The sequence below is a fragment of the Salmonella sp. 32100201201700099SM genome (assembly GCF_017572645.1).
GTDB classification, from domain to species: domain Bacteria; phylum Pseudomonadota; class Gammaproteobacteria; order Enterobacterales; family Enterobacteriaceae; genus Salmonella; species Salmonella enterica.
Genome location: NZ_JAGERQ010000005.1, coordinates 230,031 through 287,701, shown reverse-complemented (window position 1 = coordinate 287,701; position 57,671 = coordinate 230,031). Strand labels below are relative to the sequence as shown.

Here is a 57,671-nt window from a genome sequence, read left to right as displayed (position 1 = left end):
GGGCTCAATAGGGATGGCGATGCGCGCCAAAACGCCTATCTTTGACAACGAAGGCAACGTGATCGGCGTTGTTTCAATTGGCTATCTGGTCAGTAAAATCGACTCCTGGCGGCTGGACTTCTTATTACCGATGGCGGGGGTTTTTGTCCTGTTGCTGGTGGTATTAATGCTGCTTTCCTGGTTTTTCGCCGCGCATATCCGCCGACAAATGCTGGGCATGGAGCCGAAACAGATTGCGCGCGTGGTACGCCAGCAGGAGGCGTTGTTTAGCTCGGTTTATAAAGGGCTGATCGCCGTTGATCCGGAGGGACATATCACCGCGATTAACCGCAGTGCGAGAAAAATGTTGGGGCTGCCGTCGCCGGGGCGTCAGTGGCTGGGCAAGCTGATAGCGGAAGTCGTCAATCCGGCAGACTTTTTTACCTGCCAGATCGCGGAAAGACGCCAGGACGTGATGGCCAACTTCAATGGCCTGAGCGTCATCGCCAATCGTGAGGCTATCCGTTCCGGCGAGGAGCTGCTGGGCGCTATTATTAGTTTTCGCAGCAAGGATGAAATCGCGACGTTGAACGCGCAGCTAACCCAGATTAAACAGTATGTTGAGAGCCTGCGCACGCTACGCCATGAGCACCTGAACTGGATGTCGACTCTGAACGGCCTGCTGCAAATGAAAGAGTATGATCGGGTCAGAGAGATGGTGCAGGGTGAGTCGCAGGCGCAGCAGCAACTTATTGATAGTTTACGCGGCGCCTTCGCCGATCGTCAGGTGGCCGGTTTGCTGTTTGGCAAAGTTCAGCGCGCGCGTGAACTGGGGCTCAAGATGGTGATTGTTCCCGGCAGCCAGCTACATCAACTGCCGGAGGGGCTGGATAGCACGGAGTTCGCCGCCATCGTCGGGAATCTGCTGGATAACGCGTTTGAGGCGAGTTTGCGTACACAGGAAGGCGACAATACCATCGAACTTTTCCTGAGCGACGAGGGCGACGAGGTGGTAATAGAGGTCGCCGACTAGGGCTGCGGCGTTCCTGAAGCGCTGCGGGAAAAAATTTTTGAACAGGGCGTAAGTACCCGCACTGACGAACCCGGTGAGCATGGTATCGGGTTATATCTGATTGCAAGTTATGTAGGGCGCTGTGGCGGGGTCATTACGCTGGAAGACAATGATCCTTGTGGCACCTTATTTTCTTTATTCCTTCCGAAAGTGAAAAAAAACGATGACAGAACCATTAACCCTATTGATCGTTGAGGATGAAACGCTGCTGGCGGAGATGCACGCAGAATATATCCGCCATATTCCTGGCTTTAAGCAGATATGGCTGGCGGGCAATCTGGCGCAGGCGAGAATGATGATTGACCGGTTCAAACCTGGATTAATTCTGTTGGATAATTATCTGCCGGATGGGAAGGGGATTACGCTGCTGCATGAATTAATGCAGTCGCGCTATCCCGGCGGCGTAGTGTTTACGACCGCCGCCAGTGACATGGAGACGGTAGCGGAAGCGGTACGTAGCGGCGCGTTTGATTATCTGGTCAAACCTATTGCTTATGAGCGTTTGGGGCAGACGCTGACCCGTTATCAACAGCGCAGGCGTATGCTGGCGAGCGCGGATAGCGCAAGCCAGAAGCAGATAGATGAAATGTTCAACGCCTATGCGCGCGGTGAACCAAAAGGGGATTTGCCGACAGGTATTGATGCCTTAACCCTTAATGCGGTGATGAAGCTGTTTGCCGATCCAACCGTACGCCATACGGCTGAAACGGTCGCGCAGGCCTTAACGATAAGCCGCACCACATCCCGACGCTACCTGGAATATTGCGCGAGTCGGCACCTGATTGTCGCAGAGATTATTCATGGCAAAGTGGGCAGGCCGCAGCGTATTTATCACGGCGGCTAAGCCCGCTTTAAGATGCCGGAGCGATGTTTTCCCTCGCCCCGGCTTACCGGCTATCAGCCGCCAGTAACGGCGGAAGAGGCGCCTGGCACCATAATTTCCGTGGCGATAATGACGATCAACAGACCGACGATGACCGGAACGGACGTGCGCTTCACCACTTCAAACGGTGATATTTTAGCCATCCCGGCGACAGCGACCACGACGCCGGAGACCGGCGAAATCGTGCGTCCCAGGTTTGAGGCTTGCAGCATTGGGATGGATAAATAGGCTGGGTTGATACCGGAGGAGTGCGCCAGTTTAGGGATCATCTCAACAAAGGCGTAAAAAGGCGCATTGCCTGAACCGGTGGTCATCGCGGCCAGCATGGTTAAAATCACTAAGACCAGCATCAGAATAATGCTGGCGGAGCCAAAAGAAGTGGCAATCGAGATCAGACTTTGGATAAAGCCAATGGTGCTCAGCCCCTGGGCGAAAACGCCCGCCGCGACCAGCAGCATCACGACACCGGCAAACGCATCCGCCATGCCGCGATAAGCCACTTCCAGGCCGGAAAACACATTTTGCGTGTTGAAACCGCGCACGAATTCCAGCACGGCGGCCAGCAGCATACAGATCACCAGAATGGTAATAATGTGCAACTGCGGCCCCCATTTACCGTCAAAAATCAGTACGCCGATAATGGGCGTGAACGGCAAAATGGCATAAAACGCCGGGGCCGTGGTGGTAATCTCCGCCACGTCCAGCATCTCATGTGAAATGTTCTCTTTTTTATCCAGATAGCGTTGCCAGAAAAAGTGCGCAATCGCCATACCGATAATGGCGGCGATGGAAATTGGCAGCGTGGTTTTGAACGCGAAATCGATTAACGGCATCTCCGCCGCTTTTGCGGCTAAAACCACATCGCCAGACGTTGGCGAGAGGATGATGGCGGCCGGAGAGGCGCAAATAGCCGCCGCCGCGCCGCGGCTAATGCCGACGTTGACCATCACCGGGAAGAGAGTAGCCATGAGCAGTACGCCAAGCCCCGTCGCGGAAGAGACGGCCAGCGACATCAGGCAGGCGACAAAATAGGCGGCAATCATCAACAGGTAGGGCGAGTTTATATACTGTAAAGGTTTCGACGCCAGCTTCACGACCATATCATTTGCGCCGATATGCGTCATATAGGCGGCAAAGCCGCACAGCATCATGATCATCATGCCAAGATCGCCGCCGCGACTCATAAGCAAAATTTTGATGTATTCAACAATATCTGTTGCGGTATAGCCGGTACTGGTTTCGCTGGCAGGTAATACCTTATGCCCCATCAGCGCGCTGATAATAAGCAGAACCAGACCGCCGACAAATAAAACGCCAGTGGCGGAATATCCCTTAATGATGTAGCGTGCTACACCCACAATAACGACGACTCCGATAAGGAGCTCTATAACTGTTAGCATTGTTTCCCCTGTCTTATCGACACCCAGAGTAAAAATAAGAACCACAAAAGTGGTATAAAAATGTACCGAATAAAGGATGGCGCCTTACTGATTAAAATCACGGCGCGGTTATTTTTTCATGTCATCACTAAAGATGAAATATGTTTATACGAATTTTCTGTAGTGCTATAAGTATTAATTTATTGTTATTTTATTGTTTTATTTGTTGTGCTTTGTTTTGTGTTTTTTGTGAAAGCTTATTAAGGAGCGCGTGACGGTTCTGAGTGCTAAATCAAACGCCGTTAACCCGATACTCTCTCAGATTATTCTCTGTTTATAGTTTGTTAAGATTTTATTCAGGTTAATGTTGTTATTATCACAGTCGAATTTTTGAACGGTATGTATGTTGCGATGATCATCAGAAAGTATTTTCTTATTATTGCTCTCCTTGTTATGCCATGGCTGGCTATTCCTTCAGTCTCTGCGGCGGATAAAGGGTGGTTTAACACGTTTACCGATAACGTCGCAGAAACGTGGCGACAGCCTGAGCATTATGATTTGTATGTCCCCGCCATTACCTGGCATGCGCGCTTTGCCTACGATAAAGAGAAAACGGATCGCTATAACGAACGGCCGTGGGGCGTTGGTTTTGGTCAGTCGCGCTGGGACGATAAAGGCAACTGGCATGGCCTCTATATGATGGCCTTTAAAGATTCATTTAACAAATGGGAACCCATAGGCGGTTATGGCTGGGAAAAAACCTGGCGACCGCTGGAAGACGATAATTTTCGTCTGGGACTGGGCTTTACCGCAGGCGTTACCGCGCGCGACAACTGGAATTATATTCCCATCCCTGTGCTGTTGCCTTTAGCGTCGATAGGCTATGGTCCCGCTACCTTTCAGATGACCTACATTCCGGGTTCGTATAACAACGGAAACGTCTATTTTGCCTGGATGCGTTTCCAGTTTTGACGGAGAAGGGCATTGTTCTGTTGTGAATTAAAAAGCCTTAAAAAACAATAAGTAGATAGGGTTAGCTAAAAATTAACGCGATATTTATCACTTTTTCGCAAAGTTCGACTGGACAAAATGCATCACAATTGTTGTACTGGTATCCGACACAGCATTTGTGTCTATTTTTCATGTAAAGGTAATTTTGATGTCTAAGATTAAAGGTAACGTTAAGTGGTTTAATGAATCCAAAGGATTCGGTTTCATTACTCCGGAAGATGGCAGCAAAGACGTGTTTGTACACTTCTCTGCAATCCAGACCAATGGTTTTAAAACTCTGGCTGAAGGTCAGCGCGTAGAGTTCGAAATCACTAACGGTGCCAAAGGCCCTTCCGCTGCAAACGTAACTGCTCTGTAAGCATACGTCCGACAGCAAGATTTCAAAACCCGTCCTTTCGGCGGGTTTTTTTTGCGCTTAACGCGCTGCGGCGGCGGAAAATAGCCAGAATGCCAGCGCCGTCATGGCAAACGAACCCAACAGGTTAATCAGCACATTCAGCAGCGCCCAGCCAAAGCGCCCCTCTTGCAGCAAGAATACCACTTCGGCAGAAAAAGTAGAAAAGGTCGTCAGGCCGCCGCAAAAGCCGGTCGTAATGAGCACTTTCCACATCGGATCGATATGTGTCATGCGGTTAAACCAGGCGAACCCCATGCCGATAATAAACGCGCCAAGTAAATTTGCTGTTAGCGTACCGATGGGAATCGCCTGATGAAGCGGATTAAAACGCATACTGAGCATCCACCGGGCTACGCTCCCCGTTCCACCGCCAATAAAAACTGCTAAAAGAAGCTGTAACACTGCCGAATCCTTTATTTAATTGCTATACAAGAGGAGTGTAACGCCGAACACGCATAATTGGCGAGTCCTGACAGAGGTGTGGGAGGGGATATGTTCGTTGCAGCCGGGCAGTTTGTGGTGAGTTCTGTATGGGAAGAGAATGCGCAAGTTTGCGTTTCGTTAATGGCGCAGGCGGCGGACCGCGGCGTATCGCTTCTGGTGCTGCCTGAGGGGATATTAGCGCGAGATGACATCGGCCTTGACCTGCCGATTCGCGCCGCGCAGCCGCTGGATGGCGCGTTTATGACGCGGCTTCAGGAAGAAAGCGCTCATAATAATATGACGACGATATTCACTATCCTTGTCCCGTCAACGCCTGGACGGGCGGTTAATATGCTGGTGGCGCTACGGGCAGGTCACATTGTCGCGCGTTACGCGAAGCTGCATCTCTATGATGCGTTTTCGATGCAAGAATCCCAAAGTATTGATGCCGGAACCGTTATCGCGCCTGTGCTGGACGTGGAGGGGGTTAAGGTGGGGCTTATGACCTGTTATGACCTGCGCTTTCCGGACATGGCGCTAGTGCTGGTTTTACAGGGGGCTGACGTATTGGCGCTGCCGACGGGCTGGGTTCGCGGCCCGTTGAAAGAGCAGCAGTGGTCGACGCTGCTGGCGGCGAGAGCGCTGGATACCACCTGCTATATGATTGCGGCCGGGGAGTGTGGTAATCGTAATATTGGTCAAAGTCGTATTATCGATCCGTTGGGGGTAACGATAGCCGCGGCAGCCGATCGTCCGGCGCTGATCGTCGCGGAAATATTCAGAGAACGAATAGACCAGGTGCGGGAGCAACTTCCTCTTTTGCAGCAACGACGATTTGCGCCACCGCAATTATTATGATGTTTTTTTACGCAAAGCTTGATTCACCTTGTTACAGATTGCTATTGTGTGCGCGCGTCGAAAGACCGTTAATATTCTCAGGTTAATCCGGCGCGTTACGCAGCCTGTTTTTAGTGAAGAAGGTATCTATGGGTGAGATTAGTATTACCAAACTGCTGGTGGTTGCCGCACTGGTTGTTCTGCTGTTTGGTACCAAGAAGTTACGTACGCTGGGCGGAGACCTGGGCACGGCGATTAAAGGATTCAAGAAAGCAATGAACGATGAAGACGCGGGCGTTAAGAAAGACGTCGACGGTAGCGTTCAGGCTGAAAAACTCTCGCATAAAGAGTAATAGCGCAATGCGCTTGCTCCGCAGAGTAAAAAAACCGGCGAGTTGCCGGTTTTTTTTGCCTGAAATGTAAGCGTCTATTACACGATCATTTCACTTCCATGCCTTTGGCCTGGAGATCAGCATGGTACGAAGAACGTACAAAGGGGCCACAGGCGGCATGGGTAAAGCCCATCGCCAGGGCTTCCGCTTTCATCTCGTCAAACTCTTCCGGGCTGACATAACGCTGTACCGGCAGGTGATGGCGGCTTGGCTGTAGATACTGACCAAGCGTCAGCATGGTAACGCCGTGACGGCGTAAATCGCGCATAACCTCAATGATTTCCGCATTGGTTTCGCCTAAGCCCACCATCAGACCCGATTTTGTCGGAATTTCCGGGTGCGCTTCTTTGAAGCGTTCCAGTAATTTCAGCGACCAGTTGTAATCGGCGCCCGGACGAACCTGGCGGTAGATACGCGGCACGTTTTCCAGGTTGTGGTTAAACACATCCGGCGGCGTCGCGTTAAGGATATCCAGCGCGCGATCCATACGTCCACGGAAGTCTGGCACCAGGGTCTCTATTTTTATCTCCGGGCTTTTGGCACGGATGGCGGTGATGCAGTCAGCAAAATGCTGGGCGCCGCCGTCACGCAGATCGTCACGGTCGACAGAGGTGATGACCACATAGCGTAGCGCCATGTCGGCGATCGTTTGCGCCAGTTTCTGCGGCTCTTCCGCATCCGGCGCAACGGGGCGGCCATGGGCGACATCACAGAACGGACAGCGGCGAGTGCAAATGGCGCCAAGGATCATAAACGTAGCGGTACCGTGGTTGAAACATTCAGCCAGGTTTGGGCAAGACGCTTCCTCGCAGACAGAATGCAGGCCATTTTTGCGCATTGCGGCTTTGATGCCCTGGATACGGGTAGAATCCGCCGGAAGTTTTATTTTCATCCATTCCGGTTTACGTAGTAGAGCGTCGCGCTCTGTGACCACATTTTTAACCGGGATAAGAGCCATCTTATCGGCATCGCGGTATTTTACACCGCGTTCCATCACAATGGGTTTACTCATAGCGTGCGTGTTCCAGTTGCGAATAACGAAGGAAAGCGTTTCAATTCAAGGGAAAGTTGTATTTATCAACTATTTTTGAATTTGTGACACGCAGTATATCATTGATAAGGGCCATAAAGCAGCCTGACAGCCCGGCAAAATGTAAAATAGTTGTTGTTTTGTGCTGTTTGCCCATATCTTCCGTGACCTGAATGCAACATTTTTGTCAGAACGCCTCACGAATGATATCAATGACGTTCTCCAGCACCGGATCGCGCAGACTCAGTTTATTGTAATGCAGCGAGAACTCGACCTGTTCACTATTCACCGGCGCGTAGGGAAGGCGCTCAAGCGGCCAGCAGCGGCTAAATAAGTCGTAGAAGCGGGTGGGCATCAGCCCCAGCAGATCGCTGCTGGCGATCAGCGAGGCAATGGTAAAAATATTGTAGCTGCTAAAACTGATTTGCTGATCGGGAAATGTCTCCTGCAGTCGCTGGCGCAGCAGGGAAAGATGTTGTCCCTCCAGCATCAGAAAGGTGTGATCCGCGCTGTTCAGTCTCTCTTCAGTAATGGCGTTCGCCAGACACGGGTGATGCTGGCGGCAGACAATCTCAAGCGTATCGCTAAACAGGACGTGATACTGGATGCTCCGGTTGTTATAGCTATGGGTATTGATAATGAGATCGGTCTGAAACTGACTAAGCTGGCTTTCGGCATCGTCTACCGGAATGTTGCGCAGCAAAAGCTGAGGATAACGCGGCCTGATGGCCTGGTAAATAATCGGCATCACTAGCGCGCCGACCGAAGGCGTCGTGCCAATTGTAATGGTACGTTGCTTATCATAGCTGCCCGTAAGATCCAGGGCGCCAAGAATAGATTCCAGCCCCTGGCTGATGTATTCGTGCAGATGCGTAGCATACGTCGTGGGCGTTACGCCCTGGCCTTTGCGAATAAACAGCGGATCGGGAAATATAGTCCGTAATTTTTGAATGGACTGGCTGATGGCTGACGGCGTCAGGTTAAGAATTTTCGCTGCATTGACGATCCCTTTATGGACATATACGGCCTCGAAAATCGTCAACAGATTGAGGTCAATATTTCTCAGTGTTCTGAAAATTTGCGGTTTGTCTTGTAGATGTTGATCGGCCGGTTGTCTTTCTGCCTGATTATTATCACTCACGCTCTGGCTCCGAATTCATTCGTATTATGAATAATAGATGAAATAGTATATTTTGCATTTATGAGTTGGTTTTAAAATTACTCTTATGAATGTATTTTTAGTCATTTCAATAAGATAAGTAACAGCAAGGCCGGGATTTTGTTCACGGAAAATTCCTCATCATGAGGACTGAAGAGGCCATGCCGCCTGGCGGCTACAGCAGGGATATAACGAAAATATAGAAAGCGGGGGGAGAAGTAAAGCATTCAAATCATATATGATTAATGACCCATAAATTTCTTGGGCCATTATATTTTACGCATTAAGCAGCAATATATTCATACGGTGGATTATTTAGCAGAGCTAAAATATTCGCCAGCAAGCGGGGCGCAATATTATCCGTGGTAGCGTCTTCCTTCCACTGCGTTATTTTGGCCATTTCCATGCCGGCATAACCACACGGGTTGATGCGTAGGAAAGGAGAAAGATCCATGTTAACGTTTAGCGCTAAACCGTGGAATGAGCAGCCGCGACGGATACGTAAACCGAGCGAGCAGATTTTCTTTTCACCCACGTAGACGCCCGGCGCATCGGCGCGCGGATGCGCCTCAATACCAATTTCAGCCAGCGTATTCACCACGGTCTGTTCAAGTAGGGTGACTAAATCACGCACGCCCAGTTTACGTCGTTTCAGGTTAAGTAAAACGTACATTACCTGTTGGCCTGGACCATGATAGGTCACCTGTCCTCCACGATCGCTCTGCACAACGGGAATGTCGCCAGGCATCAATATATGTTCCGCTTTACCGGCCTGGCCCTGGGTAAACACCGGGTAATGCTCAACCAACCAGATTTCATCATGGCTGTTTTCATCGCGCATATCGGTAAAGTTATGCATGGCCTGAGAGATAGCTTCATAGGGCTGAAGGCCGAGCTGGCGGACAAGGATTTTATCCTGATACAAAACGGCATCTCCGTAGAGAATGAAAAAAGAGAGGAAAGTATATCACAGCGGGGGAGGCGGGGAGTTACCCGGATAAGACCGGGTAACCGTCTGGATGTATTACAATACCATTCGCACGATATCAATATTGCCCAGTTCTTCGTACAGCGTTTCAACCTGTTCAATATGGGTGGCATTAATGGTGATAGAGACCGAGTGGTAGTTGCCTTTGCTGCTCGGTTTTACCGTCGGAGAGTAATCACCAGGCGCATGGCGCTGTACCACTTCAACCACCTGATCAACCAGCTCAGGTAACGCCTGCCCCATTACTTTGTAAGTAAATGGCGTAGGGAATTCAAGCAGTTCGTTAAGTTTGGTTTTCATGTCAGCTCCGGCATTACGTAAAAAAATAACAACTCCCGCCACAGGGCGGGAGTTTTACTGATGCATAGTATATGGGGACGAAAATCACACTTTCAAGCGTGCAATTTTTATCCAAACCAGTGATGGAACATTAATTTAATGTAATCAATGATTTTACCGAAGAAGTTCCCTTCCGGGATCTCTTGCAGTACGACCAGCGGACGCTGCTCGATGGTTTTACCGTCCAGCTGGAAGTTGATGGTGCCGACCACCTGGTTTTTCTGCAGCGGCGCGTGCAGTTCTGCGGTATTCAGTACATAGCTCGCTTTCAAATCTTTCATGCGGCCGCGAGGGATCGTCAGGTAAACGTCTTTATCAACGCCCAGCGAGGCGCGATCGGTATTACCAAACCAGGCGGGTTCAGAAGCGAACTCTTTACCAGCCTTCAGCGGATTAACGGTTTCAAAGAAACGGAAGCCCCACGTCAGCAGTTTTTTGCTTTCTGTTTCACGGCCTTTATAGGTCCGTCCGCCCATCACGGCGGAAATCAATCGCATCTGACCTTCGGTTGCGGAAGCGACCAGATTATAGCCCGCTTTGCTGGTATGGCCGGTTTTGATGCCGTCCACATTCAGGCTGTTATCCCACAGCAGACCGTTACGGTTTAACTGGCGAATGCCGTTAAAGGTGAACTCTTTTTCTTTATAAACGGCATATTCGTTCGGCACATCTCGAATTAACGCCTGGCCAATCAGCGCCATATCGCGAGCTGAACTGTATTGTCCGTCGGCGTCCAGGCCGTGTACGGTCTGGAAGTGGGTATTTTTCAGCCCCAACGCGTTCACATAGCTGTTCATCAGCCCGACGAAAGCATCCTGGCTACCGGCGGCGAAATCAGCCATCGCCACACAGGCGTCATTGCCGGATTGCAGATTGATGCCGCGTATCAACTGAGAGACCGGTACCTGCATTCCCGGTTTGAGGAACATCAGCGAAGAGCCTTTAAATACCGGATTGCCGGTGGCCCAGGCGTCATTACCGACGGTAACCAGGTCGGTTTCTTTAAATTTACCCGCTTTCATTGCCTGTCCGATGACGTAACTGGTCATCATCTTCGTCAGACTAGCCGGGTCGCGACGTTCGTCGGCGTTTTGTTCCGCCAGAACTTTGCCGGAGTTGTAGTCGATCAGGATGTAGGATTCCGCATCGATCTGCGGAACACCCGGGATCATAGTTTTGATATTCAGGTCATCGGCATGTGCGGTTGAGATAAACGTGGCACAAAGCGCCGTGGTGAGCGCCATGCGCTGCATAAAACGAGCGGAAAAAGTGGTCTTCATGGTCTGAACTACGACGTCCGTGATGAAATTAAAAAAAGAGCCCTACTATAGCAAAAGCATAACTGGCAGGCATCTGACTTTCCGCGTGACTTTGTTAATGTCATTTACAGAAATTGACAGTACAGATACCTGCAATCGGTTACTGCGCGCTGGCGATAAAGGACTGTAATTGTGCTTCTGTTTGCAAACGTTGCTGTAACGCGCTGGCTTCGGCTTTACTGGCAAAAGGCCCCAGTTGAATACGCCAGACCGCGCCGTTTTGTATTACGCGTCCTGGTACGCTGAACTGCTGGCTTAAACGCTGTTGGTACTGCTGCGCACGCGTTTGATCGCTGACGGCGCCGACCTGGACGACGAAACGACCGCTCGCCGCGGCGGCAGGCGCGCTCACCGGGGCAGATACCGGGGCTGCGGCGGCAGGCGCGCTCACCGGCGTCGCAGTCGCTGGAGCCGTCACCGGCGCGGAAACCGGCGCTGTCTGTGGTGCCGGCGTCGGTTCATTACCCTCCAGCACGCCAGGCGCCAGCGTGGTCGGCGCGCCGAGGAAGCCGCTGCTGCTCACCGGCGCACCGGTGGTATCGTCACTTTTCAACGTGGAATTACTGACCGGAAGAACGTCGCCTTGCGGTTGCGCAGGCGCTGAAGAGGCGCTTCCCATGCCGCCGCTTAAATCAGGGCGCGGGGGCAGAGCGTAGGTCTGTTTCGCCACCGTCGTACAGGCCATCCCCGGGCCGGAGAGCGAACCATCCGGCGCCACGATAATGGGGTCAATCCGTACTTTAGTATTATTCGAGGTATTCAGACGATCCGCCGCTGCGCGGGACAGGGAGATGACCCGATCGGTGCCATAGGGGCCGCGATCGTTAATACGCACGACGATCATGCGACCGTTGGCCAGGTTGGTGATTCGCGCATAGCTGGGGATAGGCAGTGTCGGATGGGCGGCGGTAAGCTGCATCGGATCGAACATCTCCCCGGAGGCGGTTAAATTACTGCCGGGTTCCGCATCATAAATAGCGGCCAGGCCAGCCTGGCTAAAGCGGGACGGGTCCTGAACGATTTTATAACTTTTACCGTCACGCTGATAATCCTGGTTTGCGGTCGGATTCAGAGGTTCATAACGCGGTTCCGCTCCGCTGATTTCCACAGTCGGACCATTACATACCGCAGGTTGCGGCGCGACGGTGGTTTGCTGCTGACCGCCGTCATTAGTACATGCCGCGAGTAGTACTATCCCTGCCGCGACGCAGATTACAGGCAACTGCTTACGCATTGCGCACCCCTTATACGCTTTTCGACAACATTTTTCTGTGGGTGTGGATCGACATCACAATCCCGAACCCGGCCATCAGCACAATCAGTGCGGAGCCCCCGTAGCTGACCAAGGGTAAAGGTACTCCAACCACAGGCAGAATACCGCTCACCATACCAATATTTACGAAGACATAAACGAATAATATTAACATTAATCCGCCAGCCATCACGCGACCAAATGTAGTTTGCGCTCTGGCGGCAATCCACAGACCGCGCATTATTAGCAAAATATAGAGCGCGAGCAGAATCAGGATGCCCACCAGACCGAGCTCTTCCGCCAGTACCGCGAAAATAAAGTCGGTATGGCGTTCGGGTAAAAACTCCAGCTGCGACTGGGTGCCGTGGAGCCAGCCTTTACCGCGCAGGCCGCCTGAGCCAATGGCGATTTTAGACTGAATAATATGATAGCCCGCGCCCAGCGGATCGGTCTCCGGATCAAGGAGCATCATGACGCGCTGGCGTTGGTAATCGTGCATCAGGAAAAACCACAAAATAGGAATAAATGCAGCGATCAATACAATGGCGACCCCAATTAAGCGCCAGCTCAGGCCAGACAAAAATAGGACAAAGAGACCGGAAAGGGCGACCAGAATAGACGTCCCCAGGTCCGGCTGGGCGGCGACCAGCAGGGTAGGCATAAAGATTAATACCAGGGCGATGGCGGTATTTTTCAGCGAGGGCGGGCAGACGTCACGGTTAATAAAGCGGGCGACCATCAGCGGCACGGCGATTTTGGCTATTTCCGAAGGCTGAAAGCGAACGATTCCCAGATCGAGCCAGCGCTGCGCGCCTTTGGATATTGCGCCGAAGGCATCAACGGCGACCAGCAGAATGATACAAATGATATAGAGATAGGGCGCCCAGCCTTCATACACGCGCGGCGGGATCTGCGCCATCACCACCATGACCACCAGCCCCATCGCAATCTGACCGATTTTACGCTCCATCATGCCGATGTCCTGGCCGCTGGCGCTCCAGATGACCAATGCGCTGTAAACCAGTAACGCCAGCAGAATAAGTAGCATCGTGGGATCGATATGAATTTTATCCCAGAAGGTTTTTTTGTTCGGATTATCCGTCATGATTATTGGTCCTCCGCCGCTGCAACCACCGGGTTTTCCGCAGGCAAATGGGTGTTGTTGTCGCCCAGCATGATGTGATCAAGGATTTGGCGCATGATCGTGCCTACTGCCGGGCCTGCGCCGCCGTTTTCAAGGATGATCGCGACGGCGACCTGGGGATTGTTATACGGCGCAAAGGCGGTCATTAATTTATGGTCGCGCAGGCGCTCGGCGATTTTATGCGCATTGTACGTTTCGTTGGCCTTCAGGCCAAAGACCTGCGCGGTGCCCGATTTCGCCGCGATTTTATAGGGCGCGCTGGCAAAATATTTATGCGCCGTGCCGTTAGGGCGGTTGGCGACGCCATACATGCCATCTTTCGCTATTTCCCAGTAGCCGGAGTGAATATCGCCCACCGGCGGCTCATGCGGCTGTACCCACGGCACCTGTTTACCGTTTTCCGCGGTGCTCATTAACAGGTGCGGGACTTTAACTACACCGTCGTTAATAAGGATCATCAGCGCCTTACTCATCTGAATCGGCGTTGCCGTCCAGTAGCCCTGGCCGATGCCCACCGGAATCGTATCGCCCTGATACCACGGTTTTTTAAAGCGTTTCTGTTTCCACTCGCGGGTCGGCATATTACCAGATCGCTCTTCTGCGAGATCAATTCCGGTATAGTGACCATAGCCGAACTTACCCATCCATTCTGACAGGCGATCGATCCCCATGTCATAGGCCACCTGATAGAAGAAGGTATCCGCCGACTCTTCAAGGGATTTGGTGATATTCAGATGCCCGTGGCCCCATTTTTTCCAGTCGCGGTAGCGTTTCTCAGACCCCGGCAACTGCCACCAGCCAGGGTCGAAAAGACTGGTGTTACGGGTGATGACGCCAGCGCTTAACGCCGATACGGCGACGTAAGGCTTAACGGTAGAAGCGGGTGGGTAGACACCCTGAGTCGCGCGGTTCACTAATGGCGTGTTCGGGTCGTTAAGCAGCCCGGAGTAATCTTTGCTGGAGATGCCGTCCACGAAAAGGTTAGGGTCGTAACTTGGCATGGAGACCAGCGATAGCACGCCGCCGGTACGCGGATCGGTGACAATCACCGCCGCGCGACTGCCTGCCAGCAGCGTTTCAATATACTGCTGGAGCTTGAGATCCAGCGTCAGGTAGATATCGTGTCCGGCCTGCGGCGGCACCTCTTTGAGCTGGCGAATAACGCGACCGCGGTTGTTGACTTCAACCTCTTCATAACCGGTTTGCCCATGCAGAATATCTTCATAGTAGCGCTCAATGCCCAGCTTGCCGATGTCATGGGTGGCGGCGTAGTTCGCCAGTTTGTTTTCTCTGTCGAGACGCTCGACGTCTTTATCATTGATTTTCGATACGTAGCCGATAACGTGGGTCAGCGCCGATCCGTATGGATAATAGCGGCGTTTATAGCCTTTGACTTCGACGCCCGGAAAACGGTACTGGTTGACAGCAAAGCGCGCGACCTGAACTTCCGTCAGGTTTGTTTTCACCGGAATAGAAGTAAAGCGATGGGATCGGGCGCGCTCTTTTTTAAAGGCGGCGATATCGTCGTCGTTTAAATCGACCACACTGCGTAGCGCATCCAGCGTTTGCTGAACGTTATCCACCTTTTCCGGCATCATTTCAATCTGATAGATAGTGCGGTTCAGCGCAAGGGGAATGCCGTTACGGTCGTAGATTATCCCGCGGCTTGGCGCAATTGGCACCAGCTTGATACGGTTTTCGTTCGAGCGGGTCTGGTAATCGGTAAAACGGAGAATTTGCAGATTATACAAATTGGCGATCAGTACGCCGGTCAGCAGCAAAATACCCAAAAAGGCGACCAGCGCCCGACGCACAAACAGTGCGGACTCAGCCGTATAGTCACGAAAAGAATTTTGTCGTTTCATCCGCTGCTTAATCTTCTCAAGACTTCACGATCACTCACGGTGATAAGGGTGGTTGGTTGTGATGCTCCACGCCCGGTACAAACTCTCCGCGACCAGAACCCGAACCAGCGGGTGAGGGAGCGTTAACGCCGAGAGCGACCAGCTCTGTTCTGCTGCCGCTTTGCAGGCGGGAGATAATCCTTCCGGGCCGCCAATCAGCAAACTGACGTCGCGCCCGTCCTGTTTCCAGCGCTCCAGCTCATTGGCTAACTGCGGCGTATCCCACGGCTTGCCTGGAATATCCAGGGTAACAATGCGATTCTTACCGGCGGCGGCCAGCATCTGCTCGCCCTCTTTGTCGAGAATGCGTTTGATATCCGCGTTCTTGCCGCGTTTGCCCGCAGGGATTTCGATCAGCTCAAAGGGCATATCTTTCGGAAAACGACGCAGATATTCCGTAAATCCCGTTTGAACCCAGTCGGGCATCTTCGTGCCGACAGCGACAAGTTGCAGCTTCACGCATTAACTCCAGAGTTTTTCCAGTTCATACAGGCGGCGACTTTCTTCCTGCATGACATGCACAATCACATCGCCCAGATCGACGACAATCCAGTCAGCCGCATTCTCGCCTTCGACGCCCAACGGCAGCATACCGGCCGCGCGCGACGACTGCACCACGTGGTCGGCAATAGACATAACGTGACGGCTGGAGGTGCCGGTACAAATAATCATACAGTCGGTGATACTGGATTTACCCTGAACATCTAAGGCGATGATGTCCTGACCTTTCAGGTCATCAATTTTGTCGATAACAAAATCCTGGAGTGCTTTACCCTGCAAGTTTTCCCCCTGGGTGAATAATTGCGTTATAACGATAGAAAAAGGCCAACAGGCTGGACCGGTAAGGCGTTGCGAGTTAACGCTAACCTTCCGGCGGGACGCCGTGTAGTATACCTGAATCAGCGGCGATACCGGGACTTATGTCGCCGGATCGGCGTTTAAAATCAGATTATCATCCCATCCCACGTCACAGAAAGCATCGCCATTTTTGTAAAACAATTTCTGCAAAGCTCTGCAAGGTGAAAAAAGCCTGGCTGCGGAGAATAACAGCCTGTCGGGGGCTGTCAATGGGCGAAACCGCTGCGGCGAGAAAAAACGGAAAATTCATCACTCAGGCTGCCAGACGGCACGACTATTTAATACTTTCAGGGTGGCGAACCCTTCGCATATGTCGATTGCGCTCCAGCATCCCTGTTCTACCCGGAAATGCCATAGCGAGGCGGCGGGCATTGCGAGCAGACGGGCAATCAACAGGCTGAGTACGCCCTGATGGCTGACGATCAGCAGGTTCTGGCAATCGCTAAACGCGTCGAGTCGCGAGATAAAGCACTCTACGCGCCGGGTAAAAGCCTGAAAACCCTCGCCATTGGTCGGAACCGCATTCTGCCAGTCCGTACACCAGGCGGCATAGCTTTCGGCATCTTCGTGGGTGAGGTCGCGGTGATGGCGCATTTCCCAGTCGCCGAAGTACATCTCATTAAGCTCAGGTAAGATGTGTTGCGGCGTATCCCGGCCCTCCAGTACGAGTCGGGCGGTATGGCGCGCGCGCTCCAGCTCGCTGCATAACACCAGGTCAAATGGCGCGTGGCGCAATAAAGTATGTAGCGTTTTCGCCTGGCCAATCCCTTTCTCCGTTAACGGCGTGGGAGCATGTCCGCTGTATAACCCGGCGACATTGGCCTCGGTTTCGCCATGACGCACCAGCCACAATCGCATGGTATTCCTCATGAGGTTAAATGCGCAAAACATGATAATGCCCCTGATTGCGCAACGTTTTTTTCACTAAAATAGCGTTTTTTGGCCGGAGGCATAATGGCGTTATTCAACAGCGCGCATGGCGGTAATATTCGGGAAGCCGCGACGGTGTTGGGCATCTCGCCTGACCAGTTACTGGATTTTAGCGCAAACATTAATCCGCTGGGTATGCCTGTCAGCGTGAAACGCGCGCTTATCGACAATCTGGACTGCATTGAGCGCTACCCGGACGCCGATTATTTTCATTTGCACCAGGCGCTGGCGCGTCATCACCAGGTGCCGGCATCGTGGATACTGGCGGGAAATGGCGAGACGGAGTCAATCTTTACCGTGGCGAGCGGTCTTAAACCGCGTCGTGCAATGATTGTCACGCCAGGTTTCGCGGAGTATGGCCGGGCGCTGGCGCAAATTGGCTGTGAAATTCGTCGCTGGTCTCTACGCGAAGCGGATGGCTGGCAGCTTACCGATGCCATTCTTGAGGCGTTGACGCCCGATCTGGACTGCCTGTTTCTGTGTACGCCCAATAATCCTACCGGTCTGCTGCCGGAGCGGCAGTTATTACAGGCCATTGCCGATCGCTGTAAATCGCTGAACATTAACCTTATCCTGGATGAAGCGTTTATCGATTTTATTCCGCATGAGACGGGCTTTATTCCTGCTCTTAAAGATAATCCGCATATCTGGGTGCTGCGTTCGCTGACCAAATTTTATGCCATTCCCGGCCTGCGGTTGGAATATCTCGTCAACAGCAATGACGCGGCGGTGGCGCGGATGCGTCGCCAACAAATGCCGTGGTCGGTTAACGCGCTGGCGGCGCTGGCCGGTGAGGTAGCGTTACAGGATAGCGCCTGGCAACAGGCGACCTGGCATTGGTTACGGGAGGAGGGCGCCCGGTTTTATCAGGCGCTTTGTCAGCTCCCCCTGCTGACGGTCTATCCCGGGCGGGCAAACTATCTGTTGTTACGCTGTGAGCGAGAGGATATTGACCTGCAGCGACGGTTGCTGACGCAGCGGATTTTAATCCGTAGCTGCGCTAACTACCCGGGGCTGGACAGCCGCTATTATCGTGTGGCGATACGCAGCGCTGCGCAAAACGAGCGTCTGCTGTCGGCGCTGCGCAATGTGCTCACCGGTATAACCCCTGCTGATTGATGTAGTTCAGCACGTTTTCCGGCAACAGATCGTCGCAGGACTCGCCTTTTTCCAGCCGTTCGCGGATGAGGGTTGCGGAGATATTAAGCCAGGGCGTTTCCGCCAGGTAAATTTTACCGGCTGGCAACTGGTGCAGATCGTCTGGCGTATGGGTCAGATGCTGTTCCAGCCACTGCTGGTGTTGCGCCTGCGTCATTTCAAGGGGGTAGCCCGGACGACGACAAACGATCAGGTGAGTGTTATCAAGGATGGTGTCGTAATCATGCCAGGTGGGGAAGTTGAGCAGCGAGTCCTGGCCGATAATAAACGCCAGCGGCGCTTCGGGACCCTGTTCTTCGCGCCATGCTTTCAGCGTTTGCGCAGTGTAAGAGGGCGCGTTTCGCTGTAGCTCGCGTTCATCCAGCGTAAAAAGCGGCTTATCGGCGATAGCCAGCTCCAGCATATATTTACGCTGCGCGCTGGAAGCTTCCGGCTGGGGGCGATGCGGCGGCACATTGTTAGGCATAATAATCACCCGCGATAAGCCGATCAGATTCGCCAGCGTTTCAACAGGTTTAAGATGTCCATAATGCACCGGATCAAAGGTGCCGCCGAATAAAGCCTGTAACGATTTCATATCACCCATCAATAAATACGTCTGCCAGCGCCTTATGGCAGAGCAGGAGCGACAGCCCTTCAAGATCTGCCCATACCGACTGACCATAATCCTGTTTGAGCGTAATTTCTGTACGCGTCAGTAACTGCACGGCCTGGCGAAGCTGCGCAGGATGGAGACGCTGCAACGCGTCGCCGATCATGGGGCGACGGTTTTGCCAGACCCGGTGTTTATCAAACAGCGCGCGTAACGGCGTATGCGCGGACTGACGTTTGAGATTTACCAGTAGCAGCAGCTCTCGCTGGAGGGTCCGCAGCAGAATAACCGGTTCGCTGCCTTCAAGGCGTAGCTGTTGCAGAATATGCAGCGCGCGTTTGCTTTTCCCCATCAGTAACGCATCCACCCAGTGGAAAGGGGTAAAGTGGGCGGCGTCATTGACGGCCTGCTCCACGCGAGGAAGCGTTAACTTACCGTCAGGCCAAAGCAGCGACAGTCGTTCCAGCGCCTGCGCCAGCGCCAACAGATTGCCCTCATAGCAATAGCACAGCAGTTGGTTCGCGGCGTCATCCAGTTGCAAATTCTGTGCTTTCGCTCTGGTGGCCACCCAGCGGGGAAGCTGCGCCTGCTCCGGCGTCTGACAACTGACCTGAACGCTACGGTCTGCCAGCGCGGTATACCAGGCGGCGTTTTCCTGCGCTTTGGTGAGCTTGTTTCCACGTACTATTAATAACAGGTCGTCATGCAGCAGCTCGCTCAGCGTGGCGAGTTGCTCATTCATTGCCGCGTTAGGCCCGTTTTCCGGCAGTTGCAGCACCAGCGTTTGACGACTGGCGAACAGACTCATCGCCTGGCAGAGTGAGAAAAGCGATCCCCAGTCGGTACTGGGATCGAGAGTAAAAGCGTGGTGCTCTTCGAAGCCTTGCGACGCAGCCGCCAGACGAATAGCGTCCTGACTTTCCTGCAGCAGCAGCGGATCGTTGCCCAATAGCAGATATGCCGCACGCAGCCCTTCGTTGAGCTGCGCGCGGAGTTGTTCAGGATACAACCTGATCATTAGTTACTCAGCGTAGTGGAGACGCGTGCTGGCGTAGAGGCGGGCGCCGCCGTCTCATTGTCGGCGGTAGCCTCCTCTTTCGTCGCCTGAATATCCGCCGCGCGGACGCTGGTCAGCTTACGAATCAGCTGTTCAGCGGCTTTGTCGTACATCTCCTGAACGATCATGGCCTGCTCGTTATCCTTCGCCAACGCCATCTGCGGGTTATCGAAGAACGAACGGTACACTTTCGTGCTGATAGGATAGATGTCATGGCCCGGAATCAATACCGAGGCATTGACGGTCATTACCATCTGATATTCCGCCGTCTGGCCATCCTGGAACACTGACGCCGTATCCTGCGAAATAGTCACCGTTCCAAGCCGCAGAGACGGAACGTCTTTGCGCGTTGTGTCTTTATCAAGCAGGTTTACGTTATTCAGCCGTAACTGATTACGTACCGCACGACTTAGCGGACCGTTCGGATCGCCGGAATCGAGGATCATCGTTTTCATTGAAGCCGGAACCTGCGTAGTGCTACGCAGATGCCAGCCGCATCCGGCGGTGACCAGCACCGCCAGAGATAACAACAGTGTTACCAGATATCGCACGCTTCCTCCCGCGCTTAGCCAACAACCAGATTGAGGAGTTTACCCGGAACGTAAATCACTTTACGCACGGTAACGCCATCAAGATATTTTGCCACCAGATGTTCCTGGCCTGCACGTTCACGCACCTGTTCTTCGGTGGCATCCACCGCAACGGTGATCTTACCGCGAACTTTACCGTTAACCTGCACGACAACCAGCGTGGTGTTTTCCACCATTGCCTGCTCGTCGGCAACCGGCCACGGCGCGTTGTCGATATCGCCTTCGCCGCCCAGTTCCTGCCACAAGGTAAAGCAGACGTGCGGGGTGAACGGGTTAAGCATACGCACGACGGCCTGCAGCGCTTCCTGAAGCAGTGCGCGGTCTTGTTCGCCTTCCTGCGGGGCTTTCGCCAGTTTGTTCATCAACTCCATGATCGCCGCAATGGCGGTGTTGAACGTCTGACGGCGGCCGATATCATCGGTCACTTTGGCAATGGTTTTATGCACATCGCGACGCAGCGCTTTTTGATCTTCGCTCAGCGCATCGACGTTCAGCGCCGCGACAGGACCTTTAGCGGTGTGTTCGTAAACCAGCTTCCAGACGCGTTTAATAAAGCGGTTTGCGCCTTCTACGCCGGACTCCTGCCATTCCAGAGTCATATCCGCCGGAGAAGCGAACATCATAAACAGGCGTACCGTATCCGCGCCATAACGTTCAACCATTACCTGCGGGTCGATACCGTTATTTTTCGACTTGGACATTTTACTCATGCCAGTGTAGACCAGCTCATGACCCGCTGCGTCTTTTGCTTTGACGATGCGGCCTTTTTCATCGCGCTCGACGATAGCGTCAACTGGCGAAACCCAGTTACGCTCGCCGTTCTCGCCGACATAATAGAACGCATCCGCCAGTACCATGCCCTGGCACAGCAACTGTTTAGCCGGCTCGTCAGAGGTGACCATGCCCGCATCGCGCATCAGCTTATGGAAGAAGCGGAAGTAGAGCAGGTGCATGATGGCATGTTCAATACCGCCGATGTAGATGTCGACTGGCAGCCAGTAGTTTGCCGCTTTCGAATCCAGCATTCCTTCCTGATACTGCGGGCAGGTGTAACGCGCGTAGTACCATGACGATTCCATAAAGGTGTCGAAGGTGTCGGTTTCACGCAGCGCCGGCATACCGTTAACGGTGGTTTTCGCCCACTCAGGATCGGCCTTGATCGGGCTGGTGATGCCGTCCATGACGACGTCTTCCGGCAAAATAACCGGCAGTTGATCTTCCGGCGTCGGCAGCACGGTGCCGTCTTCCTGGGTGATCATCGGGATCGGCGCGCCCCAGTAACGCTGACGGGAAACGCCCCAGTCACGCAGACGATAGTTCACTTTACGTTCGCCGACGCCTTTTTCCGCCAGTTTATCGGCAATGGCGTTAAACGCCGCTTCAAAGGCCAGACCGTCGAACTCGCCGGAGTTAAACAGCACGCCTTTTTCGGTCAGCGCCTGTTCGGAAAGATCCGGCTCGGAACCGTCAGCGGCCAGAATTACCGGCTTGATGGTCAAACCATATTTGGAGGCAAATTCGTAGTCGCGCTGATCGTGACCCGGAACGGCCATCACCGCGCCAGTGCCGTACTCCATCAGGACAAAGTTTGCCGCCCAGACCGGGATCTCTTCGCCAGTTAACGGATGAATCGCTTTATAGCCGGTGTCGACGCCTTTTTTCTCCATGGTCGCCATTTCGGCTTCGGCCACTTTGGTGTTACGGCATTCGTCGACGAACGCCGCCAGCTCGGCGTTATTCGCCGCCGCTTTTTGCGCCAGCGGATGACCGGCGGCCACCGCCAGGTAAGTGGCTCCCATAAAGGTATCCGGACGGGTGGTATAGACGATCAGGGTGTTATCGTAACCCTTCACATCGAAGGTGATTTCCACGCCTTCAGAGCGGCCAATCCAGTTGCGCTGCATCGTTTTTACGGTATCAGGCCAGTGGTCCAGCTTATCCAGATCGCGCAACAGCTCGTCTGCGTAAGCGGTGATTTTGATAAACCACTGTGGGATCTCTTTACGCTCAACTTTGGTGTCGCAGCGCCAGCAGCAGCCGTCGATCACCTGTTCGTTGGCAAGAACGGTCTGATCGTTCGGGCACCAGTTAACGGCAGAAGTCTTCTTGTACACCAGGCCTTTTTTATACAGCTCGGTGAAGAATTTCTGTTCCCAACGGTAGTATTCCGGGGTGCAGGTCGCGATTTCACGGCTCCAGTCATAGCCAAAACCCAGCGTTTTGAGCTGGTTTTTCATGTACGCGATGTTGTCGTACGTCCACGGCGCCGGCGCGGTGTTGTTCTTCACCGCCGCGCCTTCCGCCGGCAGGCCGAAGGCGTCCCAGCCGATTGGCTGCAGCACGTTTTTGCCCAGCATACGCTGGTAGCGGGCAACCACGTCGCCGATGGTGTAGTTACGTACGTGGCCCATGTGTAGTCGGCCAGAAGGATAGGGAAGCATCGACAGGCAGTAATACTTCTCTTTGCTCTCGTCTTCGGTCACTTCAAATGTGCGCTTCTCATCCCAGTGAAGCTGTACTTTGGATTCTATCTCTTCCGGGCGGTATTGCTCTTGCATGGCAGCCAGTAGTCCTGTTTTCGATACAGCTACAAATGTAGCTTTAGAGGTGGTGTTTAGATCCGCATAGCATAGCCCAAACACGCACGTCAAAACAGGGGGTAGAACATTTGTCGCGCCAGGTGTTCATGAGGAGGTGACGCAAAATGCGACACGACTGAGGCAAATTACCGCAGTTCCTGTCACCGCCAGATTGGCCTGTAAAAATAAAGTCATATAAACCATGTAGTTAAAAAATGGCACGCCTTTTGATTAGGGAAGACAGGACTAAAGCAAAGGAGTTAATCGTGAAAAAAAATGCAGTGGTGATTCACCCTCAGGATTGCGTCGCGACGGCTATTACGGCGCTCAAGGCCGGCGAAACCGCCACAATGTTCATTGGCGAACGCGAGATAAGCGTTGTGTTACATCAGGATGTGCCATTTGGCCACAAATTCGCCATCTGCGATGTGCCTTTTCATGGCGAAGTTTATAAATATGGCGAATCCATTGGCCGCGCCACTCAGGAAATAAAAAGTGGCGACTATGTGCACGTCCACAATGTGGAAAGCGAACGCGGACGTGGTGACTGGAAATAATATAAAACAAGGGAAAATGATTATGAGCAATGAGACTTTTTTGGGTTTCCGCCGCCCTGACGGCCGTTTTGGCATCCGTAATTATGTACTGATTTTACCTACCAGCGTTTGTGCGAATAAAGTTGCCCAGGATATTGCCCGGCAGGTAAAAGGCGCGACATGGGTGAATAACGATTTTGGCTGCTGCCAGGTGGCAGGCGATGCGCGTCTGACGGAAAAGACATTGATTAATGTGGCGAATAATCCCAACGTCGGCGCTATTGTGGTTGTGGGCTTAGGCTGTGAAGGCTCGGAGCCGCTGCGCATCGCAGAAGAGATTACCGCATTTGGCAAACCGACTTCCTGCATTACCATTCAGGAAGAGGGCGGCACGCTTAAATGTCAGGCCAGGGGGATTTCGCTGGCCCGCGACTATGCGCAACAACTCTCCATGCAAAAACCGCAGCAAGCACCGGTTAGCGAGCTGCTGCTGGCGATGGAGTGCGGCGGGTCAGATACGACATCGGGGCTGGCGTCTAACCCTTCCTGCGGGGTCGCCTCGGATAAGCTGATACGCTGCGGCGGAAACTCAATTCTTTCTGAAACGACGGAATTTATTGGCGCCGAGCATGTGATGGCGAAACGCGCGGTGACGCCGGAGGTTGGTCAACAGCTCATTGATTTAGTGGTCGGCTGCGAGGCGCGAGCAAAAGCGCTGGGCGAGGATATTCGCGGGGGACAGCCGACGCCGGGCAATATTAAAGGCGGGCTGACTACCATTGAAGAAAAATCGTTAGGCTGTATGCATAAAGCAGGTCATGCGCCGCTACAGGGCGTACTGGAATATGCCGATAGCCCAACGCATCCTGGCCTGTGGATTATGGATACCCCGGGGCAGGATATTGAATCTATTTCCGGCATGGTGGCGGGTGGAGCGCAGATCGTTATTTTTACTACCGGTCGCGGAACGCCTGCCGGTAACCCAATAGCGCCGGTAATAAAAATTACGGGTAATAAAGCAACGTGGGAAATGATGCAGGACAATATTGATATTGATGTGTCCGCCATTATGTCTGGCGAGGCTTCTATTACGCAAATGGGCGAGGAAATTTATCAGGAAATTTTACGCGTCGCGAATGGGAAAACGACTAAATCAGAAGATTTAGGTCATAACGAATTCTCTATTTATAAGATCGCGCCGACGTTCTGATACCAAATCGGGCAGCACAAGCTGTCCGGTTATCTCCTGGGAATAAGCTATGAAAATTAAAAAAACACTGGAACGTTTTCCTGGTGGTATGATGGTTGTACCGCTGATCATCGGCGCATTGTTTAAAACCTTTGCGCCGGAGGCGCTGGAAATAGGCGGTTTTGTCACCTCTATTTCGCATGGCGCAATGGCGATTTTAGGCATGTTTTTAGTCTGTATGGGCGCGGATATCCAGTTTAAAGCCGCGCCGAAAGCGCTGAAAAAAGGCGCTGCTATCACCTTTGCGAAATTTGCCAGCGGCGTGATTATTGGCATTCTGGTCGGAAAATTTTGCGGCCCGGATGGGTTATTAGGTCTGTCGGCTTTAGCGATTATTTCGGCGATGACCAACTCAAACAGTGGGTTATATGCCGCGTTGGTGGGGGAGTACGGCGATGAAACCGACGGCGGCGCGATTGCGGTAATATCGTTGAACGATGGTCCCTTTTTCACCATGCTGGCGTTAGGGTCGGCAGGCATGGTGTCGATACCCTTTATGAATCTGGTGGCGGTTATTATTCCCATTATCATTGGCATGATTTTGGGTAATCTGGATGAGGACATGCGCAAGTTTCTTAAACAGGGCAGCGTGGTAACGATTCCTTTTTTTGCCTTTGGGTTAGGATACGGTATTGATTTCGCACGACTTATCACGGCAGGCTCTTCAGGCATTTTACTGGGACTCATGACGGTGGCGATTGGCGGATTTTTTAATATTTTCGCCGATCGTCTGACGGGTGGCAGCGGCGTGGCAGGCGCGGCGGTATCCACCACCTCTGGCAACGCCGTCGCGACGCCAGCGGCAATCGCGCTGCTCGATCCGCATTTTACCGACCTGGCGTCGACGGCGGCGGCGCAGGTGGCGGCCTCGACGATTATTACCGCTCTGTGCGCCCCCTTCCTGACCGTATGGATAAAAAAACGCTACGATCGTAAACTGAACTCAGCCGCCGCAGGCGGTTAGCGTTTCGGCGGAAAATAAATCACGACGGGCGGTTTCGCCCGTTCATAAACCAACAGGATGGTGAGTGATGAATAAGACGAAAGATATAGCCGCATCTCCTCTCTGTTTTGTCTCTCCTTATCCGCAACTGGCAAAGGCTGCCGAGGCGCTGGTCGCGCAGTTGGATTACGCCGTCACTATTCATCAAACGACGCTTAATCGTATCCTGGATGAGCTACCTTTATTAGAGTCCCGTGGGCACCAGGTACTGATTAGTCGTGGCGGCTGTGCGGAAATATTAAAAAAGCACAGTAAATTACCGGTAGTCGAAATTAAAATGTCCGGCTACGACATTCTTGATGCGCTTATCCCTTTTAAAGGACAAAAAGGCACTGTCGGTATTGTCGGCTTTTCCAGTGTGATCAAAGGATGCGCGCGCGTAGCGGAACAGTTAAATATTAACTATAAAATTTTTACCTTACAGGGAAATGATAAAGAAACGATTTCTTGCCTGAAGCGGCAATTAGCGTCCACGCCATTAGATTGCATTGTTGGCGATACCGTTTGTCAGGATTATTTTTCACCGCTGGGCTCGCAATTCCGTTTACTTGATTCCAGCCCAGCCTCAATAACCGAAGCTCTGGAAGAAGCCAGCTCATTATATCTGGCTTTTCGCAGCCAATTACTCGAGCGTCATCATCTGCAGCTGATTCTCGATCAGTTTGATAAAGCTGTTATCACGCTTGATGATACCGGCGCGTTACTGCATTATAATAAATATGCGAGCCAACTTTTTAAAATTAACGCCTCCGGTGAAATTTATGACGCATCTTTCCTGAAACAGGTATTGCACCAGGAGCGGCATACATTACGCGAGGGAAAAACTGTCAGCGCGAAAGTCGTCGATACGCCGCAAGGCGCGATGGTGGTTAATCTGTATCCGGTATTTGCGGCCAGACAGTTAAGCCGGGTAGTGTTGACGATGCAAACCGTCTCCAGTTTACAGGGGGTGGAACATCATGTTCGCCGCCAGGAACTGTCTCGCCGTGGCTTGAGCGCCCGCTATCATTTCGACGATCTGCTTACCGAAAACCCGGAAATGCTGCGTCGTCTGGCGATCATTAAAAATTATGCCGGTACGGACGCGACTATCTTAATTAATGGCGAAAGCGGGACGGGAAAAGAGGTGCTGGCGCAAAGTATTCATAATGCCAGCCAACGCGTCAACGGCCCGTTTGTCGCCATTAACTGCGGCGCGATGGCCCCTCAGATTCTGGAGAGCGAACTCTTTGGCTATGTCGCTGGCGCATTTACCGGCGCGTCGCCGAAAGGCAAAATAGGCCTGTTTGAATTAGCGCACCACGGTACCATTTTTCTGGATGAGATTAGCGAACTGGATAAACCGCTACAGACGCGCTTATTACGGGTATTGCAGGAGCGGCAGATTATGCGGCTGGGCTCGGACCAGATGATACCTGTTGATATTCGCGTGATTGCGGCGACCAATCAGACGTTAACGAAGCTCATTGCGGACGGGACATTTCGCGAAGATCTTTACTATCGGCTTAACGTATTAAAAGTGACCACCATCCCGCTACGCAAACGTCCGGAGGATATCAAAGCCATCGGCCTGTCGCTGCTTACTAGTTTCAGCCAGCATTATAAACGCCCGGCACTAACGTTAACCCCGGCGCTGTGGCAAGAGCTTCAGCGCTTCGCCTGGCCCGGAAACGTCAGGCAGTTAAGCAATATTATCGAACGGCTGGTGCTCTCTATTGATCACTCCCCGGCAACGCTGGATGAGGGTCGCCTCTTGCTGGACGATCTGGAAGAGGGGAGCCGACGCGAGCCAACTACCTGCCACGACTGCCAGATGCTGGCTGGCGATTATAAAACGATTCGCCTGCGTATTTTGAGAAAATTATTAGAGGCGGAAAGGGATAATAAATCGTTAGTGGCGAAACGATTAAATGTCGATCGTACCTCGCTGACGCGCTGGATACGTGAGTCGGCCTGACAAGAATTTACAGACTCTGTGGGCAGCCTTGCAAAGCGTAACGCAAATAACGTCTATTATTATAGACAGTTAACGATCCAAGAGGTGAAGTGATGAACAAGGTTGCTCAATATTACCGTGAACTGGTGGCCTCATTAAGCGAGCGTTTACGCAATGGCGAGCGCGACATTGATGCGCTGGTGGAGCAGGCGCGCCAGCGCGTGATGCAAACAGGGGAGTTAACGCGAACCGAGGTGGACGAACTGACGCGCGCTGTCAGACGCGATCTGGAAGAGTTCGCCATGAGCTACGAAGAGAGCCAGGAAGATAGCGTCTTCTTGCGGGTGATTAAAGAGAGTCTCTGGCAGGAACTGGCGGATATTACCGACAAAACCCAGTTGGAATGGCGTGAAGTCTTCCAGGATTTGAATCACCACGGCGTGTATCACAGTGGCGAAGTGGTGGGGTTGGGGTATCTGGTGTGCGAGAAATGCCACTATCATCTGGCGGTTTACACGCCGGATGTGCTGCCGCTCTGCCCGAAGTGTGGGCACGATCAGTTCCAGCGCAGGCCGTTTGAGCCGTAAGGTTCATTATCGTGAGCGGACGGTTGCCGTCCGCCATGTTAAGCGTGCAGTTGGGCTTCCAGTTTGCGGATCTCTTCGTCGACGTTCCATTTGCCCGTGGGCTGTGCTTTTGGGAACCAGTTGACGCGAGTATAACTTCTGTCATGGCGAGTAAAGTAATCCTCCCAAAGGGATGGCGGTAGTTTTTCGTACTGTATTTTCAGGGGGATGCGGCGCTGAAACTGGGCTTCCTCCAGGCGCTCGCCGTCATAAAATTGCAGGCATTGCTGTCGCGTCTCGCCGCATAACTACTCGGCGCGTTGTGGGTTAAATCGCGATGGGGGCTGGCCTGGCAGTAAAAAACAGGGTTCGCCGGACTGGTAGTGATAGTCCACGTCAGCAATCCACTGCCCTGTGGTCGCGGGATTCGGTTGTTTTTCGTTACTCACCGCCCAGAAAAAATGTCCATTGCCATCTGTGGGATAAAGTTCGCGTTCTTCCAGCCGGTAATAACCATCGGCAAAGAGTGAAAACAGCGGCGTCAGGGCGGTAAATGCTTCGTTCAACCCGACTCCTGTCTGATTCCACTCGGCAAGTGAGGATAAAAACTGCGTGGCGCCTTCATCATCATTGCTAAAACCAGCATAAACAAATTCTGCGCAGGTTGGGCACCAGGCTTCAGTGTAAAAACGAATCAGCGGCGAGCCATGCCAGGAAAGCGTATGAATACCGGCGTCAGAGTCGGGATCGTGGATAACGCAGGGACGAAGCAATGCTTTTCCGTTACGTACTGAAAACGTTATATGGGCTACATCGTGCTGTAGCAGGCTGATTTCAGGTCTATTGTTACGCCAAAACATCGCTGTTCATCCCTGGATTCTACTTTGCGCTTTATGCGTAGTATTGCAGCCGTTCCGCCAGCAAATCGACAAATCCCTGGCGGTCTACATCGACCATCACCGTCGCATTCGGCTTATTCCCCGTCAGGAAATAATAATCCACCACCGTCATCCCCTGGGTGTATTTCCCCTGGGTTTCCACGCCAACCCAACGCTCAACGGTGGTGAAAATCTCGGGTTTCAGCAGCCAGGCGATGGTGCACGGGTCGTGCAGCGGCGCGCCGACAAATCCCCATTTTTCGTCTTTGTGGTACTCCATAAAGAAGTCCAGCAGTTCGGCGACGATGGTGGAAATCGGGTTGCCAATGGCGCGAAAGCGTTCGATATCGGCGGCGTGAATCTGCGCCTTATGGGTGACGTTCAGCCCGGCCATCACCACCGGAATACCTGACTGGAAGACAATTTCTGCCGCTTCCGGGTCGACGTAAATATTAAATTCCGCAGCGGGCGTCCAGTTCCCCAATCCCATTGCGCCGCCCATGATCACAATACGCGCAATTTTCGCGTGCAGTTCCGGATGGCTATTCAGCAGCAGCGCCACGTTGGTCTGTGGGCCAGTGGAGACGATGGTGACTGGCTGTGAGCTCTCACGCAGTGTTTTTGCCATCAGCTCAACGGCAGTGCCGCTTTGCGGGGCGAATGACGGTTCGGGCAGCGCCGGGCCGTCGAGGCCGCTTTCGCCGTGAACGTTATCGGCGATAATCAGTTCGCGCATGAGAGGTTTCACCGCGCCGCCCGCCACCGGAATATCCGGGCGTTTGAGCAGTGTCAGCATCCGCAGCACGTTGCGCAGGGTCTTCTCCGGCGTCTGGTTGCCGGCGGAAGAGGTGATCGCTTTCACTTCCAGTTCAGGGGAGGCGAGGGCGAGAACGAGGGCGATCGCGTCATCATGACCCGGATCGCAATCAATAATAATGGGCAGTGCCATTGTGGCTCCTTGTAAGCGGTACTTTGTGACAAGGTTAACGCCCGGCTGGATATGTTTCGAGAAGCGAAGCGGTAAAGCGTGAGATAGCGCGCACTCTGACGTGCGCGCCGGGAAGATTAGTGCAGGATTTTCGCAAGGAAGTCTTTTGCGCGATCGGAACTGGGGTTAGCGAAGAACTCCTCTTTTGGCGAATCTTCGACGATTTTACCTTCATCCATAAAGATCACCCGGTTAGCCACTTTACGGGCAAAGCCCATTTCGTGCGTCACCACCATCATGGTCATCCCTTCGTTCGCCAGCTCGACCATCACGTCCAGTACCTCGTTGATCATTTCCGGATCGAGCGCGGAAGTCGGTTCATCGAATAACATGGCAATGGGGTCCATACATAGCGCGCGGGCGATCGCCACGCGCTGCTGCTGACCGCCGGAAAGCTGCGCCGGGAACTTGTTGGCATGCGCAGACAGGCCAACGCGCTCCAGCAGCTTCAGGCCTTTATCGCGGGCGGCGGCCTTATCGCGTTTCAGCACTTTCACCTGCGCCAGCGTCAGGTTTTCGATGATCGACAGGTGGGGAAACAGCTCGAAGTGCTGGAATACCATGCCCACGCGGGAACGCAGTTTCGCCAGATCGGTTTTTTTGTCGTTCACAATAATGCCGTTAACGGTAATTTCGCCTTTTTGCACCGGCTCCAGACCATTGACGGTCTTAATCAGCGTGGATTTACCGGAACCCGATGGCCCGCAGACTACCACCACCTCACCTTTTTTCACTTCTGTTGAACAATCGGTCAGCACCTGAAAGTGACCATACCATTTTGAAACATTTTTCAGGGTAATCATTAAACTGTCCTTTTCTTCAAATAGCTGACCAGCAACGACGCGCTCAGGCTGATAACAAAATAAACGGCGCCGGCGAACAGAATCATTTCGACCTGAGTACCGTCACGCTCGCCGATAGTCGATGCGGTGCGGAAGAAGTCCGCCAGGCTGAGTACATAAACTAAAGAGGTGTCCTGAAATAGCACGATGCCCTGCGTAAGCAACAGCGGCACCATCGCCCGAAACGCCTGCGGCAGAATAATGAGCTTCATCGACTGCCAGTGGGTCATCCCCAGCGCCAGCGCGGCGCTGGACTGCCCGCGGGAAATACTTTGAATACCGGCGCGAATAATCTCGGAATAGTAGGCCGCTTCAAACATGGAGAATGCCACCATCGCGGAGATCAGGCGGATATCGGTTTTCGGCGATAGTCCCAGCACGTTTTGCAGAAAGCCGGGTACAATCAGATAGAACCACAGCAAGACCATCACCAACGGGATGGAACGGAAAACGTTAACATACGCTTTAGCAAACCAGGCGATAGGGGCAAAGCTTGAGAGGCGCATGACGGCCAGAATGGTTCCCCAGACTATCCCCACGATAACGGCGGTGACGGTGATCTTCAGCGTGATGACCAACCCGGCCAGCAGGTAAGGCAGTGAGGGGATAATCGAACTCCAGTCAAATTCGTACATTATTTGCTCCCCACGTTGCCCGGCAGGCGGACTTTGCGTTCAACCAGGCTCATGACCAGCATGATAACGGCGTTAATCAGCACATAGGCCAGCGTAATGGCGGTGAAGGATTCCCAGGCGTGCGCCGAGTAATCCAACAGTTTGCCTGCCTGCGCCGCCATATCCACCAGGCCGATGGTTGAGGCAATGGCCGAGTTTTTCACCAGGTTCATCATCTCTGACGTCATTGGCGGCACGATAACGCGATAGGCATTCGGCAGCAGGACATAGCGATAAGCCTGCGGCAGCGTTAGCCCCATCGCCAGCGCCGCGTTCTTCTGCCCGCGAGGCAGAGACTGAATCGCGGCGCGCACCTGTTCGCAAACGCGGGCGGCGGTAAACAGTCCCAGACAGATCATTGAGGAGAGGAAAAACTGAATATTGGGATCGAGTTCCGCCTTAAACCACATGCCAAGATCTTCCGGCAACAGTTCAGGCACCACCAGGTACCAGGTGAAGAATTGCACGATCAGCGGCACGTTGCGGAACAGTTCTACGTACAATGTGCCCAGTCCGGAGAGGAAACGGTTGGGAACGGTACGTAAAATGCCGAAAATAGATCCTACCAGGAAAGCGATAATCTAGGCGGTAATCGAAAGGGCTACGGTGACCTGAAAACCACTCCATAGCCAGCCGAGATAGGTGGTATTGCCGAAGGGGGCTTCCTGTAAAAAAATACCCCAGTTCCAGTCTATTGACATACATCTACTCCGAAAAAAAAGGGTAGCAGCGCTACCCTCGAAGATTGTTGCCCGGCGATCTGCGGTTTCAGGCCCGATGGGGAACGACCATCAGGCTTATAGTCTGTCCGTGCTGAGCGACAATCGAGAGGACAGGAGTCCCGTCCCATTTAGTTTTAGTTAGTTAAGCGCTTTATCATTCGGTGCTTTGAACAGGGCTTTCATCTCGTCAGACAACTCGAAATTCATGTTCAGGTTTTTCGGTGGGATCGGATTTTTAAACCACTTATCAAACCACTTTTCCGCTTCGCCGGAGGTTTGCGCCTGAGCGATGGTATCGTCCATCAGCTTTTTAAACTCAGGGTCGTTTTTACGCAGCATACAGCCGTAGGCTTCCTGGGACTGCGGTTTGCCGACAATCTCCCAGTTATCCGGTTTCTTGGCTTTGGCGCGCTCGCCGGCCAGCAGCGCGTCATCCATCATAAAGGCGACGGCGCGACCGCTTTCCAGGGTGCGGAACGAGTCACCGTGGTCTTTCGCGCTAATAATACGCATCCCCATCTTTTGCTCTTCGTTAAGCTTATGCAGCAGAATTTCAGAGGTCGTCCCGGAGGTGACGACGACCGCTTTGCCTTTCAGATCCGGGAAATCTTTAATATCGCCGCCTTTTTTAGTCAGCAGTCGCGTCCCGACGACGAAAATCGTATCGGAGAAGGCGGCCTGTTTCTGGCGCTCAAGGTTGTTAGTCGTTGAACCACATTCAAAATCGAAGGTTCCGTTTTGCAACAGCGGAATACGGTTTTGCGAGGTGATCGGGATCAGCTTCACCTGCAGATCGGGCTTGTTAAGTTTCTTTTTTACCGCTTCCACAATGGCGTTGGAGTAGTCCTGGGAATAGCCGACCACTTTCTGCTGGTTGTCGTAATAAGAAAAGGGCACAGAAGATTCGCGATGCCCGACGACGATCACGCCATTTTTAGCGATCTTGTCCAGGGTGCTACCAGCGGCAGGCGCGCCATCTTCTGCGTGCGCAAGGCCCGCAGACAGTCCCATGACCAGCATTGCTGTGGTTAGCTTACGTAATTGCATATCCAACTCCTTTATCATCTGCGCCGTCGACGCATTGATAGCTATTGTGATGTTGTTATTGCCTGCAACTTGCGCGTGCAGTGTTATGTGTGTTTGTTAACATTTAGTGTGGCTTGTTGTAAATATTTTGCTGCGATATTGTTTATTTTTGCGAAGTGCGCCGCACCGTTCAGAGGCAAAAATCCTACATTGCACCGTTCAGGTGCTACCGATGATCGTTTTTGGTGCGACCCGGTTGCACAAGCAGCCAGAACAGGTTTGCCATGTTTAACAAAGCAATAGACGTGCCAGAATGGGGAAAAAAGGAGGATTTTCAGGCCGGATAAATGAAGTGCTATCCGGCCTGGGGAGAGATTATTTCCGTCGTTGTCGCAGGCTCATCACTACCGCGCCAAAAGCAAACAGCGCGGTCAGTACCCATAGCGGCCAGTTGCCGGTACGAGCATAGGGAGTTAACCCCGTGGTTGGCGTGACATTGGTGGTCAGTACCTGGCGTGTGAACTGCGGGATCATCGCCTGAATTTCGCCCTGCGGGCCAATCACCGCCGTAATACCGTTGTTAGTACTGCGCAGCAACGGACGCGCCAGCTCCAGCGAACGCATCCGCGCCATCTGGAAATGTTGCCACGGGCCAATGGACTTACCAAACCAGGCGTCGTTAGAAATCGTCAGCAGATAGTCGGTGTCCGGGCGGAAGTTATCCCGCACCTGTTCGCCAAGAATAATTTCATAACAGATTGCCGCCGTCAGCTTATAGTCGTGCGCATGTAACTGCGGCTGGATATAAGGGCCGCGGCTAAAGGAGGACATGGGCAGATCGAAGAACGGCGCCAGCGGACGCAGGATAGACTCCAGCGGAACGAACTCGCCAAAGGGTACAAGGTGATTTTTATTGTAGCGATTGGGCGAGTCATAACTGTATGGATTATCCTTGCCCAACGTAATAATCGTATTGTAGGTGTCGTATCGATTCTGTTTATTGAGACGCGCATCGACAATACCGGTGATCAGCGTGCTATTTTTTTCGCGTAACATCTCGTCCAGCGAACGAAGGAAGGGCTGCTGATTGATTTCGAGATCCGGAATCGCCGACTCAGGCCAGATAATAATCTGTGATTTGCCTAACTCTGGGCGGGTTTCGTTGAGATAAATTTTTAGCGTATTCAGTAGCTGGTTTTCGTCCCACTTCAGCGACTGCGGAATATCGCCCTGCACCAGCGATAGCTGGGTCGCTTTGGCCGGTTCCAGCGTAAACCACTGGATATAACGTAGCGGAAAGGGCAAAGCAAACAGAATCACGGCGACAGCCAGCGGACGCCAGTTCCGCGTCGCCAGTGCCAGCGCTAACAGGCCACTGACCATCATCAGCAGGAAGTTGATCGCTTCGACGCCCATTACCGGCGCCAGTCCTTTTAGCGGGCCGTCGACCTGACTATAGCCAAATTGCAGCCAGGGGAAGCCGGTCAGCACCCAGCCGCGTAAAAATTCGGTGATTTGCCATACTGCAGGCGCGGCGATAGCGACGCGCAGCCAGTTGGTTTTTGGCCACAGGCGCGACAAAATCCCGGCAAACAGTCCGGTATACAGCGAGAGATAAGCTGCAAGCAGCACCACCAGAAAAACGTTAACCGGGCCCGGCATGCCGCCAAACTGCGCGATACTGACATAAACCCAGTTAATCCCGCTACCGAAAAGTCCGAGTCCCCAGCAATAGCCGATGGCGGCAGACTGGAGCGGGCGGCGATTAAACGTTAAGGCCTGCAGCCCGATAAGCGACACTATCGCTGCGGGCCAGACGTCATACGGAGAGAAAGCCAGCGTTCCGCAGGCGCCGAATAATAACGCCAGCAGCAGGCGAATACGCTGGCGTTCAATTAACGAGGCAAATGCCATTTTTAGTCCACTATTGCTGTTATTCGTCCAGTTTTGGCTGGGGCGAGTCATCCGGGATCCTGACATGCACCTGAATAATACGACGACTATCGGCCATCGCCACTTTGAACTGGTAACCATCAATGTCAATGGTTTCGCCGCGGGCCGGTAAATGGCCGAACGCCTGCATCACCAGCCCGCCGATGGTATCGACTTCTTCATCGCTGAAGTGGGTGCCGAAAGCGTCATTGAAGTCTTCAATCGACGCCAGCGCGCGAATCGTCCAGGTATGGCGGCTAAGCTGACGGAAGTCGATATCGTCTTCTTCGTCATACTCATCTTCAATTTCACCGACAATCAGTTCGAGGATGTCTTCGATAGTCACAAGGCCGGAAACGCCGCCAAACTCATCGATAACGATGGCCATATGGTAGCGCTGGGAGCGGAATTCCTTGAGCATACGGTCAACCCGTTTGCTTTCCGGTACGACAACCGCGGTGCGTAACACTTTGTCCATGCTGAAGGCTTCGGCATCGCTGCGCATAAACGGCAGCAAATCTTTGGCCATCAGAATCCCTTCAATGTGATCTTTATCTTCGCTGATCACCGGAAAACGCGAGTGGGCGGACTCAATGATAACATCGAGACATTCGTCCAGCGTCTGGTTGCGTTTTAGGGTAATCATCTGGGAGCGCGGGATCATAATATCGCGAACGCGCTGGTCGGCGATGTCCATTACGCCTTCGAGCATATCGCGCGTATCTTCATCGATAAGCTCGTTCTGCCCGGAATCACGGATCAGCGCCAGCAACTCATCACGGTTTTTAGGTTCACCGTGGAAAAGCTGGCTGAGTAGCAGGGAAAAAAATCCCTTTTTACTGTTTACTGTGTCACTACTGTGTGAATTGTCGTCGCTCATGGCGTCGTATGGGTTCTCATGTTAGTTAATACAAAGCTCGTCATGCGTATACTCAGCTGTGACGGCATGTTTTGCCTGATGGCGCTACGCTTATCAGGCCTACAAAAGGCATGAATGTAGGCCGAATAAGGCGCGAGCGCCGCCATCCGGCAAGCTACTATTCTGTAATCTTCTCGGCAATGTACGGATCCTCATAGCCCATAGCAAGCATAATCTCCGTTTCGAGAGACTCCATCTCTTCCGCTTCGTCATCGTCGATATGATCGTAACCCAGCAAATGCAGGCTACCGTGCACGACCATGTGCGCCCAGTGCGCCTCCAGCGGCTTGCTCTGTTCCTGCGCTTCCTGCTCCACGACCTGACGGCAAATAATCAGATCGCCCAGTAGCGGCATTTCAATGCCGGGGGGCGCTTCAAACGGGAAGGAGAGAACATTAGTGGGTTTATCTTTCCCGCGGTACGTCAAATTAAGGTCGTGGCTTTCGGCCTCATCCACCAGACGGATTGTGACTTCCGCCTCTTCCTGAAACTGCGGAATAACGCCGTCCAGCCAGCGTTGAAACTGAGCTTCATCCGGCAGGCCCGCGTGGTTTTCACAGGCCAACTGTAAATCGAGGATCACCTGGCTCATTTCTGTTCCTGCTCCTGGGCTTCACGCTTACGCTCTGCCGCCAACGCCGCTTTGCGTTTTTGTTCGGCCTCTTCCCAGGCTTCATAGGCGTTAACAATGCGGGCAACGACCGGATGGCGCACCACGTCTTCGCTGTGGAAGAAGTTAAAGCTGATTTCATCGACTTCCGCCAGCACTTCAATGGCATGACGCAAGCCGGATTTGGTGTTGCGTGGCAGGTCAATCTGCGTCACGTCGCCGGTGATCACCGCTTTTGAGTTAAAGCCGATACGCGTCAGGAACATCTTCATCTGTTCGATAGTGGTGTTCTGGCTTTCATCCAGAATGATAAAGGCGTCGTTTAATGTGCGTCCGCGCATATAGGCCAGCGGCGCGACTTCAATCACATTGCGCTCAATCAGCTTCTCGACTTTTTCAAAGCCGAGCATTTCGAACAGCGCGTCATACAGCGGACGCAGGTACGGGTCCACCTTCTGACTTAAATCGCCTGGCAAAAAGCCGAGTTTTTCGCCCGCTTCCACCGCCGGACGGGTCAGCAGAATACGGCGAATCTCCTGGCGCTCCAGGGCGTCTACCGCAGCGGCGACCGCAAGATACGTTTTACCGGTACCCGCCGGGCCGACGCCAAAGGTAATATCATGATCGAGAATATTGGCGATGTACTGCGCCTGGTTCGGGGTACGCGGTTTAATCACGCCGCGCTTGGTTTTGATATTAATAGCTTTGCCATAGTCAGGCACGCTTTCCGCGCTCTGTTCCAGCACCCGCGCTTCTTTGATCGCCAGATGAATTTGTTCCGGTTCGATATCCTGAGTCTGGCCGCGCATCGGTGCGGTATCGACATACAGACTTCGCAAAATATCTGTCGCCGCGGTCACGCAAATCGGACGACCGGTCAGTTTAAAGTGATTGTCACGGCGGTTGATTTCAATACCGAGACGACGTTCGAGCTGTTTAATATTGTCATCAAACGGCCCGCAAAGGCTCAACAGACGGGCGTTGTCTGCAGGCTCAAGGGTAATTTCGCGAGTGTCTATATTCAAACTGTTCCTCTTGTGTCTGTATCGCCGGACGCTGAACATTTACCGGCATCTAAGGAAATTATTCACGCCATAGGGAAAAGGCGCAAGCATTGCAATGAAGATGGGGATGAAGAGAGAAAATTGCAAGGCCCGTCGGGCGACAGGCCATGACCAGGAAGCCCGACAGGCGTAGCGCCATCGGGTATTATTGCCTTTCCTGCAGGATTAAGGCTGGTAGAATCCTACGCCCAGCTCATTTTCTTTACGGGTACGGGCAATGACGGACTCCGGCGTTTCGGCGACGCGCAGCCCCATTTCATCTTCGGTACGCACCACTTTTCCGCGCAGGGAGTTCGGATAGACGTCAGTAATTTCCACATCGACAAACTTACCAATCATCTCCGGCGTGCCTTCAAAGTTCACCACCCGATTGTTTTCGGTACGGCCAGACAGTTCCATAATGTTTTTACGTGACGTGCCTTCCACCAGAATGCGCTGTGTCGTGCCGAGCATACGGCGGCTCCATGCCATCGCCTGCTGATTGATACGCTCTTGCAGAATATACAGACGCTGCTTTTTCTCTTCTTCCGGTACGTCATCAACCATATCGGCAGCCGGCGTTCCCGGACGCGCAGAGAAGATAAAGCTGTAGCTCATATCAAAGTTGACGTCAGCGATAAGCTTCATGGTTTTTTCGAAATCATCGGTAGTTTCGCCAGGGAATCCGACGATAAAGTCAGAGCTTATCTGAATGTCCGGCCGCGCCGCGCGCAGTTTACGGATGATTGCTTTATATTCCAGCGCAGTGTGGGTGCGCCCCATCAGATTCAACACGCGATCGGAACCGCTCTGTACCGGCAGATGCAGGAAACTGACCAGCTCCGGCGTATCGCGGTACACCTCGATAATATCGTCGGTGAACTCAATCGGATGGCTGGTGGTAAAGCGAATACGGTCAATGCCGTCGATGGCGGCAACCAGACGCAGCAGATCGGCAAAGGTGCCAGTGGTGCCGTCGTAGTTTTCTCCGCGCCAGGCGTTAACGTTCTGGCCCAACAGGTTGACCTCACGCACGCCCTGCGCCGCTAACTGGGCGATTTCGAACAGGATATCGTCTGAGGGACGGCTGACTTCTTCACCGCGGGTATACGGCACCACGCAGTAAGTACAATATTTATTGCAGCCTTCCATGATAGAAACGAAAGCGGTCGGGCCTTCTGCGCGCGGTTCCGGCAAACGGTCGAACTTCTCGATTTCCGGGAAGCTGATATCGACCACCGGGCTGCGGTCGCCACGCACGGAGTTAATCATCTCCGGCAGGCGGTGTGAGGTTTGCGGACCAAAAATAATGTCGACGTAATGGGCGCGTTGACGAATGTGCTCGCCTTCCTGGGAAGCCACGCAGCCGCCGACGCCGATAATCAGATCGGGATTTTTCTCTTTTAACAGTCTCCAGCGACCTAATTGATGGAAGACTTTTTCCTGAGCCTTCTCGCGGATTGAGCAGGTATTCAACAGCAGCACATCCGCCTCTTCCGCCACGTCGGTCAGTTGATAGCCGTGGGTGGCGTCCAGCAGATCGGCCATCTTCGATGAATCGTACTCGTTCATCTGACAGCCCCAGGTTTTAATATGGAGTTTTTTAGTCATCGACTTGCTCTTGCGAAATAGTGGCTGAAAAGCAGGGCGCATAGTGTAATGCTTTGGCGCGGTTGTGACCAGTATGACTGACGTCAGCCCTAATGGGTAAAAAATCCTGTAAACTTGTTTAAAACGTAACAGGATGAATGACCATGACAAATCAACCAACGGAAATTGCCATTATCGGCGGGGGAATGGTCGGCGGCGCGCTGGCGCTGGGTCTGGCGCAGCAAGGGTTTACGGTGATGGTAATAGAACATGCCGCGCCTGCGCCGTTTGCGGCTGACAGCCAGCCTGACGTGCGGATTTCGGCCATTAGCGCGGCATCCGTGGCGCTGCTCAAGGGGCTGGGCGTGTGGGAGGCGGTGCAGGGGATGCGTAGCCATCCTTATCGGCGACTGGAGACCTGGGAGTGGGAAAACGCCCATGTGGTGTTCGACGCCGCTGAACTCAAGCTGCCGCTGTTAGGCTATATGGTGGAGAACAACGTCCTGCAACAGGCGTTATGGCAGGCGCTGGAAGCGCACCCCGGCGTGACGCTGCGCGTTCCGGCTTCACTGGCGGCATTGCACCGCCGCCACGATGGTTATGCGCTGGAACTGGCCGACGGCGAATGGGTAACGCCGAAGTTAGTGATTGGCGCCGACGGTGCGAATTCGCAGGTTCGGCAAATGGCGGGAATTGGCATTCATGCCTGGCAATATGCGCAGTCGTGTATGCTTATCACCGTCAAGTGTGAAAATGCGCCAGGCGACAGCACCTGGCAGCAGTTTACGCCAACGGGGCCGCGCGCCTTTTTGCCGCTGTTCGACGATTGGGCGTCACTGGTGTGGTATGACGCTCCGGCACGTATTCGCCAGTTGCAGGGTTTATCGATGACGCAATTGCAGGTGGAAATTAACCAGCACTTTCCGGCGCGTCTGGGGGCGGTGATGCCTGTCGCGGCGGGCGCGTTTCCGCTAACCCGTCGTCACGCGTTGCAGTATGCGCAACAGGGGCTGGCGCTGGTAGGCGACGCGGCGCATACCATTCATCCGCTGGCCGGGCAGGGCGTCAACCTGGGGTATCGGGATGTTGATGCGTTGATTGATGTGCTGGCGAGTGCCCGTAGCTATGGCGAGTCCTGGGCCAGCCATTCGGTGTTGAAACGCTATCAGACGCGGCGCATGGCAGATAATTTTATGATGCAAAGTGGAATGGATCTGTTTTATGCCGGGTTCAGCAATGAACTGCCGCCGCTGCGTATTTTACGCAATATGGGGCTGATGGCGGCGCAGCGCGCAGGCGTGCTAAAACGTCAGGCGCTGAAATATGCGTTGGGGTTGTAGTTTGTGTTATGCCGGGTGGCGGATACCTTACCCGGCCTGTATTCGCCCGTAGGCCTGATAAGCGTAGCGCCATCAGGCAGTCCGAATTGCCAGAAAAGCAAAAAGCTCGCCGAAGCGAGCTTTTTAAAGGTGGCTGGGGTACGAGGATTCGAACCTCGGAATGCCGGAATCAGAATCCGGTGCCTTACCGCTTGGCGATACCCCAATTGTCGTACTTCTTGCGCTCATTAGCAGAGCGTTTTTAAAACTGGCTGGGGTACGAGGATTCGAACCTCGGAATGCCGGAATCAGAATCCGGTGCCTTACCGCTTGGCGATACCCCAACAAATTATTTTCGAACCGGTCGAATACCTCGACGTGTTCTGAATATGGTGGCTACGACGGGATTCGAACCTGTGACCCCATCATTATGAGTGATGTGCTCTAACCAACTGAGCTACGTAGCCAGATGATTTCTTCGATGGCTGGGGTACCTGGATTCGAACCAGGGAATGCCGGTATCAAAAACCGGTGCCTTACCGCTTGGCGATACCCCAATACCGTCGCGGTGAACCGCAAACTCGAAGAAATATGGCTGGGGTACCTGGATTCGAACCAGGGAATGCCGGTATCAAAAACCGGTGCCTTACCGCTTGGCGATACCCCATCCGTACAACGCTTATCGGTGAATGGTGCGGGAGGCGAGACTTGAACTCGCACACCTTGCGGCGCCAGAACCTAAATCTGGTGCGTCTACCAATTTCGCCACTCCCGCAAAAAAAAGATGGTGGCTACGACGGGATTCGAACCTGTGACCCCATCATTATGAGTGATGTGCTCTAACCAACTGAGCTACGTAGCCATCTTTTTTCGCGTTACCTTATCGGCGTTGCGGGGCGCATTATGCGTATTGAGCCTTGAAGCGTCAACCTCTTTTTCATCGAAAAACGTCGGAAAGTGTCTGTTTGGTTAGGTTGCGAACAGCGTGGCGCAATATTCGGCAATTATTGGTTATTAATCGTTTTTCCGAAAGTGGTTTGCTATAAAAAAAGAGCCCCTAAGGGCTCTTTCGTCATCGTTAATTTACTGGTACGCCGACTGATGCACGCCGACCGCGCGGCCTGACGGGTCATCCATCGTTTTGAATGCTTCATCCCACTCAATGGCTTTGGCGGAAGAACAGGCGACGGACGGGCCGCCGGGTACGCACTCCGCCGCGCTTGGCACCGGGAACAGCTCTTCAAAAATTTCCCGGTACAGATACGCCTCTTTAGACGACGGCGTGTTGTATGGAAAGCGGAAGCGGGCGGTTTCCAGTTGTTGATCGGAAATCTGTTTCGCCGCCACCTCTTTCAGCGTATCGATCCAGCTGTAGCCTACGCCGTCAGAGAACTGCTCTTTCTGACGCCACGCGACGCTTGCCGGCAGATAAGACTCGAAGCACTCGCGCAGCACGTGTTTTTCCATCTTGCCGTTGCCGCACATTTTATCCTGTGGGTTGATACGCATCGCCACGTCGAGGAATTTTTTATCCAGGAACGGTACGCGCGCTTCCACGCCCCAGGCGGACATCGCTTTGTTGGCGCGGGCGCAGTCATACATATGCAGCGCCTGTAGTTTACGTACCGTCTCTTCATGTAACTCTTTGGCGTTCGGCGCTTTATGGAAGTACAGATAGCCGCCAAACACCTCATCGGAACCTTCGCCGGAGAGCACCATTTTGATGCCCATCGCTTTGATCTTACGTGACATCAGATACATTGGCGTTGAGGCGCGGATAGTGGTTACGTCATAGGTTTCAATGTGGTAAATCACGTCGCGAATCGCATCCAGACCCTCCTGGACGGTGAAGTGAATTTCATGATGCACGGTGCCGAGGTGGTTAGCCACTTCCTGGGCCGCCTTCAGGTCAGGCGAACCTTCCAGACCTACCGCAAAAGAGTGCAACTGTGGCCACCAGGCTTCGGAGCGCTCCTGATCTTCGACGCGACGGGCGGCGAATTTTTTGGTGATTGCCGAGATAACCGACGAGTCCAGGCCGCCGGAGAGCAGTACGCCGTAGGGCACGTCGGACATCAGGTGGCTTTTCACGGATTCTTCCAGCGCCTGACGCAGCGCGTTTTTGTCGGTGACGTTATCTTTTACCGCATCGTAATCGAACCAGTCGCGCTGATAGTACTGACGAATTTTGCCGTCTTTGCTCCACAGGTAGCTGCCCGCCGGAAACTCTTTAATGGTGCGGCAGACCGGGGTCAGCGCTTTCATTTCTGACGCTACGTAGAAGTTGCCGAATTCGTCATAGCCCATATAGAGCGGAATAATACCGATATGGTCACGACCAATCAGATAAGCGTCTTTTTCGCTGTCATACAGGGCGAAGGCGAACATCCCCTGTAAATCGTCAAGGAAATTCGGCCCTTTTTCCTGATACAGCGCGAGGATAACTTCGCAGTCGGAGCCTGTCTGGAACGCGTAACGATCGCCATACTCCGCGCGTAACGTCTGATGGTTATAAATTTCACCGTTCACCGCCAGCACGTGGGTTTTCCTGGCGTTATACAGGGGCTGGGCGCCGGCGTTAACATCAACAATCGACAAGCGTTCATGTGCGAGAATCGCGTTATCGCAAGCATAGATGCCGGACCAGTCCGGGCCGCGATGGCGCATCAGGCGTGACAGTTCAAGGGCTTTTTTACGCAGTTCCGCTGCATCTGTTTTGATATCGAATACGCCGAAAATAGAACACATAGCCTTCTCCGTTAATCTGTTGCGTCGTACTTTTTGTGTTTGCTTGACTAAAAAATGCCGCAAAGGCGTGGAAGGCGCAAGGGGATTACGGTCTGAAAAATGAAAAATGCAATCGTCATTGTTGATTAGTGAAAAATGATTGCATATTGCGCGGATTTATTGATGGATCTTCAGTTTTATCGTGGATTAATTGAATTATGTTTTTCCTGATGGCGTTTCGCTTATCAGGCCTACAATGTTGTTCGAACCGTAGGCCTGAAAGCTATGCGTCATCAGGCAGGGGACAGGTTTAGATAACGTCGATCTCAGCGACGGAAGGGTAAATCCAGCTTGGGCGGAACGGCATACTGTCAATATCATTGATTGTTGATACGCCTGAAAGCACCAGAATGGTCTCCAGACCGGCCTGGAATCCTGCCAGAATGTCGGTGCGCAGGTTGTCGCCGACGATAACGGTCTCTTCCGAGTGCGCCTGCATTTTGTTTAACGCCGCGCGGATGATCCACGGGCTGGGTTTGCCGACATAAAACGGCTTCCGGCCGGAAATTTTTTCAATGCCTGCGCACAGCGCGCCGCAGGCCGGATAAAAGCCGCGACCGTGGGTATCCGGGTTGGTGGCGATAAAGCGCGCGCCATTGGCGACGAAAAATGCCGCTTTATGCATCATGTCCCAGTTGTAGGAGCGGGTCTCTCCAACGATGACAAAATCAGGGTTCACATCGGTAATGGTAAAACCCGCTTTATAGAGCTCGTGAATAAGCGCGCCTTCGCCCACGACATACGCTTTCTTACCTTCCTGACGGCGCAGAAAATCGGCTGTCGCCATTGCTGACGTATAAAACACGCTGTCCGGCACGTTAACGCCAGCGGTAGCAAAACGGTTCGCCAGATCCTGGCAGGTTTGCGACGGGTAATTGGTCAGCAGCACCAGCGGCAGACCTTTTTCCAGAATCCCCGTCAGAAATTCCGCCGCACCGGGTACGGCTACGTTGTCGTGCATCAGCACGCCGTCGATATCGCAGATTACATTCTTGATGGTCATGAACTACCCAGGGAATTTGTGAATAATCCGATACTATAAGAGCGCATCAACTTTCCAGCAAACGTTGCAGTAATGTTCCGTTGAGCATGGCGCGTTTAACTAAGGCAAATGCGCCGATAGCAGAACGGTGATCCAGCGTGGAGCGTACCACCGGCAAATTTTTGCGAAATGCCTTTAACGCCTGCGTATTGATACAGCTTTCAATAGCGGGCAACAGGACTTTATCGGCTTCAATGATCTCGCCGGCAATGACGATTTTTTGCGGATTAAACAGGTTGATAGCAATGGCGATCGTTTTGCCCAAATGGCGGCCAACATGCTCAATGACTTCCGAGGCCAGGCTGTCGCCCCGGTTTGCCGCCTTACAGATGGTTTTAATCGTGCAGTCGTCAAGCGGAACACGGCTTTGATACCCTTGTTTAAGCAAATTCAGCACCCGTTGTTCAATCGCCGCATTGGCGGCAATGGTTTCCAGACAGCCGAAATTACCGCAGTGGCAGCGCTCGCCCAACGGCTCCACCTGAATATGCCCAATTTCGCCGACGTTGCCGTTACGGCCAATGAAGATGCGCCCGTTGGAGATAATCCCGGCGCCTGTACCACGATGGACGCGCACCAGAATCGAGTCCTCGCAATCCTGACTGGCGCCGAAGTAGTGTTCCGCCAGCGCCAGGCTACGAATATCGTGTCCCACGAAACAGGTAACGTGAAACCGTTTTTCCAGCGCTTCGACCAGTCCCCAGTTTTCAACCTGAATGTGTGGCATGTAACGAATCACGCCACTTTCCGGATCGACAAGCCCTGGCAGGATCACCGAGATAGCGATCAATTCACGAATTTTACGCTGACAGCTATCAATAAAGACGGCGATAGTGTTGAGCAGCGCATGTTCCAGCGTCTCTTGGGTGCGCTCCGGCAGCGGATAATGCTCCTCAGCGACCACTTTACTGCTCAGATCGTAGAGCGTTAAAGTGGTGTCATGACGCCCCAGGCGAACGCCAATGGCGTGGAAGTTACGGGTTTCCGTGACGATAGAGATAGCGCGGCGGCCTCCGGTAGAGGCCTGCTGATCGACTTCTTTGATCAGCCCGCGTTCAATGAGTTGACGCGTAATTTTCGTTACGCTGGCGGGAGCAAGCTGGCTTTGCTCGGCAATTTGTATGCGCGAGATAGGACCATGCTGGTCAATCAGGCGGTAAACGGCCGCGCTGTTAAGCTGTTTTACGAGATCAACGTTACCTATCTGAGCTTGTCCGCCTGGTGTCATATTCTCACTTACTCAAGTCAACGACCTCGTCACCATTAACGATGGTCTTGATAATTTTAAAATCGTGGGTGAACGCGGTCAGGTTGGCGACTTTACCCGGCGCAATGCTACCGAGATGTTTATCAACGCCGATAGCGCGTGCCGGATAGAGCGTTGCCATGCGCAGCACTTCATCCAGCGCGATGCCGCAATGCGCGACCAGGTTGCGTACGCCTTCAATCATGGTTAAGGACGAACCGCTCAACGTACCGTTTTCATCCACACACAGCCCATTGCGGTAGTATATTGTTTTACCTGCGAAAATGAACTGCTCAATATTGGCCCCCGCCGGTGCGGTGGCGTCTGTCACCAGACAAAGTTTGTCGCCTTTCAGGCGTTTGGCATTGCGAATGTTGGCGTAGTCGACATGCAGACCATCGGCGATAACGCCGCAATAAATATCCGCTTCGTCCAGAACAGCGCCAGCAAGGCCCGGCTCACGCCCTGTAATGTACGGCATCGCGTTAAACAGGTGAGTCGCAAAAGTAATCCCGGCGCGGAAGCCCGCTTTCGCCTCTTTTAACGTCGCGTTGGAGTGACCTGCGGAAACCACAATGCCCGCATTCGCCAGTTTAGCGATTACGTCAGCAGGCACCATTTCCGGCGCGAGAGTGACTTTGGTGATGACGTCGGCATTATCGCATAAGAAATCGACCAGCGCAGCGTCTGGTTTACGCACGAAATCAGGATTATGGGTGCCTTTTTTTACCAGATTAAGCCAGGGGCCTTCCAGGTGGAGACCCAGCGCCTGGTGCGGATGTTTTTCCAGGTATTCGCGCATGACGCGAATGCCCTGTTTCATCAATTCATCGCTGGTAGTGATAAGCGTTGGCAGAAAGTTAGTACAGCCCGATTTTTCATTGGCTTTCTGCATAATTTCCAGCGTTTCAACGCTGACGGCTTCTGCGGTATCGTTAAACTGCACGCCGCCGCAGCCGTTTAACTGCACATCAATAAAACCGGGGGAGAGAATGGCCCCATTCAATGAGCGTTGTTCTATTCCCGGTGGCAGTTCGGCCATCGGACAAACGCGGTCAATCAGGCCATTAGCGACAACAAGCGCATGGTCATCAAGAATTTCGTGACCGGTAAAGATCCGGCCCTGGGTTAAAGCATACATTCTGACCCCCGATATCAAAAATTTACCGCCCCGCATTGACTGGCGGGGCGGAGACAACATTACAGACCTTTAATATTTTCTGCTTCTAATTCATTGAAATATTTCAATGTTTTAACTTTAAGTTCCATTGTGGACGGCTCATCGCATACCACAACCGCTTTCGGATGGAGTTGCAGGCAGCTAATGGTCCACATGTGGTTGACGTTGCCTTCAACCGCCGCCTGCAGCGCCTGGGCTTTCTGATGGCCCAGCACCAGAATCATCACTTCTTCCGCATCCAGCAGCGTGCCTACGCCTACCGTCAGCGCGTATTTCGGCACCTGGTTTACGTCGCCGTCAAAGAAGCGGGAGTTCGCTACGCGAGTATCATGGGTTAACGTTTTGATACGGGTACGGGAAGCCAGGGAAGAAGCCGGTTCGTTAAAGGCGATGTGACCGTCGTTGCCGACGCCGCCCATAAACAGATGGATTTTACCGTAAGAACGAATTTTTTCTTCATATTGACGGCATTCTGCATCGATATCCGGTGCGTTACCGTTGAGAAGATTGATGTTTTCTGCTGGAATATCAACGTGATCGAAAAAGTTACGATGCATAAAGCTGTGGTAGCTTTCCGGGTGCTCTTTCGGCAGGCCAACATATTCGTCCATATTAAAGGTGACCACATGCTTAAAGCTGACCTCGCCCGCTTTGTGCATCTCAACCAGCGCTTTGTACGCCGTTAGCGGCGTGCCGCCGGTAGGCAGTCCAAGGACAAACGGACGATCGGCGGTCGGTTTGAACGCATTAATACGGTTAACGATATGGCGAGCAGCCCATTTGCCAACCTGTTCTGCGGTACTCAGGGGGATCAGTCTCATTCTTCACCTCAATAATCAATGTCAAAATTTGGCGGATCGTATTAAGCGTAACCTGGATATCCAGGGTTCGTGTTCAATCCGTCCTGATTTTTTGAATCATAAAATAAGTTTTCCGTGTTAGCCAGTGGATGGTAGGGGTAATTACGATATTTAGTGATTATAATCACAAAAAACACCCGTTTAATTTGCGAGGCGAATTAATTTTCCACACACTCTGCAGAAGATGATCTCACCGTTCGATTACAGAACATCACGTTTTTAACGTTTGCAGCACAATAAAAAACGGCTTCAAAGAAGCCATATCGGCGTCTCGTAGGGGGAATAAGATGAATATTTTAGGTTTTTTCCAGCGGCTGGGTAGGGCGTTGCAGCTCCCTATCGCCGTGTTGCCGGTGGCAGCGTTGTTGCTGCGATTCGGCCAACCAGATTTGCTGAATATGCCGTTTATCGCGCAAGCGGGCGGGTCTATTTTCGATAACCTGGCGCTGGTTTTCGCTATCGGCGTGGCCTCCAGTTGGTCTAAAGATAGCGCGGGCGCGGCAGCGCTGGCGGGAGCCGTGGGTTACTTCGTCATGACCAAAGCGATGGTGACGATTAACCCGGAAATCAACATGGGCGTGCTGGCGGGGATTATTACCGGTCTGGTCGGCGGCGCGGTTTATAATCGCTGGTCTGGTATCAAACTGCCTGATTTTCTCAGTTTCTTCGGTGGAAAACGTTTTGTACCGATCGCAACGGGCTTTTTCTGTCTGGTGCTGGCCGCTATTTTCGGTTACGTCTGGCCGCCGGTACAGCATGGCATCCATGCGGGCGGTGAATGGATCGTTTCCGCAGGCGCGTTGGGTTCCGGTATCTTTGGCTTCATCAACCGTCTGCTGATCCCCACCGGTCTGCATCAGGTACTGAACACCATCGCCTGGTTCCAGATTGGCGAATTCACCAATGCCGCAGGTACTGTATTCCACGGCGACATCAACCGCTTCTATGCTGGCGACGGCACGGCGGGGATGTTTATGTCCGGCTTCTTCCCGATCATGATGTTTGGTCTGCCGGGCGCCGCTCTGGCGATGTATTTCGCCGCGCCGAAAGAACGTCGTCCGATGGTGGGCGGTATGCTGCTGTCTGTCGCGATCACCGCGTTTCTGACCGGCGTAACCGAGCCGCTGGAATTCCTGTTTATGTTCCTGGCGCCGCTGCTGTACCTCCTGCACGCCATTTTGACTGGTATCAGCCTGTTCGTCGCGACGTTGCTGGGTATCCATGCGGGCTTCTCTTTCTCGGCAGGCGCGATCGACTATGTTCTGATGTATAACTTGCCAGCGGCCAGCAATAACGTCTGGATGTTGCTGGTGATGGGCGTTGTATTCTTTATCATCTACTTCCTGCTGTTCAGCGCGGTTATTCGTATGTTTAACCTGAAAACGCCGGGCCGCGAAGATAAAGTTGATGAGATGGTAACGGAAGAAGCCAACAGCAACACCGAAGAAGGGTTAACGCAACTGGCGACCAGCTATATTGCTGCGGTTGGCGGTACGGACAACCTGAAAGCTATCGATGCGTGTATTACCCGTCTGCGCCTGACCGTGAACGACTCTGCTCGTGTCAACGATGCGGCCTGCAAACGCCTCGGCGCTTCCGGCGTGGTGAAACTGAACAAACAGACCATTCAGGTTATTGTCGGCGCGAAAGCGGAATCGATTGGCGATGAAATGAAGAAAGTGGTGGCGCGGGGGCCGGTCGCGGCAGCGTCTGCTGATGCGGCTCACGTTGCGACACCTGCTCCGGCGGCCAAACCCCAGGCGGTGCCGAATGCGGTGACTATCGCTGAACTGGTCTCTCCGATTACCGGTGAGGTAGTGGCGCTGGATCAGGTACCGGATGAAGCTTTCGCCAGCAAAGCGGTCGGCGACGGCGTGGCGGTGAAACCCACCGATAAAACCGTGGTTTCTCCGGCGGCGGGTACTATCGTGAAAATCTTCAACACTAACCACGCGTTCTGTCTGGAAACCGAAAAAGGCGCGGAGATCGTTGTCCATATGGGTATCGATACCGTCGCGCTGAACGGTCAGGGCTTTAAGCGTCTGGTAGAAGAGGGTGCGGAAGTCACGGCGGGTCAGCCGGTGCTGGAACTGGATCTGGACTTCCTGAATGCCAATGCGCGTTCCATGATAAGCCCGGTTGTTTGCAGCAACAGCGATGACTTCAGCGCTCTGGTCATCAAAGCGGATGGTCACGTGGTAGCGGGTAAAACGCCACTGTACGAGATCAAGAGCAAATAATCGCTTCCTGGCCGGATAAGGCGTAAGACGCCATCCGGCGATATCACAGGAAACATAAGCGGCAGAGGGGAACTTTCGCCGCTTTTTTTTACCGCAATTAGCCCCAATATTTTCTGCAAAGCCACTTTTTAAGTAACTAAAGGTTGTCAGTCTGTCCGGCTTATAAGATCATATGCCGTTATACGTTGTTTACGCTTTGAGGAATCCACGATGAGTGAGGCTGAAGCCCGCCCGACTAACTTTATTCGTCAGATTATTGATGAAGATCTGGCGAGTGGTAAACATACCACTGTCCATACCCGTTTTCCGCCGGAGCCGAATGGCTATCTGCACATCGGCCACGCGAAATCTATCTGCCTGAACTTTGGCATCGCGCAAGATTATCAGGGCCAGTGCAACCTGCGTTTCGATGACACCAACCCGGTAAAAGAAGATATCGAGTACGTTGATTCGATCAAAAACGACGTCGAGTGGTTAGGCTTTCACTGGTCTGGCGATATTCGCTACTCCTCCGATTACTTTGACCAACTGCACGCCTATGCGGTCGAGCTGATCAATAAAGGCCTGGCCTACGTTGATGAGCTGACGCCGGAGCAGATCCGCGAATACCGCGGTACGCTGACCGCGCCGGGTAAAAACAGCCCGTTCCGCGATCGCAGCGTCGAAGAGAACCTCGCGCTATTTGAAAAAATGCGTACCGGCGGTTTTGAAGAGGGTAAAGCCTGTCTGCGCGCCAAAATCGACATGGCGTCGCCGTTTATCGTGATGCGCGATCCGGTGCTGTATCGCATTAAATTCGCCGAGCATCATCAGACCGGCAACAAGTGGTGCATCTACCCGATGTACGACTTTACTCATTGCATCAGCGATGCGCTGGAAGGTATTACTCATTCTCTGTGTACGCTGGAGTTCCAGGACAACCGTCGTCTGTACGACTGGGTACTGGACAACATCACCATTCCGGTTCACCCGCGCCAGTACGAATTCTCGCGGCTGAATCTGGAATACACCGTGATGTCCAAGCGTAAGCTGAACCTGCTGGTGACCGACAAACACGTCGAAGGCTGGGATGATCCGCGTATGCCGACTATTTCCGGTCTGCGCCGTCGCGGCTACACCGCGGCTTCTATTCGGGAGTTCTGCAAACGCATCGGCGTCACCAAGCAGGACAACACTATTGAGATGGCGTCGCTGGAATCCTGCATTCGCGAAGATCTGAACGAAAACGCGCCGCGCGCGATGGCGGTAATCGATCCGGTAAAACTGGTTATCGAAAACTACCCGCAGGGTGAGAGCGAAATGGTTACCATGCCTAACCATCCGAATAAACCGGAGATGGGCAGCCGTGAAGTGCCGTTTAGCGGTGAGATCTGGATCGATCGCGCAGATTTCCGCGAAGAAGCGAACAAGCAGTACAAGCGTCTGGTGATGGGTAAAGAAGTGCGTCTGCGTAATGCCTACGTCATTAAAGCGGAGCGCGTAGAGAAGGATGCCGAAGGGAATATCACCACCATCTTCTGTACCTATGATGCTGATACGCTGAGTAAAGATCCGGCTGACGGGCGTAAAGTGAAAGGCGTAATCCACTGGGTTAGCGCAGCACATGCGCTGCCGATTGAAATTCGTCTCTACGACCGTCTGTTCAGCGTGCCGAACCCGGGCGCCGCGGAGGACTTCCTGTCCGTTATCAACCCCGAATCATTAGTGATTAAGCAGGGGTATGGCGAGCCGTCGCTGAAAGCGGCGGTAGCAGGGAAAGCTTTCCAGTTTGAACGTGAAGGTTACTTCTGCCTTGACAGCCGCTATGCAACGGCCGATAAGCTGGTCTTTAACCGCACCGTGGGCCTGCGTGATACCTGGGCGAAAGCGGGCGAGTAAGCACTGCGCCAACAGGCGAATGCTGTAAAAATACCTTATCAACGCCGCGTTCTGCGGCGTTTTTTCTCTGCATTTCTAAGAGCCTATCCCATTAGGGCTATTTTACTTGCCATTTTGGTCCTGGGCAGTGCTCGCCAAAACGCGTTAGCGTTTTGAACGCCGCTAGCGGCGGCCCGAAGGGCGAGCGTAGCGAGTCAAACCTCACGTACTACGTGTACGCTCCGGTTTTTGCGCGCTGTCCGTGTCCAAACTGGCTGCGCCAATAACGCCTGGTGGGATAGGCTCTAAGTCGATTCTCTTTTTTGCGAGGCGAATTAATTATTCTCTGAAAATTATTGATCTGATAAATGATTATTAATCTAAATGTTATAAGCGTCAGGTCAACAGGAGACAATTATTTTCATGCCTATGGAAAACAAGTCAATTTTCTTTCTGGCGGTCTGCTTCCCCCACCAGCAGTCGAATGTAACAGAAAGCAATTAAATATGTGCGGTTGCTCATATTATTACATACTGGTTACAGAAAGAGATTGATAATTCGCATCGCGAAAAATAGTCTATTTAACGTAGTAAATGAGGTTTCTCAGCGCTACTTTTTATTTTTATTTTTTCGCTGTTCGCTTTTGTCGGCAGCAATTTATACGTCAAAGAGGATTAACTTATGCGTACGTTTAGTGGCAAACGTAGTACGCTGGCTCTGGCTATCGCCGGTATTACAGCAATGTCGGGGTGGATCGTTGTTCCGCAGGCGCAAGCCTCCGGCTTTTTCGACGACTCCACGTTAACGGGCGGCATCTATTATTGGCAGCGTGAACGCGATCGCAAAGATGTGACCGACGGCGACAAATATAAAACTAACCTTTCTCATGCTACCTGGAACGCTAACCTGGATTTTCAGTCTGGTTACGCCGCGGATATGTTCGGTCTGGATATCGCGGCGTTTACCGCGATTGAAATGGCAGAAAACGGCGACAGCGGTCATCCAAACGAAATTGCCTTCTCGAAAAAGAATAAAGGCTACGACGAAGACTATTCCGGCGATAAGAGCGGTATCAGTCTTTATAAAGCCGCCGCGAAATTTAAATATGGCCCGGTCTGGGCGCGCGCCGGTTATATTCAGCCTACCGGTCAGACGCTGTTAGCGCCGCACTGGAGTTTTATGCCGGGTACTTATCAGGGGGCGGAAGCCGGCGCCAGTTTTGACTATGGCGATGCGGGCGCGTTAAGTTTTTCCTACATGTGGACTAACGAATATAAAGCGCCGTGGCATACCGAAATGGATAAGTTTTATCAGGCGGATAAAAAAACCAATGTAGACTATCTCCACTCCATCGGCGCGAAGTACGACTTCAAAAATGATCTGGTGCTGGAAGCGGCGTTTGGTCAGTCCGAAGGCTATGTCGATCAATATTTCGCAAAGGCCAGCTATAAATTTGATTTAGGCGGCAATCCGTTCACCACCAGTTACCAGTTCTACGGCGCGCGCGACAAAGTAGACGATCGCAGCGTGAATGATATTTACGACGGTACGGCCTGGCTGCAGGCGTTGACCTTCGGCTACAAAGTCGCGGAAGTGGTTGACCTGCGTCTGGAAGGCACCTGGGTGAAAGCGGACGGTCAGCAGGGCTATTTTCTGCAACGTATGACGCCAACCTACGCCTCTTCAAACGGTCGTCTGGATATCTGGTGGGATAACCGCTCCGACTTTAACGCTAACGGTGAAAAGGCGGTTTTCTTCGGCGCGATGTATGACCTGAAAAACTGGAATCTGCCGGGCTGGGCTGTGGGCGCGTCTTACGTTTACGCCTGGGATGCAAAACCGGCAACCTGGCAAAGTAACCCGGATGCTTACTACGACAAAAACCGCACTATCGAAGAGTCCTCATACAGTCTGGATGCGGTTTATACCCTGCAGGAGGGGCGTGCCAAAGGCACCATGTTCAAACTGCACTTTACCGAATATGACAACCACTCCAATATTCCAAGCTGGGGCGGTGGTTACGGCAACATCTTCCAGGATGAGCGTGACGTGAAATTTATCGTTATTGCGCCATTCACTATTTTCTGATGTCAGATGCGGCAGGCTGCCGGCCTGCCGCGCTGTTGAGGAACGACCTATGAAAAAAATTTTACTCATCGCCAGCATGACCGCCGGTTTGACGGCCTGCGCGTCATCACCCGCGCCGGAAGAAGATAGCCGGCTGAAAGAGGCGTACAGCGCCTGTATCAATACCGCACAGGGCTCGCCTGAGAAGATAGAGGCCTGCCAAAGCGTACTGAATGTCCTTAAAAAAGACCGCAAACATCAGCAATTTGCTAACGAAGAAAGCGTGCGGGTACTGGACTATCAGCAGTGCATTCAGGCGACGCGCACGGGTAACGATCAGGCGGTCAAGGCTGACTGCGACAAGGTCTGGCAGGAAATTCGCAGTCATAATAACGTGCAATAAAAACCTGCCTTGCCACCCACGGGCGAATGTTTTCCGCCCGTGGTTTTTTCAGGCTTTATTTTCTGCCGCGATATAGCCGCGACTCAGACGTACAAACAGCATCGCCGTCGCGGCAAGTCCACATAATGCCGCGCACATCAGCCACCAGCCGGGCGAGCTTTTGTCGCCGGTTAACTTTACCAGCGCGGTAGAGATGGCCGGCGTCAGGCCGCCAAAAATCGCCGTCGCCAGGCTAAAGGCCAGCGAGAAACCAACGGTACGCACATAGACTGGCATCACTTCGGTTAACGCCGCGACTATTGCGCCGTTATACATGCCAAAAAAGAAAGAGAACCACAGCAGTACCAGCGTCATGCGGGTAAAGTCGGGTGCGGCGGTCAGCCACTGCATGACGGGCCAGGTGGTGATCAGCGCCAGCAACGTAATGCCCATTAACACGGCGCGACGGCCAATCCGGTCGGAAATCGCGCCGCCAATGGGTAACCAGATAAAATTGGACACGCCCACCAACATGGTGACGATCAAACTGTCCCGCGCGCTGAGATTAAGCACGGTTCTGCCATAGGTCGGCGTATAAACGGTGATAAAATAAAACGTTGTGGTGGTCATCGCCACCAGCAGCGTTCCGGCCGTAATAATGCGCCAGTTTTTGGCGATAGTTGCAAAAATTTCCCTGGTGTCGGGGCGATGCTTGCGTTGTAAAAACGCTTCTGTTTCTTGTAATGAACGACGTAAAACAAAAATCAGCGGAATGATCATACAGCCGATAAAGAACGGAATTCGCCAGCCCCACTCCGATATCGCGTCGTGTCCCAGCGTGATATTCAGGCTATAACCAATCAACGCGGCAACAACGATCGCGACCTGCTGACTGGCGGATTGCCAACTGGTATAAAACCCTTTATTGCCTGGCGTTGCGATTTCGGACAGATAGACCGAGACGCCGCCTAACTCAACGCCCGCAGAAAATCCTTGTAATAACCGGCCCAACAGCACCAACGCAGGCGCTGCCAGGCCGATCGTTTGGTAGCCGGGGACGAGGGCGATGAGCAACGTACCGCAGCCCATAATCGCCAGTGTCACCATCAGCCCTTTACGGCGTCCGATTCTGTCAATATAGGCGCCAAGCACAATCGCGCCGACGGGGCGCATTAAAAAACCGGAGCCAAAGACGGCAAAGGTCAACATTAATGAGGCAAATTCGCTTTCCGCCGGAAAAAACGTTCTGGCGATATAGGTGGCGTAAAATCCGAACAAGAAAAAATCAAACTGTTCAAGAAAATTGCCGCTTGTCACGCGCAGTATTGCGCCGAACGTGCCGGCGCGCGATGTTGCAGGTGTGTGTTGTGCCATAGGGTTTGCTCTCCACTGTCTTTATTGTTTTATGGGTAAGATGTTGCGGGTCAGTTGCCTGTATCCCCCGCATGTTTTCCGCGTCGCTTCTCAACTGCCCATTTGAGTAAGGCCGCGCAGCGGAAAAATCCGTGGGCGAATTTTCCGTAGGGAAGGGTGAGAAAGAGCGCCATCACCACGCCTAAATGGAGCGCCAGCAGTATGCCCATTCCGCTGGTGTCTCTGCCTGCCAGCAGCGCCAGCCCGGTAAGGCTGGTTAAGAACAGCAGCAGAATAAAGCCGCGATCCATGGGTTTCTGGCGCGCATCGCCATGTAACGGCGACCGCCGCAGATTGAGCCACAGTAGCCCGGCCGGGCCGATAAGCAGACCGATACCGCCCAGCGTGCCGAGCATGACCGGCAGGCTAAAGAACGGGTAGGGCGCTTCCCAACCGGCGACGTAGTGATAGCCCGTCGCCACGACCGTGGCGGCAAAACAGAGCATAAAACCGTAAAAGGTAAAGTGATGAAAGCGACGGCGCAGCAGCGTGAACGCATCGTCCGCTTCGTTACAGCCTTTGCCGTGACCGCCGTCGAGATATTTCAGCGTTAACGCATTGTGCGACGCTTCCGCAATCTCCGCCGAACGCGGTACACCCGGCGAGATCTCACGCCAGAAGCTGATTACGCCCGCCATAAGCAAACCGATTGCCAGCACAAAAACTGAGCCAAACATCCATGCCAGCAGGCTATGCGGAAAAATTTGATAGAAGTCACCGGCCAGCGGCGGATGAATCAGCGACCCTTTCAGCGCCATCGCCAGTAATAAAAAGAGCGTCAGACCGACTATCAGCGCCAGCGCGACGGTGATCCCCGCCCGACGGTATAACGCGCCAAAAGCGGCGGGCTGGGCATACTGTTGATACGTCTCCAGGCGGGCTTGCGCCATCGCTTTCGGCACGTTAATGGCAAATTCATGGGGCGGCGCGTACTGGCACGCGTGCAGGCAGGCGCCGCAGTTATGACATAAATTCGCCAGATAATGAATATCGGCTTTACCGAATTCGAGCCGCTGGGTCATCGCCGGAAATACTGCGCAAAAACCTTCGCAGTAGCGACACGCGTTACATACTTGCATGACGCGTTCGACCTCGGCTTCCGGTTCGGTAAGCACGGTGGCCTCAATGATTAATTTTTCAAGCTGTTTCATGCTGCGCCTCCTTGTGTGCCGCGCGGGCGGCTTCTATCCCCGCAATGCGGCCAAAGGTTGTGCCGATAGACATGCCTACGCCTGCGGTATACCCCTTGCCCAGAACATTTCCTGCCATCATCTCGCCGGCAACAAACAGGTTGCGGCTTGGATGACCGGCAAAATGCGCCGCGGCACGTTCGTTAACTTTTAGTCCCAGGTAGGTAAACGTGATGCCGGGTCGCAGCGCATAACCGTAGTAGGGCGGCGCATCAAGCGGACGCGCCCAGTGGGTTTTCGCCGGCGTCAGGTTTTTAGTAGCGCAGTCATCAAGCAAGGTATGATCAAAATGACCGGGCTGG

Annotated in this window: 50 protein-coding genes, 7 tRNA genes and 3 pseudogenes (2 of these 60 cut by a window edge); 17 read left to right on the top strand and 43 right to left on the bottom strand. The window is 53.1% G+C overall.

From position 1 onward, the window contains the following. Together dpiB and dpiA are read left to right on the top strand one after the other, a co-directional pair. Positions 1-1,246, top strand: a pseudogene (gene dpiB / locus J4685_RS10725) (sensor histidine kinase DpiB); it begins 416 nt to the left of the window's first position. After that, a complete protein-coding gene (gene dpiA, locus J4685_RS10720) occupies positions 1,215-1,895 on the top strand; it encodes a two-component response regulator DpiA (RefSeq protein ID WP_000138779.1) in 681 nt (226 codons plus the stop codon). Before dpiB ends, dpiA begins: the two are co-directional and overlap by 32 nt. Before the next feature lie 53 nt (positions 1,896-1,948). On the opposite strand, the gene dcuC is transcribed toward dpiA, so the two are convergent. Next, complete coding sequence (gene dcuC, locus J4685_RS10715) at positions 1,949-3,334, bottom strand: anaerobic C4-dicarboxylate transporter DcuC (protein WP_000958616.1); 1,386 nt, start codon at positions 3,332-3,334, stop codon at positions 1,949-1,951. A gap of 378 nt (positions 3,335-3,712) precedes the next feature. Here dcuC and pagP point away from each other — a divergent pair, with 378 nt between their 5' ends. Then, on the top strand, positions 3,713-4,285 hold the full coding sequence (gene pagP / locus J4685_RS10710; protein WP_000289055.1) for a lipid IV(A) palmitoyltransferase PagP: 573 nt from the start codon (positions 3,713-3,715) through the stop codon (positions 4,283-4,285). 187 nt (positions 4,286-4,472) lie between these two features. Beyond that, positions 4,473-4,682 (top strand): transcription antiterminator/RNA stability regulator CspE, encoded by a 210-nt coding sequence (gene cspE / locus J4685_RS10705; protein WP_000034826.1) that lies wholly within the window; start codon positions 4,473-4,475, stop codon positions 4,680-4,682. A 57-nt stretch (positions 4,683-4,739) separates the two neighbouring features. On the opposite strand, the gene crcB is transcribed toward cspE, so the two are convergent. Continuing rightward, positions 4,740-5,123: a fluoride efflux transporter CrcB gene (crcB, locus tag J4685_RS10700; protein WP_000939753.1), complete on the bottom strand. Its 384-nt coding sequence runs from the start codon at positions 5,121-5,123 to the stop codon at positions 4,740-4,742. Between the two features lie 90 nt (positions 5,124-5,213). Here crcB and J4685_RS10695 point away from each other — a divergent pair, with 90 nt between their 5' ends. Next, a complete protein-coding gene (locus J4685_RS10695) occupies positions 5,214-6,002 on the top strand; it encodes a deaminated glutathione amidase (protein ID WP_000495777.1) in 789 nt (262 codons plus the stop codon). Positions 6,003-6,130: 128 nt separating this feature from the next. Continuing rightward, positions 6,131-6,334, top strand: a complete 204-nt coding sequence (gene tatE / locus J4685_RS10690) for a twin-arginine translocase subunit TatE (RefSeq protein ID WP_000503938.1) — start codon at positions 6,131-6,133, stop codon at positions 6,332-6,334. A gap of 85 nt (positions 6,335-6,419) precedes the next feature. On the opposite strand, the gene lipA is transcribed toward tatE, so the two are convergent. The 11 genes from lipA to J4685_RS10635 all read right to left on the bottom strand — a co-directional run bounded on the left by lipA (position 6,420) and on the right by J4685_RS10635 (position 17,224). After that, positions 6,420-7,385 (bottom strand): lipoyl synthase, encoded by a 966-nt coding sequence (gene lipA / locus J4685_RS10685; protein WP_000042640.1) that lies wholly within the window; start codon positions 7,383-7,385, stop codon positions 6,420-6,422. 205 nt (positions 7,386-7,590) lie between these two features. Beyond that, the gene (locus J4685_RS10680) at positions 7,591-8,544 is read right to left on the bottom strand and encodes a YbeF family transcriptional regulator (protein WP_001282821.1); all 954 of its coding nucleotides are present in this window, start codon (positions 8,542-8,544) and stop codon (positions 7,591-7,593) included. 301 nt (positions 8,545-8,845) lie between these two features. Next, the gene (gene lipB / locus J4685_RS10675; protein WP_000284009.1) at positions 8,846-9,487 is read right to left on the bottom strand and encodes a lipoyl(octanoyl) transferase LipB; all 642 of its coding nucleotides are present in this window, start codon (positions 9,485-9,487) and stop codon (positions 8,846-8,848) included. Between the two features lie 99 nt (positions 9,488-9,586). Then, positions 9,587-9,850, bottom strand: coding sequence for a DUF493 family protein YbeD (ybeD, locus tag J4685_RS10670; protein ID WP_000850547.1), 264 nt, complete (start codon positions 9,848-9,850; stop codon positions 9,587-9,589). Positions 9,851-9,957: 107 nt separating this feature from the next. After that, positions 9,958-11,169, bottom strand: a complete 1,212-nt coding sequence (gene dacA / locus J4685_RS10665) for a D-alanyl-D-alanine carboxypeptidase DacA (protein WP_000858714.1) — start codon at positions 11,167-11,169, stop codon at positions 9,958-9,960. Between the two features lie 139 nt (positions 11,170-11,308). Then, positions 11,309-12,442: an endolytic peptidoglycan transglycosylase RlpA gene (rlpA, locus tag J4685_RS10660; RefSeq protein WP_001231298.1), complete on the bottom strand. Its 1,134-nt coding sequence runs from the start codon at positions 12,440-12,442 to the stop codon at positions 11,309-11,311. A gap of 10 nt (positions 12,443-12,452) precedes the next feature. Next, on the bottom strand, positions 12,453-13,565 hold the full coding sequence (mrdB, locus tag J4685_RS10655; protein WP_000131713.1) for a peptidoglycan glycosyltransferase MrdB: 1,113 nt from the start codon (positions 13,563-13,565) through the stop codon (positions 12,453-12,455). A 2-nt stretch (positions 13,566-13,567) separates the two neighbouring features. After that, entirely contained in the window at positions 13,568-15,469 is a 1,902-nt protein-coding gene (gene mrdA / locus J4685_RS10650; protein WP_000828700.1) for a peptidoglycan DD-transpeptidase MrdA, read from the bottom strand. Between the two features lie 30 nt (positions 15,470-15,499). Continuing rightward, positions 15,500-15,967, bottom strand: coding sequence for a 23S rRNA (pseudouridine(1915)-N(3))-methyltransferase RlmH (gene rlmH / locus J4685_RS10645; protein ID WP_000776107.1), 468 nt, complete (start codon positions 15,965-15,967; stop codon positions 15,500-15,502). 3 nt (positions 15,968-15,970) lie between these two features. After that, the gene (rsfS, locus tag J4685_RS10640; RefSeq protein ID WP_001161670.1) at positions 15,971-16,288 is read right to left on the bottom strand and encodes a ribosome silencing factor; all 318 of its coding nucleotides are present in this window, start codon (positions 16,286-16,288) and stop codon (positions 15,971-15,973) included. Positions 16,289-16,615: 327 nt separating this feature from the next. Further along, entirely contained in the window at positions 16,616-17,224 is a 609-nt protein-coding gene (locus J4685_RS10635) for an adenosylcobalamin/alpha-ribazole phosphatase (RefSeq protein WP_001241911.1), read from the bottom strand. A gap of 96 nt (positions 17,225-17,320) precedes the next feature. Between J4685_RS10635 and cobD the strand changes: the two genes are divergently transcribed. Further along, on the top strand, positions 17,321-18,415 hold the full coding sequence (cobD, locus tag J4685_RS10630) for a threonine-phosphate decarboxylase CobD (RefSeq protein ID WP_001173245.1): 1,095 nt from the start codon (positions 17,321-17,323) through the stop codon (positions 18,413-18,415). On the opposite strand, the gene nadD is transcribed toward cobD, so the two are convergent. From nadD to leuS, 4 genes are read right to left on the bottom strand one after another with little or no spacing between them, the layout of a single operon-like run. Continuing rightward, the gene (gene nadD / locus J4685_RS10625; RefSeq protein WP_001518902.1) at positions 18,390-19,031 is read right to left on the bottom strand and encodes a nicotinate-nucleotide adenylyltransferase; all 642 of its coding nucleotides are present in this window, start codon (positions 19,029-19,031) and stop codon (positions 18,390-18,392) included. The two genes, cobD and nadD, sit on opposite strands and share 26 nt — an antisense overlap. A 1-nt stretch (position 19,032) precedes the next feature. Then, positions 19,033-20,064 (bottom strand): DNA polymerase III subunit delta, encoded by a 1,032-nt coding sequence (gene holA, locus J4685_RS10620; RefSeq protein ID WP_000620497.1) that lies wholly within the window; start codon positions 20,062-20,064, stop codon positions 19,033-19,035. Beyond that, a complete protein-coding gene (gene lptE / locus J4685_RS10615) occupies positions 20,064-20,654 on the bottom strand; it encodes an LPS assembly lipoprotein LptE (RefSeq protein ID WP_001269950.1) in 591 nt (196 codons plus the stop codon). Before lptE ends, holA begins: the two co-directional genes overlap by 1 nt. A 14-nt stretch (positions 20,655-20,668) precedes the next feature. After that, positions 20,669-23,251 carry a leucine--tRNA ligase gene (gene leuS, locus J4685_RS10610; protein WP_001157911.1) on the bottom strand — a complete coding sequence of 861 codons (2,583 nt, stop codon included), beginning with the start codon at positions 23,249-23,251 and terminating at the stop codon, positions 20,669-20,671. Between the two features lie 236 nt (positions 23,252-23,487). On the opposite strand from leuS, the gene J4685_RS10605 reads away from it, so the two are divergent. From J4685_RS10605 to J4685_RS10585, 5 genes are all read left to right on the top strand, one after another. Next, positions 23,488-23,829: a UxaA family hydrolase gene (locus J4685_RS10605; RefSeq protein ID WP_001574029.1), complete on the top strand. Its 342-nt coding sequence runs from the start codon at positions 23,488-23,490 to the stop codon at positions 23,827-23,829. Between the two features lie 16 nt (positions 23,830-23,845). Beyond that, the gene (locus tag J4685_RS10600) at positions 23,846-25,018 is read left to right on the top strand and encodes a UxaA family hydrolase (RefSeq protein WP_011233102.1); all 1,173 of its coding nucleotides are present in this window, start codon (positions 23,846-23,848) and stop codon (positions 25,016-25,018) included. Between the two features lie 49 nt (positions 25,019-25,067). Continuing rightward, on the top strand, positions 25,068-26,021 hold the full coding sequence (locus J4685_RS10595) for a 2-keto-3-deoxygluconate permease (RefSeq protein WP_000694478.1): 954 nt from the start codon (positions 25,068-25,070) through the stop codon (positions 26,019-26,021). Positions 26,022-26,088: 67 nt separating this feature from the next. Continuing rightward, a complete protein-coding gene (locus J4685_RS10590) occupies positions 26,089-28,017 on the top strand; it encodes a sigma 54-interacting transcriptional regulator (RefSeq protein WP_001044191.1) in 1,929 nt (642 codons plus the stop codon). Positions 28,018-28,109: 92 nt separating this feature from the next. After that, positions 28,110-28,583, top strand: coding sequence for a zinc ribbon-containing protein (locus J4685_RS10585; RefSeq protein ID WP_001044887.1), 474 nt, complete (start codon positions 28,110-28,112; stop codon positions 28,581-28,583). A 116-nt stretch (positions 28,584-28,699) separates the two neighbouring features. On the opposite strand, the pseudogene J4685_RS10580 reads toward J4685_RS10585, so the two are convergent. From J4685_RS10580 to miaB, 11 genes and pseudogenes are all read right to left on the bottom strand, one after another. Next, positions 28,700-29,422 (bottom strand): annotated as a pseudogene (locus tag J4685_RS10580) (hypothetical protein); the annotation flags it as partial. 31 nt (positions 29,423-29,453) lie between these two features. Continuing rightward, positions 29,454-30,389: a pyrimidine-specific ribonucleoside hydrolase RihA gene (gene rihA / locus J4685_RS10575; protein ID WP_001207427.1), complete on the bottom strand. Its 936-nt coding sequence runs from the start codon at positions 30,387-30,389 to the stop codon at positions 29,454-29,456. 116 nt (positions 30,390-30,505) lie between these two features. Then, positions 30,506-31,231: a glutamate/aspartate ABC transporter ATP-binding protein GltL gene (gene gltL / locus J4685_RS10570; RefSeq protein WP_000631369.1), complete on the bottom strand. Its 726-nt coding sequence runs from the start codon at positions 31,229-31,231 to the stop codon at positions 30,506-30,508. Further along, positions 31,231-31,905: a glutamate/aspartate ABC transporter permease GltK gene (gene gltK, locus J4685_RS10565; RefSeq protein WP_000272794.1), complete on the bottom strand. Its 675-nt coding sequence runs from the start codon at positions 31,903-31,905 to the stop codon at positions 31,231-31,233. The genes gltL and gltK overlap by 1 nt, the downstream gene beginning before the upstream one ends. Continuing rightward, a pseudogene (gltJ, locus tag J4685_RS10560) lies at positions 31,905-32,645 on the bottom strand (glutamate/aspartate ABC transporter permease GltJ). Before gltJ ends, gltK begins: the two are co-directional and overlap by 1 nt. A 159-nt stretch (positions 32,646-32,804) precedes the next feature. Continuing rightward, complete coding sequence (locus tag J4685_RS10555) at positions 32,805-33,713, bottom strand: amino acid ABC transporter substrate-binding protein (protein WP_001518176.1); 909 nt, start codon at positions 33,711-33,713, stop codon at positions 32,805-32,807. A gap of 354 nt (positions 33,714-34,067) precedes the next feature. Further along, complete coding sequence (gene lnt, locus J4685_RS10550) at positions 34,068-35,606, bottom strand: apolipoprotein N-acyltransferase (protein ID WP_011233101.1); 1,539 nt, start codon at positions 35,604-35,606, stop codon at positions 34,068-34,070. A gap of 19 nt (positions 35,607-35,625) precedes the next feature. Then, positions 35,626-36,504 carry a CNNM family magnesium/cobalt transport protein CorC gene (gene corC / locus J4685_RS10545; RefSeq protein WP_001278615.1) on the bottom strand — a complete coding sequence of 293 codons (879 nt, stop codon included), beginning with the start codon at positions 36,502-36,504 and terminating at the stop codon, positions 35,626-35,628. Between the two features lie 157 nt (positions 36,505-36,661). Continuing rightward, positions 36,662-37,135, bottom strand: coding sequence for an rRNA maturation RNase YbeY (gene ybeY / locus J4685_RS10540; protein WP_000084478.1), 474 nt, complete (start codon positions 37,133-37,135; stop codon positions 36,662-36,664). Beyond that, positions 37,132-38,178: a PhoH family protein gene (locus tag J4685_RS10535; RefSeq protein ID WP_001018045.1), complete on the bottom strand. Its 1,047-nt coding sequence runs from the start codon at positions 38,176-38,178 to the stop codon at positions 37,132-37,134. The genes ybeY and J4685_RS10535 overlap by 4 nt, the downstream gene beginning before the upstream one ends. 204 nt (positions 38,179-38,382) lie before the next feature. After that, positions 38,383-39,807, bottom strand: coding sequence for a tRNA (N6-isopentenyl adenosine(37)-C2)-methylthiotransferase MiaB (gene miaB / locus J4685_RS10530; RefSeq protein WP_016505467.1), 1,425 nt, complete (start codon positions 39,805-39,807; stop codon positions 38,383-38,385). Between the two features lie 143 nt (positions 39,808-39,950). Between miaB and ubiF the strand changes: the two genes are divergently transcribed. Then, positions 39,951-41,126, top strand: a complete 1,176-nt coding sequence (ubiF, locus tag J4685_RS10525) for a 3-demethoxyubiquinol 3-hydroxylase (RefSeq protein ID WP_000184533.1) — start codon at positions 39,951-39,953, stop codon at positions 41,124-41,126. 130 nt (positions 41,127-41,256) lie between these two features. Here ubiF and J4685_RS10520 read toward each other — a convergent pair. The 12 genes from J4685_RS10520 to nagB form a co-directional block, all read right to left on the bottom strand. Then, positions 41,257-41,331 (bottom strand) — tRNA-Gln (locus J4685_RS10520). 43 nt (positions 41,332-41,374) lie between these two features. Continuing rightward, positions 41,375-41,449: transfer RNA gene (locus J4685_RS10515), tRNA-Gln, on the bottom strand. Between the two features lie 46 nt (positions 41,450-41,495). Next, positions 41,496-41,572 (bottom strand) — tRNA-Met (locus J4685_RS10510). Between the two features lie 15 nt (positions 41,573-41,587). Further along, positions 41,588-41,662 (bottom strand) — tRNA-Gln (locus J4685_RS10505). A 35-nt stretch (positions 41,663-41,697) separates the two neighbouring features. Further along, positions 41,698-41,772, bottom strand: a tRNA-Gln gene (locus J4685_RS10500). Between the two features lie 23 nt (positions 41,773-41,795). After that, a tRNA-Leu gene (locus tag J4685_RS10495) sits at positions 41,796-41,880 on the bottom strand. A gap of 10 nt (positions 41,881-41,890) precedes the next feature. Continuing rightward, positions 41,891-41,967, bottom strand: a tRNA-Met gene (locus J4685_RS10490). 221 nt (positions 41,968-42,188) lie between these two features. Further along, the gene (asnB, locus tag J4685_RS10485) at positions 42,189-43,853 is read right to left on the bottom strand and encodes an asparagine synthase B (RefSeq protein ID WP_000337044.1); all 1,665 of its coding nucleotides are present in this window, start codon (positions 43,851-43,853) and stop codon (positions 42,189-42,191) included. A 289-nt stretch (positions 43,854-44,142) separates the two neighbouring features. Next, positions 44,143-44,895: a ribonucleotide monophosphatase NagD gene (gene nagD / locus J4685_RS10480; RefSeq protein ID WP_000153139.1), complete on the bottom strand. Its 753-nt coding sequence runs from the start codon at positions 44,893-44,895 to the stop codon at positions 44,143-44,145. A gap of 46 nt (positions 44,896-44,941) precedes the next feature. Then, on the bottom strand, positions 44,942-46,162 hold the full coding sequence (nagC, locus tag J4685_RS10475; RefSeq protein ID WP_000187578.1) for a DNA-binding transcriptional regulator NagC: 1,221 nt from the start codon (positions 46,160-46,162) through the stop codon (positions 44,942-44,944). 4 nt (positions 46,163-46,166) lie between these two features. Continuing rightward, complete coding sequence (gene nagA / locus J4685_RS10470; protein WP_000271186.1) at positions 46,167-47,321, bottom strand: N-acetylglucosamine-6-phosphate deacetylase; 1,155 nt, start codon at positions 47,319-47,321, stop codon at positions 46,167-46,169. A 59-nt stretch (positions 47,322-47,380) separates the two neighbouring features. After that, positions 47,381-48,181 carry a glucosamine-6-phosphate deaminase gene (gene nagB, locus J4685_RS10465; RefSeq protein WP_001237059.1) on the bottom strand — a complete coding sequence of 267 codons (801 nt, stop codon included), beginning with the start codon at positions 48,179-48,181 and terminating at the stop codon, positions 47,381-47,383. Between the two features lie 326 nt (positions 48,182-48,507). Here nagB and nagE point away from each other — a divergent pair, with 326 nt between their 5' ends. The 4 genes from nagE to chiQ all read left to right on the top strand — a co-directional run bounded on the left by nagE (position 48,508) and on the right by chiQ (position 54,787). After that, positions 48,508-50,460 (top strand): PTS N-acetyl glucosamine transporter subunit IIABC, encoded by a 1,953-nt coding sequence (gene nagE, locus J4685_RS10460; RefSeq protein WP_001023068.1) that lies wholly within the window; start codon positions 48,508-48,510, stop codon positions 50,458-50,460. A gap of 210 nt (positions 50,461-50,670) precedes the next feature. After that, complete coding sequence (gene glnS, locus J4685_RS10455) at positions 50,671-52,338, top strand: glutamine--tRNA ligase (protein WP_001287181.1); 1,668 nt, start codon at positions 50,671-50,673, stop codon at positions 52,336-52,338. A gap of 660 nt (positions 52,339-52,998) precedes the next feature. After that, the gene (chiP, locus tag J4685_RS10450) at positions 52,999-54,405 is read left to right on the top strand and encodes a chitoporin ChiP (protein WP_001258803.1); all 1,407 of its coding nucleotides are present in this window, start codon (positions 52,999-53,001) and stop codon (positions 54,403-54,405) included. A gap of 49 nt (positions 54,406-54,454) precedes the next feature. Then, entirely contained in the window at positions 54,455-54,787 is a 333-nt protein-coding gene (chiQ, locus tag J4685_RS10445; RefSeq protein ID WP_000722258.1) for a ChiQ/YbfN family lipoprotein, read from the top strand. 48 nt (positions 54,788-54,835) lie between these two features. On the opposite strand, the gene tcuC is transcribed toward chiQ, so the two are convergent. The 3 genes in view from tcuC to tcuA are tightly spaced (at most 50 nt apart) and all read right to left on the bottom strand, a layout consistent with a single transcriptional unit that may run on beyond the window. Beyond that, positions 54,836-56,140, bottom strand: a complete 1,305-nt coding sequence (gene tcuC / locus J4685_RS10440) for a tricarballylate/proton symporter TcuC (RefSeq protein ID WP_000057013.1) — start codon at positions 56,138-56,140, stop codon at positions 54,836-54,838. Between the two features lie 50 nt (positions 56,141-56,190). Then, positions 56,191-57,330: a tricarballylate utilization protein TcuB gene (tcuB, locus tag J4685_RS10435; RefSeq protein ID WP_000811142.1), complete on the bottom strand. Its 1,140-nt coding sequence runs from the start codon at positions 57,328-57,330 to the stop codon at positions 56,191-56,193. Then, positions 57,317-57,671, bottom strand: partial view of an FAD-dependent tricarballylate dehydrogenase TcuA gene (gene tcuA, locus J4685_RS10430; RefSeq protein WP_000228703.1) — the 3' portion only. Its footprint extends 1,049 nt past the window's final position; 355 of the gene's 1,404 nt are visible here — the last part of the coding sequence; its start codon lies beyond the right edge, outside the window; its stop codon occupies positions 57,317-57,319. Before tcuA ends, tcuB begins: the two co-directional genes overlap by 14 nt.

Excerpts from the sequence above, each read along its gene's own strand:
- J4685_RS10605 (WP_001574029.1), top strand. The coding sequence starts at position 23,488 with ATGGCACGCCTTTTGATTAGGGAAGACAGGACTAAAGCAAAGGAGTTA.
- J4685_RS10590 (WP_001044191.1), top strand. The coding sequence starts at position 26,089 with ATGAATAAGACGAAAGATATAGCCGCATCTCCTCTCTGTTTTGTCTCT.
- cobD (WP_001173245.1), top strand. The coding sequence starts at position 17,321 with ATGGCGTTATTCAACAGCGCGCATGGCGGTAATATTCGGGAAGCCGCG.
- holA (WP_000620497.1), bottom strand. The coding sequence starts at position 20,064 with ATGATCAGGTTGTATCCTGAACAACTCCGCGCGCAGCTCAACGAAGGG.
- nagA (WP_000271186.1), bottom strand. The coding sequence starts at position 47,321 with ATGTATGCTTTAACCCAGGGCCGGATCTTTACCGGTCACGAAATTCTT.
- lipA (WP_000042640.1), bottom strand. The coding sequence starts at position 7,385 with ATGAGTAAACCCATTGTGATGGAACGCGGTGTAAAATACCGCGATGCC.
- chiQ (WP_000722258.1), top strand. The coding sequence starts at position 54,455 with ATGAAAAAAATTTTACTCATCGCCAGCATGACCGCCGGTTTGACGGCC.
- dacA (WP_000858714.1), bottom strand. The coding sequence starts at position 11,169 with ATGAAGACCACTTTTTCCGCTCGTTTTATGCAGCGCATGGCGCTCACC.
- J4685_RS10635 (WP_001241911.1), bottom strand. The coding sequence starts at position 17,224 with ATGCGATTGTGGCTGGTGCGTCATGGCGAAACCGAGGCCAATGTCGCC.
- corC (WP_001278615.1), bottom strand. The coding sequence starts at position 36,504 with ATGAGCGACGACAATTCACACAGTAGTGACACAGTAAACAGTAAAAAG.
- asnB (WP_000337044.1), bottom strand. The coding sequence starts at position 43,853 with ATGTGTTCTATTTTCGGCGTATTCGATATCAAAACAGATGCAGCGGAA.
- tcuC (WP_000057013.1), bottom strand. The coding sequence starts at position 56,140 with ATGGCACAACACACACCTGCAACATCGCGCGCCGGCACGTTCGGCGCA.
- tatE (WP_000503938.1), top strand. The coding sequence starts at position 6,131 with ATGGGTGAGATTAGTATTACCAAACTGCTGGTGGTTGCCGCACTGGTT.
- nagC (WP_000187578.1), bottom strand. The coding sequence starts at position 46,162 with ATGACACCAGGCGGACAAGCTCAGATAGGTAACGTTGATCTCGTAAAA.
- J4685_RS10695 (WP_000495777.1), top strand. The coding sequence starts at position 5,214 with ATGTTCGTTGCAGCCGGGCAGTTTGTGGTGAGTTCTGTATGGGAAGAG.
- J4685_RS10585 (WP_001044887.1), top strand. The coding sequence starts at position 28,110 with ATGAACAAGGTTGCTCAATATTACCGTGAACTGGTGGCCTCATTAAGC.
- ubiF (WP_000184533.1), top strand. The coding sequence starts at position 39,951 with ATGACAAATCAACCAACGGAAATTGCCATTATCGGCGGGGGAATGGTC.
- pagP (WP_000289055.1), top strand. The coding sequence starts at position 3,713 with ATGTATGTTGCGATGATCATCAGAAAGTATTTTCTTATTATTGCTCTC.
- leuS (WP_001157911.1), bottom strand. The coding sequence starts at position 23,251 with ATGCAAGAGCAATACCGCCCGGAAGAGATAGAATCCAAAGTACAGCTT.
- rlpA (WP_001231298.1), bottom strand. The coding sequence starts at position 12,442 with ATGCGTAAGCAGTTGCCTGTAATCTGCGTCGCGGCAGGGATAGTACTA.
- nadD (WP_001518902.1), bottom strand. The coding sequence starts at position 19,031 with ATGAAATCGTTACAGGCTTTATTCGGCGGCACCTTTGATCCGGTGCAT.
- mrdB (WP_000131713.1), bottom strand. The coding sequence starts at position 13,565 with ATGACGGATAATCCGAACAAAAAAACCTTCTGGGATAAAATTCATATC.
- tcuB (WP_000811142.1), bottom strand. The coding sequence starts at position 57,330 with ATGAAACAGCTTGAAAAATTAATCATTGAGGCCACCGTGCTTACCGAA.
- mrdA (WP_000828700.1), bottom strand. The coding sequence starts at position 15,469 with ATGAAACGACAAAATTCTTTTCGTGACTATACGGCTGAGTCCGCACTG.
- nagB (WP_001237059.1), bottom strand. The coding sequence starts at position 48,181 with ATGAGACTGATCCCCCTGAGTACCGCAGAACAGGTTGGCAAATGGGCT.
- cspE (WP_000034826.1), top strand. The coding sequence starts at position 4,473 with ATGTCTAAGATTAAAGGTAACGTTAAGTGGTTTAATGAATCCAAAGGA.
- dcuC (WP_000958616.1), bottom strand. The coding sequence starts at position 3,334 with ATGCTAACAGTTATAGAGCTCCTTATCGGAGTCGTCGTTATTGTGGGT.
- rihA (WP_001207427.1), bottom strand. The coding sequence starts at position 30,389 with ATGGCACTGCCCATTATTATTGATTGCGATCCGGGTCATGATGACGCG.
- dpiA (WP_000138779.1), top strand. The coding sequence starts at position 1,215 with ATGACAGAACCATTAACCCTATTGATCGTTGAGGATGAAACGCTGCTG.
- chiP (WP_001258803.1), top strand. The coding sequence starts at position 52,999 with ATGCGTACGTTTAGTGGCAAACGTAGTACGCTGGCTCTGGCTATCGCC.
- gltL (WP_000631369.1), bottom strand. The coding sequence starts at position 31,231 with ATGATTACCCTGAAAAATGTTTCAAAATGGTATGGTCACTTTCAGGTG.
- nagE (WP_001023068.1), top strand. The coding sequence starts at position 48,508 with ATGAATATTTTAGGTTTTTTCCAGCGGCTGGGTAGGGCGTTGCAGCTC.
- J4685_RS10555 (WP_001518176.1), bottom strand. The coding sequence starts at position 33,713 with ATGCAATTACGTAAGCTAACCACAGCAATGCTGGTCATGGGACTGTCT.
- glnS (WP_001287181.1), top strand. The coding sequence starts at position 50,671 with ATGAGTGAGGCTGAAGCCCGCCCGACTAACTTTATTCGTCAGATTATT.
- miaB (WP_016505467.1), bottom strand. The coding sequence starts at position 39,807 with ATGACTAAAAAACTCCATATTAAAACCTGGGGCTGTCAGATGAACGAG.
- lnt (WP_011233101.1), bottom strand. The coding sequence starts at position 35,606 with ATGGCATTTGCCTCGTTAATTGAACGCCAGCGTATTCGCCTGCTGCTG.
- ybeD (WP_000850547.1), bottom strand. The coding sequence starts at position 9,850 with ATGAAAACCAAACTTAACGAACTGCTTGAATTCCCTACGCCATTTACT.
- J4685_RS10595 (WP_000694478.1), top strand. The coding sequence starts at position 25,068 with ATGAAAATTAAAAAAACACTGGAACGTTTTCCTGGTGGTATGATGGTT.
- gltK (WP_000272794.1), bottom strand. The coding sequence starts at position 31,905 with ATGTACGAATTTGACTGGAGTTCGATTATCCCCTCACTGCCTTACCTG.
- nagD (WP_000153139.1), bottom strand. The coding sequence starts at position 44,895 with ATGACCATCAAGAATGTAATCTGCGATATCGACGGCGTGCTGATGCAC.
- ybeY (WP_000084478.1), bottom strand. The coding sequence starts at position 37,135 with ATGAGCCAGGTGATCCTCGATTTACAGTTGGCCTGTGAAAACCACGCG.
- J4685_RS10600 (WP_011233102.1), top strand. The coding sequence starts at position 23,846 with ATGATTATGAGCAATGAGACTTTTTTGGGTTTCCGCCGCCCTGACGGC.